The 57,671-nt window shown below is 58.1% G+C and carries 42 protein-coding genes, 2 pseudogenes and 1 riboswitch (2 of these 45 running past the window's edge); of the genes and pseudogenes, 19 read left to right on the forward strand and 25 right to left on the reverse strand.

Features of this window, described 5'->3' with window-relative positions:
• A protein-coding gene (locus RGV06_RS01150; RefSeq protein ID WP_322149121.1) for a transporter substrate-binding domain-containing protein crosses the window boundary here: on the forward strand, window positions 1-2,641 show its 3' portion. The gene continues 881 nt to the left of window position 1, outside the view; the window shows 2,641 of its 3,522 coding nt (coding positions 882-3,522); the start codon falls outside the window, past its left edge; the stop codon is at window positions 2,639-2,641.
• Here the strand turns inward: RGV06_RS01150 and RGV06_RS01155 are convergent, their stop codons facing one another.
• The 4 genes and pseudogenes from RGV06_RS01155 to RGV06_RS01170 all read right to left on the reverse strand — a co-directional run bounded on the left by RGV06_RS01155 (window position 2,642) and on the right by RGV06_RS01170 (window position 9,409).
• A complete protein-coding gene (locus tag RGV06_RS01155) occupies window positions 2,642-5,851 on the reverse strand; it encodes a transporter substrate-binding domain-containing protein (protein WP_322149123.1) in 3,210 nt (1,069 codons plus the stop codon).
• A 205-nt stretch (window positions 5,852-6,056) separates the two neighbouring features.
• Window positions 6,057-7,193, reverse strand: a complete 1,137-nt coding sequence (locus tag RGV06_RS01160) for a hypothetical protein (protein WP_416194540.1) — start codon at window positions 7,191-7,193, stop codon at window positions 6,057-6,059.
• A 71-nt stretch (window positions 7,194-7,264) separates the two neighbouring features.
• Window positions 7,265-8,158: a nitrilase family protein gene (locus RGV06_RS01165; protein WP_322149125.1), complete on the reverse strand. Its 894-nt coding sequence runs from the start codon at window positions 8,156-8,158 to the stop codon at window positions 7,265-7,267.
• Window positions 8,159-8,381: 223 nt separating this feature from the next.
• A pseudogene (locus RGV06_RS01170) lies at window positions 8,382-9,409 on the reverse strand (LacI family DNA-binding transcriptional regulator).
• Between the two features lie 369 nt (window positions 9,410-9,778).
• Between RGV06_RS01170 and RGV06_RS01175 the strand changes: the two are divergent.
• The 3 genes from RGV06_RS01175 to RGV06_RS01185 all read left to right on the forward strand — a co-directional run bounded on the left by RGV06_RS01175 (window position 9,779) and on the right by RGV06_RS01185 (window position 13,826).
• A complete protein-coding gene (locus RGV06_RS01175) occupies window positions 9,779-11,110 on the forward strand; it encodes an MFS transporter (protein WP_046810112.1) in 1,332 nt (443 codons plus the stop codon).
• Window positions 11,111-11,123: 13 nt separating this feature from the next.
• A complete protein-coding gene (locus tag RGV06_RS01180; RefSeq protein ID WP_322149126.1) occupies window positions 11,124-12,479 on the forward strand; it encodes an amidase in 1,356 nt (451 codons plus the stop codon).
• Window positions 12,480-12,611: 132 nt separating this feature from the next.
• Window positions 12,612-13,826 (forward strand): aldose 1-epimerase family protein, encoded by a 1,215-nt coding sequence (locus RGV06_RS01185; RefSeq protein WP_322149127.1) that lies wholly within the window; start codon window positions 12,612-12,614, stop codon window positions 13,824-13,826.
• Between the two features lie 81 nt (window positions 13,827-13,907).
• Here the strand turns inward: RGV06_RS01185 and dctA are convergent, their stop codons facing one another.
• Both dctA and RGV06_RS01195 read right to left on the reverse strand, forming a co-directional pair.
• A complete protein-coding gene (dctA, locus tag RGV06_RS01190; RefSeq protein ID WP_048351892.1) occupies window positions 13,908-15,218 on the reverse strand; it encodes a C4-dicarboxylate transporter DctA in 1,311 nt (436 codons plus the stop codon).
• Between the two features lie 100 nt (window positions 15,219-15,318).
• Window positions 15,319-16,488 carry a mandelate racemase/muconate lactonizing enzyme family protein gene (locus tag RGV06_RS01195; RefSeq protein WP_019827199.1) on the reverse strand — a complete coding sequence of 390 codons (1,170 nt, stop codon included), beginning with the start codon at window positions 16,486-16,488 and terminating at the stop codon, window positions 15,319-15,321.
• A gap of 100 nt (window positions 16,489-16,588) precedes the next feature.
• On the opposite strand from RGV06_RS01195, the gene RGV06_RS01200 reads away from it, so the two are divergent.
• A complete protein-coding gene (locus RGV06_RS01200) occupies window positions 16,589-17,479 on the forward strand; it encodes a LysR family transcriptional regulator (RefSeq protein ID WP_048351893.1) in 891 nt (296 codons plus the stop codon).
• A 42-nt stretch (window positions 17,480-17,521) separates the two neighbouring features.
• Here RGV06_RS01200 and RGV06_RS01205 read toward each other — a convergent pair whose 3' ends face one another.
• Complete coding sequence (locus tag RGV06_RS01205) at window positions 17,522-18,436, reverse strand: LysR family transcriptional regulator (RefSeq protein WP_019827197.1); 915 nt, start codon at window positions 18,434-18,436, stop codon at window positions 17,522-17,524.
• A gap of 277 nt (window positions 18,437-18,713) precedes the next feature.
• On the opposite strand from RGV06_RS01205, the gene RGV06_RS01210 reads away from it, so the two are divergent.
• From RGV06_RS01210 to RGV06_RS01235, 6 genes are all read left to right on the forward strand, one after another.
• Window positions 18,714-19,736 carry a zinc-dependent alcohol dehydrogenase family protein gene (locus tag RGV06_RS01210; RefSeq protein ID WP_322149128.1) on the forward strand — a complete coding sequence of 341 codons (1,023 nt, stop codon included), beginning with the start codon at window positions 18,714-18,716 and terminating at the stop codon, window positions 19,734-19,736.
• A gap of 319 nt (window positions 19,737-20,055) precedes the next feature.
• Window positions 20,056-21,528, forward strand: a complete 1,473-nt coding sequence (locus RGV06_RS01215) for a hypothetical protein (RefSeq protein ID WP_322149130.1) — start codon at window positions 20,056-20,058, stop codon at window positions 21,526-21,528.
• 128 nt (window positions 21,529-21,656) lie between these two features.
• Window positions 21,657-23,306, forward strand: a complete 1,650-nt coding sequence (locus RGV06_RS01220) for a VRR-NUC domain-containing protein (RefSeq protein WP_322149132.1) — start codon at window positions 21,657-21,659, stop codon at window positions 23,304-23,306.
• A complete protein-coding gene (locus RGV06_RS01225; RefSeq protein ID WP_322149133.1) occupies window positions 23,303-25,555 on the forward strand; it encodes an ATP-dependent DNA helicase in 2,253 nt (750 codons plus the stop codon). Before RGV06_RS01220 ends, RGV06_RS01225 begins: the two co-directional genes overlap by 4 nt.
• Before the next feature lie 73 nt (window positions 25,556-25,628).
• Complete coding sequence (locus RGV06_RS01230) at window positions 25,629-26,018, forward strand: RidA family protein (RefSeq protein WP_019827189.1); 390 nt, start codon at window positions 25,629-25,631, stop codon at window positions 26,016-26,018.
• A 17-nt stretch (window positions 26,019-26,035) separates the two neighbouring features.
• Window positions 26,036-27,253: an amino acid deaminase gene (locus RGV06_RS01235; protein ID WP_322149135.1), complete on the forward strand. Its 1,218-nt coding sequence runs from the start codon at window positions 26,036-26,038 to the stop codon at window positions 27,251-27,253.
• A gap of 86 nt (window positions 27,254-27,339) precedes the next feature.
• Here the strand turns inward: RGV06_RS01235 and RGV06_RS01240 are convergent, their stop codons facing one another.
• Both RGV06_RS01240 and RGV06_RS01245 read right to left on the reverse strand, forming a co-directional pair.
• On the reverse strand, window positions 27,340-27,615 hold the full coding sequence (locus tag RGV06_RS01240) for a peptidylprolyl isomerase (protein WP_019409622.1): 276 nt from the start codon (window positions 27,613-27,615) through the stop codon (window positions 27,340-27,342).
• Between the two features lie 72 nt (window positions 27,616-27,687).
• A pseudogene (locus RGV06_RS01245) lies at window positions 27,688-28,539 on the reverse strand (ATP-binding protein); the annotation flags it as partial.
• A gap of 280 nt (window positions 28,540-28,819) precedes the next feature.
• On the opposite strand from RGV06_RS01245, the gene RGV06_RS01250 reads away from it, so the two are divergent.
• Entirely contained in the window at window positions 28,820-30,121 is a 1,302-nt protein-coding gene (locus RGV06_RS01250; protein WP_046810105.1) for an OprD family porin, read from the forward strand.
• A gap of 120 nt (window positions 30,122-30,241) precedes the next feature.
• Here the strand turns inward: RGV06_RS01250 and RGV06_RS01255 are convergent, their stop codons facing one another.
• From RGV06_RS01255 to RGV06_RS01290, 8 genes are all read right to left on the reverse strand, one after another.
• Window positions 30,242-31,180: a carbohydrate kinase family protein gene (locus tag RGV06_RS01255; protein WP_019827185.1), complete on the reverse strand. Its 939-nt coding sequence runs from the start codon at window positions 31,178-31,180 to the stop codon at window positions 30,242-30,244.
• Between the two features lie 5 nt (window positions 31,181-31,185).
• Entirely contained in the window at window positions 31,186-32,679 is a 1,494-nt protein-coding gene (gene xylB, locus RGV06_RS01260; protein ID WP_322149137.1) for a xylulokinase, read from the reverse strand.
• A 71-nt stretch (window positions 32,680-32,750) separates the two neighbouring features.
• Window positions 32,751-34,226 carry a mannitol dehydrogenase family protein gene (locus RGV06_RS01265; protein ID WP_322149138.1) on the reverse strand — a complete coding sequence of 492 codons (1,476 nt, stop codon included), beginning with the start codon at window positions 34,224-34,226 and terminating at the stop codon, window positions 32,751-32,753.
• Between the two features lie 28 nt (window positions 34,227-34,254).
• A complete protein-coding gene (locus RGV06_RS01270; protein ID WP_019827182.1) occupies window positions 34,255-35,358 on the reverse strand; it encodes an ABC transporter ATP-binding protein in 1,104 nt (367 codons plus the stop codon).
• Window positions 35,359-35,380: 22 nt separating this feature from the next.
• The gene (locus tag RGV06_RS01275; protein ID WP_037032568.1) at window positions 35,381-36,214 is read right to left on the reverse strand and encodes a carbohydrate ABC transporter permease; all 834 of its coding nucleotides are present in this window, start codon (window positions 36,212-36,214) and stop codon (window positions 35,381-35,383) included.
• A gap of 7 nt (window positions 36,215-36,221) precedes the next feature.
• Window positions 36,222-37,148 carry a carbohydrate ABC transporter permease gene (locus RGV06_RS01280; protein WP_322149139.1) on the reverse strand — a complete coding sequence of 309 codons (927 nt, stop codon included), beginning with the start codon at window positions 37,146-37,148 and terminating at the stop codon, window positions 36,222-36,224.
• Between the two features lie 137 nt (window positions 37,149-37,285).
• A complete protein-coding gene (locus tag RGV06_RS01285; RefSeq protein WP_019827179.1) occupies window positions 37,286-38,596 on the reverse strand; it encodes an ABC transporter substrate-binding protein in 1,311 nt (436 codons plus the stop codon).
• A gap of 139 nt (window positions 38,597-38,735) precedes the next feature.
• A complete protein-coding gene (locus tag RGV06_RS01290; protein ID WP_046810876.1) occupies window positions 38,736-39,671 on the reverse strand; it encodes an AraC family transcriptional regulator in 936 nt (311 codons plus the stop codon).
• Window positions 39,672-39,766: 95 nt separating this feature from the next.
• Here RGV06_RS01290 and cobF point away from each other — a divergent pair, with 95 nt between their 5' ends.
• Window positions 39,767-40,522 carry a precorrin-6A synthase (deacetylating) gene (gene cobF, locus RGV06_RS01295; protein ID WP_322149140.1) on the forward strand — a complete coding sequence of 252 codons (756 nt, stop codon included), beginning with the start codon at window positions 39,767-39,769 and terminating at the stop codon, window positions 40,520-40,522.
• Between the two features lie 99 nt (window positions 40,523-40,621).
• On the forward strand, window positions 40,622-42,589 hold the full coding sequence (locus tag RGV06_RS01300; RefSeq protein ID WP_322149141.1) for an acyltransferase family protein: 1,968 nt from the start codon (window positions 40,622-40,624) through the stop codon (window positions 42,587-42,589).
• Here the strand turns inward: RGV06_RS01300 and RGV06_RS01305 are convergent, their stop codons facing one another.
• Window positions 42,590-43,879 carry a glycosyltransferase gene (locus tag RGV06_RS01305; protein WP_046810874.1) on the reverse strand — a complete coding sequence of 430 codons (1,290 nt, stop codon included), beginning with the start codon at window positions 43,877-43,879 and terminating at the stop codon, window positions 42,590-42,592.
• Between the two features lie 213 nt (window positions 43,880-44,092).
• A riboswitch (cobalamin riboswitch) is annotated at window positions 44,093-44,291 on the forward strand.
• Between the two features lie 93 nt (window positions 44,292-44,384).
• Here RGV06_RS01305 and cobW point away from each other — a divergent pair.
• From cobW to RGV06_RS01325, 4 genes are all read left to right on the forward strand, one after another.
• Entirely contained in the window at window positions 44,385-45,455 is a 1,071-nt protein-coding gene (gene cobW / locus RGV06_RS01310) for a cobalamin biosynthesis protein CobW (RefSeq protein WP_019827174.1), read from the forward strand.
• A 3-nt stretch (window positions 45,456-45,458) separates the two neighbouring features.
• Entirely contained in the window at window positions 45,459-49,229 is a 3,771-nt protein-coding gene (gene cobN / locus RGV06_RS01315) for a cobaltochelatase subunit CobN (protein ID WP_322149144.1), read from the forward strand.
• 48 nt (window positions 49,230-49,277) lie between these two features.
• The gene (locus RGV06_RS01320) at window positions 49,278-50,285 is read left to right on the forward strand and encodes an ATP-binding protein (protein ID WP_019827172.1); all 1,008 of its coding nucleotides are present in this window, start codon (window positions 49,278-49,280) and stop codon (window positions 50,283-50,285) included.
• A 98-nt stretch (window positions 50,286-50,383) separates the two neighbouring features.
• The gene (locus tag RGV06_RS01325; protein ID WP_019827171.1) at window positions 50,384-50,938 is read left to right on the forward strand and encodes a vWA domain-containing protein; all 555 of its coding nucleotides are present in this window, start codon (window positions 50,384-50,386) and stop codon (window positions 50,936-50,938) included.
• A gap of 121 nt (window positions 50,939-51,059) precedes the next feature.
• On the opposite strand, the gene RGV06_RS01330 is transcribed toward RGV06_RS01325, so the two are convergent.
• Window positions 51,060-51,326 (reverse strand): hypothetical protein, encoded by a 267-nt coding sequence (locus RGV06_RS01330; RefSeq protein ID WP_016780868.1) that lies wholly within the window; start codon window positions 51,324-51,326, stop codon window positions 51,060-51,062.
• Between the two features lie 331 nt (window positions 51,327-51,657).
• Here RGV06_RS01330 and RGV06_RS01335 point away from each other — a divergent pair, with 331 nt between their 5' ends.
• Window positions 51,658-52,983 (forward strand): sigma-54 dependent transcriptional regulator, encoded by a 1,326-nt coding sequence (locus tag RGV06_RS01335; RefSeq protein ID WP_019827169.1) that lies wholly within the window; start codon window positions 51,658-51,660, stop codon window positions 52,981-52,983.
• 63 nt (window positions 52,984-53,046) lie between these two features.
• On the opposite strand, the gene RGV06_RS01340 is transcribed toward RGV06_RS01335, so the two are convergent.
• The 6 genes from RGV06_RS01340 to RGV06_RS01365 all read right to left on the reverse strand — a co-directional run.
• A complete protein-coding gene (locus RGV06_RS01340; protein WP_019827168.1) occupies window positions 53,047-54,336 on the reverse strand; it encodes a transporter in 1,290 nt (429 codons plus the stop codon).
• 45 nt (window positions 54,337-54,381) lie between these two features.
• Window positions 54,382-55,122 carry a hypothetical protein gene (locus tag RGV06_RS01345; RefSeq protein WP_048351913.1) on the reverse strand — a complete coding sequence of 247 codons (741 nt, stop codon included), beginning with the start codon at window positions 55,120-55,122 and terminating at the stop codon, window positions 54,382-54,384.
• Window positions 55,123-55,167: 45 nt separating this feature from the next.
• Window positions 55,168-55,857: a C39 family peptidase gene (locus tag RGV06_RS01350; protein ID WP_322149151.1), complete on the reverse strand. Its 690-nt coding sequence runs from the start codon at window positions 55,855-55,857 to the stop codon at window positions 55,168-55,170.
• A 63-nt stretch (window positions 55,858-55,920) separates the two neighbouring features.
• On the reverse strand, window positions 55,921-56,715 hold the full coding sequence (locus RGV06_RS01355; protein ID WP_019827165.1) for a hypothetical protein: 795 nt from the start codon (window positions 56,713-56,715) through the stop codon (window positions 55,921-55,923).
• Window positions 56,716-56,784: 69 nt separating this feature from the next.
• Window positions 56,785-57,360, reverse strand: coding sequence for a hypothetical protein (locus RGV06_RS01360; protein ID WP_019827164.1), 576 nt, complete (start codon window positions 57,358-57,360; stop codon window positions 56,785-56,787).
• Window position 57,361: 1 nt separating this feature from the next.
• A protein-coding gene (locus tag RGV06_RS01365; RefSeq protein WP_019827163.1) for a hypothetical protein crosses the window boundary here: on the reverse strand, window positions 57,362-57,671 show its 3' portion. It continues 131 nt past the right edge of the window; only the last 310 of its 441 coding nucleotides appear in the window; its start codon lies off the right edge, out of view; it ends in the stop codon at window positions 57,362-57,364.

Consider the following 57,671-nt stretch of genomic DNA (forward strand, 5'->3'; position numbering starts at 1 on the left):
CCACAGGCGAACTGGGCTGCGATTTGAAGCGGTTCGCACCGACAGTTTCGCCAACCTCATCAGTTCTCTGTCGGATGGCACAGCGGATTTAACCCTGGCCGCGCACACGCCTGAGCGCGAGAGCAGCCTGAGGTTCAGCAGGGCCTTTATTTTCAGTTCGTTCGTTATTGTCACCCCTGACGTGGAGCAAGCACCTTCGAGCCTTGATGCGCTGCGTGGAAAACGTCTGGCGGTGCCGATCATGGCGGCCGAACGCGCAGTGCTGAGTACGTACCCGGACATCGAAATCATTGACTCAACCACCATCCTAGAGTCTCTGGCCATGGTTGCCGATGGTCGGGCAGATGCGACGTTTGCCACGCTGCATGGTGCCCGTTACTACATTCAGCATCTGTACCCAGGCAAGTTGCGCATCAGCAATATTCTGCAGGGCGAGTACGGGGCATTGGCGTTTGCAGCCCAGCGGGGCGAGACCGAACTGATCTCCATTATCGACAAGGCGCTGCTGAGTATCGCACCGGATGAAATCAACAGTGTGCTCAATCGCTGGCGGCCGGTTGCCGTGTTTGAGGTCATGAAATGGAGGGACTACCAAACCCTCATTTACCAGATGGCTGGCGTCGCCTTCCTGTTCATTCTTTGCTCCCTGGTCTGGAATATTTACATCCGCCGCCAGATTCGCGAGCGCAAGCGGGCGCAATTGGCCCTCGGTGATCAGTTGACGTTCATGGAGGCGCTGATCAACGGCACCCCGCATCCGATCTATGTCCGTGACCGTCACGGCGCAATGGTGGCCTGCAATGCCCATTATCTGAAAACATTTTCTGTCACCCGTGAGGATGTGATCGGCAAAACGGCACTTCAAAGCGCCAAGCACAACCGTGACGAGGCCATGCAGTTCCATGCCGGTTATATGCGGGTGATCGAGCAGGGCGAGCCATACGAGGTCGATCGCACACTGCATGTGGGTGACTCGACACTGATTATTTACCATTGGATTCAACCCTTTCATGACACCCGTGGGCATGTTCAGGGGGTTATTTGCGGCTGGATCGATATCAGTGAGCGTCGTGAGCTTATTGAGCAATTGCGTGCGGCCAAGCAGCAGGCGGACAACTCAAACAGGGCCAAGACCACCTTCCTGACGACCATGAGCCATGAGATTCGTACCCCCATGAGCGCTGTGATCGGCATGCTCGAACTCGCACTGAAGCGGGCCGACCAGGGTGATTTTGATCGCGGGGCGATCGAGGTGGCCTACACCTCAGCCAAGGGCATGCTTGAACTGATCGGCGATATTCTGGATGTGGTACGCATTGAGTCAGGGCATGTCAGCCTTTCGCCCAGAAGGGCCAATTTGCGGGAGCTGGTCGAGTCGGTAGCGCGGGTGTTTGAAGGCCTGGCCAGACAGAAAAACCTGATCCTGAAACTTGAAATCGACGCCAGCGTCGGCGGTGATGTGCTGGTCGACCCCATGCGCTTTCAGCAAGTGCTGTCCAACCTGTTGGGAAATGCGATCAAGTTCACGGACACTGGAGAAGTGCGCGTATTAATTCGTGCCGAGCACAGTGTTGATGAGCGCCTGCAGGTGTGCCTGACGGTGGAAGACACCGGTATTGGCATTGCCGCGCACGATCTGCAGCGATTATTCCAACCTTTCTCTCAAGCGGATCACGGCGTTTCCAGCAGAGGTGGAACGGGGCTTGGGCTGGCGATCTCGCGCTCATTGTGCGAGTTGATGGGGGGGAGACTTGAAATCAGCAGTGTCATCGGGCAGGGCACAACACTTGAAGTATCGTTGTCATTTCACAAACTGGATGCTGTGACTGCCACGGTGACGCCCCGAGAGCAAGTTCTCGGGGTATCGCGTGCGATGAAAGTGTTGGTGGTAGATGACCAGTCGCCGAATCGTTTGCTTCTGGTCCAGCAGTTGACGTTTCTGGGGCAATCGGCAAGCGCTGCCGAGGACGGTGTGGTTGCGCTGCAGCTTTGGCGGGCCGGGCATTTCGATATGGTTATCACTGACTGCAACATGCCGTTGATGAGTGGCTACGATCTGGCTCAACAGATCCGTCAGGATGAGGTTCAGCGGGGAATGGGGGCTTGTTGGGTGGTGGGTTTGACCGCCAACGCCCAGCCAGAGGAGAAGGCCAGATGCCTGAGGGCAGGAATGAATGACTGCTTGTTCAAACCCCTGAACTTGAAAGCCTTGTCGATGCTTTTATCGGGCTGGCAAGCCCCGTTGGCCGACGGTTATGCTTCAGAGAATAAGACTGGGGTGTGTGCCGATCAGGCATCCATCACGGCGAGTCTGCATACGTTGACGGGCGGTGTTCACGAGGCCACCACCGTGTTGATTCATGAGGCGCTGAACAGTTTCGAGAGAGACAGTGCAGAGCTTCGCGAAATGCTGGCAAGGGATGAAATGGCGTCGTTTTCAGGCCTGGCCCATCGTATCAAGGGGGCAGCGCTGCTCGTGGCCGACCCGGTAGTTGTCAGATACTGCGACATGCTGGAGCAGGCCTGCAGTGTTTCGCAGGTTGTGCCAGAGCATGTGCTTCAGTGCGCCAGATTGCTTGAACAGGCGCTGGCAAAACTGCACAGTAACCTGCTTGAAGCCGCTCGGGCGCGAAGCCATTGATCAGGCTGTTTGCAGCGACATATTGATATCGTTGAGCGCCTGGATCAGAACCTTTACGGCCTGACGAATTGCATCAGGTCCGTCATGGCTGGCCGTCAGCTCCTCAAGTGTGACGCACAGCAGCAGCAAGCTCTGGGAGTTGAGCACGTAGGCGGTGCCTTTGAGCTTGTGGGCAATACGCGCCAGTGCTTCGTAGTCGTTCAGGCTCAGGGACTTGTCCAGCGCCAGCAGTTCTTCATTGTTACTGGTGATAACGTGTTCAGCGATCTCAAGCTGTACCTCTTTTGCACGGTCGGTTTGTGCCTGCGCCTGATCGTTGTTACCGCGGTTGAGTGTTGGAATAAACCGGTTCAAGCCGGCCAGGTCGACGGGTTTGGCGAGCGCTTCGTCCATGCCGCAACTCAGGCAATATTCGAGCGCTTCGCGCTGCGCATCGGCGCTGATGCCGATGATCATGCAAGGCTCGACGCCAAGGCTGGACTCAAGTTCTCGTATGGCACGGGTCATTTCATAGCCGTTGGTGTGCGGCATGTTGCAGTCGGTCAACACGATGTCGATGTCGTGTTTTTGCCACAGCGCAATGCCTTCCTGCCCGTTGCTGGCAGTGATCCCATGGTGGCCCAGATAGCTGATTTGCTGTTCAAGCAGGTACTGGCTCGGAAGGTGGTCTTCCACTATCAGTATGTTCAGTGGCAGGTCTATGGCTGCGGGTGTCTGTTTCTGGATCGGGCTGATCTGTGTGCTGTCAGCGCTCACACGCTCGACGCGGGCGTTGAAAATCATTGAGGTGCCCACCCCCGGCTCGCTCTCGACCCGCAGACTGGCCCCCATCAACTGACTGAGCACCTGGCTGATCGACAAACCGAGACTGGCACCGGTGTTGAGGTTGTTCACAGCGCTGTCGAGCTCAAAGAAAGGGGTAAACACCTTGTCGATTTGTGATGCAGCGATACCTTTGCCGGTGTCAGTGACGCTCAGTTGCAAGTGCACGGTGTGTTCGTCAACGTCTTCGCCTTGGCAACTGATCACGATGCCGCCTTTGTCCGTGAACTTGATTGCGTTGCTCAAGAGGTTGGACAGTATCTGTTTGAACTTGAGCTCATCGATCCACAACCGCTCTTCAGCCGTTTGATCCAGCTCCAGGCGGATACTGAGGTGCTTCTGGCGCGCCAGACCTGCAAATACATTGGCCACTGATTCAATCAACTGCTTGAGCGAGGAGATTTGTGGACGCAAGGTCAGAGTGCCTGACTCGATTGTGGAAATGTCGAGGATCTCGCCAATCAGCCCCAATAGGTTATGGGCCGACTCATAAGCGATATGTACGGACCGGGTGTTGAGCGTGGGGTCGGCCTTGCGGGTCAATACCAGCTCCAGCATGCCGATAATGGCGTTCAACGGTGTGCGGATTTCATGGCTCATGGTCGCCAGAAATACGGTCTTGCTGCGGTTGGCCTTTTCCGCAGCTTCTTTGGTGGTCTGCAGTTCGTCAAGAATGAGCTGGCGCTGATGCAGGTCGTGCTGTTTGCGGATGATCCGCCGCCGTTGAGCGATGATCAGCAGCCCCGCCACCAGGAGCAGTGCGCACAGCACCCCCAGGGTCTGCCATGTGGTCGAAGCCAGCCCCTCCCAATGCTTGTCGTCAGTCGCGGCGTTGGCTCGCCAGCGCCCGGTAATCTGCAAGGTCTCTGCCGGGGTTATCTCAGCCAGGGCCTTGTCGAGGATCGACATCAGCAAAGGATCTTGCCCCGGTGCTGCAAACAGTATTTGTGCATCATGATAGTCAATCAGGCCGTTGACCTTGAGGGTGTCCTCATATTTATAGGACAGGTAGTAGCGCGCCATGTTGGCCGGTACCAATGAGAAGTCCGCCTTGCCATCGCGCACCCGATTCAGTGCATCGGCAGTTGTGGCCGTTTCTATCACGCTCAGGTTGGGGTAGTTGCGCAGCCACTCGGGTGACAGTTGGCGTTTTGCAACGGCCAGTACGGCGGCCGTCTGCGTGTTCAGAGAGGTCAATGCACCGTCTTCATGCCGAGTGATGATCAGATAGGGGGCTGTCACGAAAGGTCGGCTAAACAGATAAGCATCCGCTGTAGCACTGTCTTGGAACAAAACGCCAAGGTCGGCCTTCCCCTGGCTCAACAGGTCCTGGGCATCGCCCAGTGAACTGACACGATTGATCTCAAAGCGCATGCCGGTTTTACGCCTTACGATGTCCAGAAGTTCTGAGGCAATGCCGTTGAATCGACCCTGCTTGTCAAAAAAGCTGTAAGGGGCCAAATCCTCACTGACGACCAGCCTCACAACGTCTGCCTTGTCGAGCCAGGCTTGCTCGGACTCACTGAGGCGTTGACGAAAACTGCTCAAATCGCATGTCTCGGTCTCACTCCAGGTGCGCATAGCGTTAGCCAGATTGCACCGCGAGAGGCCGCCTAGCGCTTGATCGAGCAGGGATCCGAGTATTTTACTGGAGGCACTGTAGGCAAAGCCCACCGGAATTTCCGGCAGCCGGGCGCTCTGATTGACCACCATCTGGTTGCTGAATAATTGGGATGACAAGTAACGGGTGGAGAAGGTATCGCCCAGATAGGCTTGAGATTGTCCTTTCAGGACCTCTGACATTGCGTCGCGCCGTGACCGATAGCGGGTAATGTCTGCCTGTCCGCCTGACTGCCTGTACAGCGCAATTAGCTGTTCATCGACGCCGGCAAACTGCATTGCATTCGCCTGCATATCGAAGTCGCGCAGGTCTCCGGCCTCGGTAAACACAGCCAGCTCGGTGAAGGCATAGGGTGGGCTCAATTGCACTTGATAGTGTCTGGCATCAGCGTCTGTCGCGACAGCCACCAAGTCGATCTGACCTTCGCGCAAGGCCTCGTATAGTGCTTGAGTTGTAGCGAAGCGACGCAGGGTCAAGTCCATCGACAACTCACGCTGCAAGGCCGACAAGTAGTCTGCGGCTATACCTTCCAGCTCATTGAGGGTGGTGATGATTCGGTACGGCGGATAATTATCCTCTTGCACACCCACAACCAGGGTGCGCTTTTCTTGCGCCCACGCTTTTGTTGGCGCATCAAGTTGAAACTTCAGTCCGTCCAGGGGTTGTCGAGCATGCAAATGAAGGGCGCCGTCATTGGCCAGCGAGCTGCATGAAAACAGCAGTAGCCAGTACATCCCGAAAATGTGAAGCAGTGGCGGTAATTTCAAGTGGTCACTCTCGGGCAAGATGGTGGTGCCATGCCAGTTTTGCGCTGCAGATTGGAGATGCGAGCGCTGACAGTTTCGGTCGTTGCGCAAATAAATACACAAAATACAGATAGTGTTTACAGGATACCGCACAGATGCAGCGGTCGAATCCTGTTAAAGGGGGACCTCTGCAATGGATCTGATAATGTCTGGATGAATCAGTCATTTAAGCAGCAACCAATACGCCAATCACCGGCATGATCAGCAAGGTGCTGATTGCCATCGACAAGACATTGCCGATATAGGGGTGCATGTAACCAGGCACCCGCCGGGCGATGGCGCAGGCCAGGGGCGGCGCGATCAAGGCACCGAGCACTGCGCTGACGATCATCACTCCGGGGCCGCCACCGTAGGTCAAGACCGCTGCAGGCACGACTGAAACCAGCGGCACGTACGTGGGATACCAGCCACGTTTTCGCCATTCCCCACGCCACACAATGACGCACACCAGCGACGTTAGAGCCTGCGCCGCGACCATATGCAACAGCAAGCCGGATCCATAGGCCGGACTGAGGGGATTCAAGGTGAATGCCAACACAACCCCCGAGAGCATGCCCAGGCTGGCCCACTCATTGCCATAAAAGGGTGCTTCCGAAAAGTCAGCCAGCACGCGACGCGCTATCCAGATGGCACCATAGTCCGGCGTTTTGTCAGGCGACGCAGGCGCAGTTGGCGGCTTTTGCGCGTCACTCGATGACACCAGAGCGGGTAGCGCCCGGCACAGACCAAAGGCCATCACGCTACCCAGTGCCATGCCCAGCACATTGCCAATCACCACGGGCAATCCCAAGGGCAGGCAAACGTAGTTGACGATCAGCAAACAGGATGGCGTCACGAGCAGGGCGCCTAGGGCTGCCCCGCTGAGGGCCACTTTCCAGCCGCCGCCAAACAGCAGCACCATGGCTGCAGGCAAAGAGACGAACGCGGCGAAGGTCGGCTGCCAGGTGTTTGCTGTAAGGGTCCAGCCCCATAGCGCGTTGCTGAGCAGCAGCCCCAACAATGAACTGGTTACCAGCCAAGGCCACAAGCCGGTGCCATAACAGATGCTGAATCCTTTCCAGCGTTGGGCGTAGCGGCTGGTCCAGTAGCCCAGGGCGCCTCCGAGTAACAAGCCCAATGAGGCCAGTTCGTGCTTGTAAAACGCCACCTCGCTGATGTCGCCTAACACCCAGCGCAACCAGGCCAACGGGGAGAGCATGCTTGCCATCATGTCGTTGTAGGCCGGCCAATAATCAGTGTGGAGGGTGGCGTAATTCACGGCCACCCACGTGGTTACGGCCCCAACAATCGCCGTGGCAACCATGATTAAAATCAGAAGACGTGCAGCAGGCCCGCACGTTGGTCTCTCAGATAAGGACTCCATGATTGCCCCCTTTAGCGAGGCAGGCGTGTATGATGGCAATAGCCGAGCATCCCGTCGTATATATCGGTGCGTCGGTCGCGTTGCAGATCATTCAAGGTGTTCCAGATCGGCGCACTGCGGGCCGTCGACAAGTCGACGTCGGCATAGAGAATGATCTGCTCATCAGCAGGTGCCACTGCACCGATGGGCCAGCCATTGGTTCCGGCAATCAGCGAACAGCCCAGGTAACGCGCGTCCTGCTCCTTGCCAATCCGATCGGCAGCGGCGATGAAAACGTTATTGACGTGGGCAGCGGTCATCGTCAGGTAGGAGGCCATGCATTTTCCGGCGTCGTCGAACAATGGCGGTGGCGTCCAGACCCAGTTATTCAGGCTGCAAATAATATCGGCGCCTTGCTGGCTCAGTAGGCGGGGCACTTCGGGAAACCAGATATCCCAGCAAATGAGCAGGCCGATGCGCCCAATCGGGGTTTCAAACACCGGGAATCCGAGGTCGCCGGGGGTGAACCAGAGTTTTTCCTTGTTCCACAGATGAGCTTTGCGATATTTGCCGATAAAGCCGCCCGGGCCGAGCAGCACCGCCGTATCGAACAGCTGCATGGCGTCCTGTTCGGCAAGACCGGCTACCAGATAGACCTGGTGTTGCGCTGCGAAATCGATCCATGCCTGAGTGCTTGGGCCTTCAGGAACAGCTTCGGCATGGTTGAAGGCATCCCGGCGGTTAGCAAACAGATAATCGGTGTTGGCCAACTCCGGGAGGACAATAAGATTGGCTCCGTTCATGGCCGCCTCCCGGGCCAAGTCCAGGCCGTTTTGCAGATTGGTCTGGATGTTGTGAGTTCCTACCTGCGGATCGAATTGCACCACTGCAACCCGCACTGCACTGACAGCAACAGATTCACTCATGGCTGACACCGCTTCTTGTTTTTATGGACCCACCTCACAGTGGGTATTTAATAAGAAGAATTGTCCGCACAAGCGTCTATCACTGGCCTCCGTTTGGCATGTAGTCCATCGGCTTCAATGTTGAGGGATATATTCTTGAGGACTACAAGATCGAACGCTTTGAGGAATAGGAAGAGTGTCTAATTGACTGGTTTGCGGGACTTTTGAGGTGATCACGGGACACTTACACCACCCGTGAAGAACTCGCCCGTACCTGCAACTGTGGGGTCAGGGTGATTGACTCCGCAGCCTCGCCCCTGATGCGCTTGAGCAACAGTTCCACGGCATGTTGGCCCATTTCGGACAGCGGCAGGCGCACGCTGGTCAGCGGTACCATCAGTTCATTGGACAGCGGTATGTCGTTGAAACCGACGACGGCTATGTCTTTGCCTGGCATCAAACCCTTGTCGCGAGCTGCACCCATCAAGCCGATGGCAAGGAAGTCGTTGACCGCGAAGAACGCCTTGGGGGCGGGTTGAGACCCAACAGGTACTCGCCCTGTTTGTGCCCGGTGAGGCTGTCGAATGGACCATTAAGGGTCCACTCAGGGCGCAGTGTGATGCCTTGTTCGCGGAAGTAACGGGTAAAGCCGCGAGTACGGTCCGCACCGGTGGACGCATGCCGCTCGCCCGCCAGAATTGCCACATCCCGGCACCCCAACTGATACAGGTGTTCGGCCGCCAGCCAGCCGCCCAGTTCATCGTCACTGCACGCCGCAAGATGCCCGGCGATCTGCCGGCTGACCAGCACGTAGGGGATGTTTTTGCGTGTCAGCAGGTCGAGCAGGGGTTGAGTTTCGCCCACATGGGAGTCACCCACGATCAGCCCGGCCACCGAGCGGCGCAAGGCGTGCTCGGCACGCGCCATCTGACGCAGTTGCTGGTCATCGGTGTTGGAGACGAACGTGAGGTAGCCCGCCTGCTCGGCAGCGCTGTCAATGCTGTCGTAGATGGTTGCCATCACCAGGTCGGTGAGGCGTGGCATGAGCACGCAGATTTCCTGACTTTTGCGCAATTTCAGGTTAGATGCCTGCGTGTTCGGCCGATAATCCAGTTCTTTTGCCAGTGCGCGAATACGTGCCACTACCTCGGCCGACGCCGCTCGCTCGACCCCTGTCGGGTCGCCATTAAGGACCCGTGACACCGTGGAAACATGCACTCCCAGTGCAGTAGCCATGGACTTCAGGGTGGCGGGGCGAGATTGATTTGGCATGTTTTCGAGGCTTCCGGCAGTCCGTTGTTTAGCGCGCGGATTCTACCCGAATAGGGCGCACCTACCCGGAAATAAATGTTTACCCAAACGTTTGACTCAAACTTTTTCTGGCTCTACATTTCGCCACCCAAACGTTTGGGTAAAACAATAAAAATACGCCGACACCGGCTAATGCCTGTCAGTCAGGGGAGAGGTGGGAGCGGGCTTGCTCGCGATACAGGCGGCGCGGTGTGAGCATCTGACCGCGTCGCCTGTATCGCGAGCAAGCCCGCTCCCACAAGGGGTCAAGTTCAACCCTTAACTGACCGGCATCAGCGGACACCGGCCGACTTTTTGACTTCTGCCATCACTTGAAGAGTCAGATCCCTTATGAAAAGCCCCGTCATCCCGTCCTTCCGCTACCAGATTTTCTTCCTGATCATGCTCATGGCATTGCTCAATTACATTGACCGCGGCGCGATTGCCTATGCGTCGGCGAGCATTCTTCCCGAGTACGGTTTCGACAAGGCCGATTGGGGCAATGTGCTGGGTTACTTCGGTTACGGTTACATCCTTGGCGCGTTGGTCGGCGGCATTCTGGCCGACCGCTATGGCGCCAAGCGCATCTGGTTGATTGCGGGTGCCACCTGGTCGATTTTTGAAATCGCCACTGCTTTCGCCGGTGATTTCGGGCTGGCGTTTCTGGGTGGTTCGGCCATGGCCGGTTTTGCCACTATCCGCGTGATGTTCGGCTTTGCCGAAGGCCCGGCCTATTCGGTCATCAACAAGAGCGTGGCCAACTGGGCCACGCCCAAAGAGCGGGGCTTTGTGGTTTCAGTCGGTCTGCTCAGCACACCTCTGGGCGCACTGTTGACCGCCCCGGTAGCCGTAGGCCTGCAAACACTGACCGGTGACTGGCGCAGCATGTTCGTGGTGCTGGGCGTGGTCAGCCTGGCGCTGCTGATTTTCTTCATGACACGGTTCACCAATACCCCCGATGAAAACCCGCGTGTGTCCAAAGCTGAGCTTGATTTTCTGCGCAAGGAGCGGGCCGAAGCGGTCAATGCCACGACCCCTACCACCAGCGTCGCGCCGGTTTGGCACTTCTTCAAAAACAAGGATTTGCTGCTTAACGCGATCGGTTATTTCTCGTTTGTCTACGTGACCTTCCTGTTGCTGACGTGGACTCCCAAATACCTGCAAGACGAATTTCACTACAACCTCTCCTCGCTGTGGTACATGGGCATGATCCCGTGGACCGGCGCCTGTTTCACCGTGCTGTTGGGCGGCAAGATCTCCGACTTGCTGCTGCGCCGCACTGGCAATCTGAAAGTGGCCCGCAGCTGGCTTGCCGCGACCTGCCTGCTGTTGACCACCTTGTGCTTCATCCTGGTATCTCAGGCCCAGACCGTGTGGGGTGTGATAGCCCTGATGACCCTGGCTAATGCCCTCAACGCACTGCCCAACTCGGTCTACTGGGCGGTTGTCATCGACACTGCCCCGTCCAACCGGGTAGGTGCCTACAGCGGCATGACCCACTTCATCGCCAACACCGCTTCGTTTATCGCTCCGATGCTCACTGGCTACCTGACTGTTCGCTACGGCTACTCGTCGATGTTCGTGGCGGCAGCGGTGGCTACGGCACTGGGTATGAGTGCGATGTTGATGGTGCGTCCCGGCGGTCGGCCGGTTGTCACTTCCCCTACACCAGCATTAGTTTGATGGAGTTGTCTGTATGAACCTGGCGAAGCCTACCCACGCTGGATATTTCTTTGGCCAATCGGTCATCGCGCTGGCCGAGCGCCTGCGCGCGGGCAGCCTGACGAGCGTCGAGCTGACCCGGGCCGCCCTGGACAGCATCGAGCGTCTGAATCCGATCCTCAATGCCTTTGTTCAGATCGACGCCCCCATCGCACTGGCCCAGGCACGCAAGGCCGATGAGCTGTTCGCCCAAGGCCAGGACCTGGGTCCGTTGCAAGGCATACCCGTAGCGGTCAAAGACAATATCGATACGTTTGATTACGTCACCACCTATGGTTCGGCGCATTTCGAGGGCCACCGACCAAGCCGCGATGCGCTGTGCGTGCAGCGTTTGCGCGAGGCGGGTGCAGTGATCGTCGGCAAGACGTTGACCCACGAATTTGCCTACGGCCCGACCGGTGACCGCTCGCTTCAGGGGGCCGCGCGTAACCCTTGGGATCCCCGTTGCATCACGGGAGGTTCCAGCGCCGGCAGTGCGGCGGCGGTGGCCAGCGGTATGGTGCCACTGGCATTGGGCACTGACACCGGGGGTTCGATCCGTATTCCTGCGGCGTTATGTGGCGTTGTTGGTTTCAAGCCATCCTTTGCCAGTGTGCCGCTTGAGGGGGTATTTCCGTTGTCATCGAGCCTCGACCATGTGGGCCCGATTGCCAACCATGTCGAGGATGCGCGGTTGCTGTTTGAAGCCGTGGCGGGGCGAGCGTGTGCGCCCACGACGAACTCTCGACCGCTGCGAGTTGGCTGGATTACCGCAGGCAGCTTCGGGCCGGTCGACGCCGAAGTGGAGCGCCAGGTCTACCAAGCGGCGCAGCAGCTGTTTGCTGATGCACTGCAGGAGACCCGCGAGCTTGAGCCCCTGGCTGCTGCAATGAAAGACACCTTGCTTGTGCTGCAACGCGCCGAAGCTTTTGACGTGCATGCCGAGCGCATGGAGGACGCGCCGCTTAAATTCGAACAGGAGGTACGCGAGCGTCTGGAGTTGTCCCGTGAAGTCAGAGGTTGGCAGTACATTCGTGCCCAGGCCAGTCAGGCGCAGTACCAGGCGGCGATGGCGCGATTGTTCGAACACTATGACTTTCTGGTTTCGCCCAGCGTACCGATAACCGCGACTGAGGTTGATGCGCGCGAGGTCCGGGTGGGCGAGCAGCGCATTGATGTGCGGGCCGCAGTACTCAGCCACACCAGCCCCTGGAACCTCACCGGGCTACCTGCTATCAGCTTGCCTGCTGGGCAAGTGGGGGGTATGCCGGTGGGGCTGCAGGTGATTGGCGCGGCAGGGGAGGATGATCGTCTGTTGCAAATAATGGCCAGCCTGTACGTACGGGACTGAGCCGGGCGATCCACCTCGAACTAACAATGAGTCTGACGAGCGCCCTGGGCGCTCAAAATGGAGCTAGACTGGACTCCGCGCTGAATCGATTCACCTAATCAGCGAATTATAATTCCAAGAAAGGATCCGCCCATGAAACTGCTTCCCGTCACCTGCGCCATTGCAGCTCTGTCCTTTGGCTCTCACGCTTTTGCCTGGGACTTTGTGCTGCTCGACAGCGACAAGCCTGCCAGTAATCAGCGTATTACCAGCGAGCAGCTGGGGATCAAGGTCGACAAACCGTTTTCAATCAGCATGCGCACCTTGCACGGCGGTCGGCAGGAAGGCGTGAGCCTGATTGATATCGATAACGGCACGATGAAACTGACGGTGGTGCCCACGCGCGGGATGAATGTGCTCAGTGCCCAGGTCGGCAGTGCGCGCATGGGGTGGGATTCGCCAGTCAAGGAAGTGGTCAATCCGGCGTTCATTGAGCTTAACGGACGTGGCGGTCTGGGCTGGCTTGAAGGCTTCAACGAACTGGTCACTCGCTGTGGTTATGAGTGGGTAGGCCATCCGGGCATGGACAACGGCGAGTTGCTGACCTTGCATGGTCGCGCGGCGAATATCCCTGCCAGCAAGGTGACTGTGCACATCGACGAAGCCCCGCCATATGCAATACATGTACGTGGCGAGTTGAAAGAGCAGGCTTTCAAAAAAGTGGACTTCAGCGTGCAAACCGAACTGGTCACAGAACCGGGTGCGGCGCGCTTTGTGCTCAATGACACGTTGACCAACAATGGCGATTACCCGAAAGAATACCAGGCGCTGTACCACAGCAACTTCAGCACGCCGTTTCTGGAAGAGGGCGCCCGCTTTGCGGCGCCGGTCAAGCAAGTGTCGCCATTCAATGACAAGGCCAAAGCCGATCTGGGCGAATGGCAGACTTATCGCGCACCTACCCCTGACTACGATGAGACCGTGTACAACGTGGTGCCCTACGGCGACGCCAAAGGCGATACCTTGACCGTGCTGCACAACAAGGCCGCCAGCCTGGGCGTCGCAGTGGGTTTCAATGTCCAGCAATTGCCGGTGTTCTCGCTGTGGAAAAACACCGATACACGCGGCCAGGGCTACGTCACCGGGCTTGAGCCAGGCACCAGTTTTTCCTACAACCGCCGTTACCAGCGGCCGTTGAATCTGGTCCCGACCATTGGCCCTAAACAACAGCGCCAGTTCAGCATCAGTTACTCATTGCTGGCTGACAAACCGGCGGTGGACAAGGCGTTGCAGCAGGTCAAATCGATCCAGGACGGACGTGGGACCGAAGTGCGGCAGACGCCGTTGGTGGATTTGAGTAAAGAGTGATCGCCCGTTGATTGGATGAACGCTGTAACGCACACCGGTCATAGCCGTTTTTGACGCGCCGTGACCGGAGTGCAGTGCGGGCTATTTTTGCGCCAGCAAGGCTGCCTTCCTTTGCGCTTTTTCGTGTTTCATTGCCGCTATTTCACGCTCGCAGGCCTCTACATCGAACGAGTTATCCCACTTGGCAATGGCGAGGGTGCCGATGCCGTTACCGATCAGGTTAGTCACGGCCCGCGCTTCGTTGAGGAAGCGGTCAATGCCCAGCAGCAAGACGAGCCCTACCAAAGGGATGGAGTGGATGGTGGTGAGTGTTGCAGCCAGCGTCACAAATCCCGCACCCGCTACGCCTGCCGAGCCTTTGGACGTCAGCAGGAATACACCGAGCAGAATCATCTGATCCACAAACGTCAGAGGCGTATTGGTTGCCTGGGCAATAAAGATGGCGGCCATTGTGAGGTAGATACAGGTTCCGTCCGCATTGAAGGTGTATCCCGTTGGCAACACCATGCCCACGACTGATTTTTTGCAGCCAAGTTTTTCAAGTTTCACCATCATTCGCGGCAGTACGGCTTCGGTTGAGCAGGTGCCAAGGGTGATGAGAATTTCATCCTTGAAATAACGAAGAAACTGCATGAGCGGCATGCCCGACCATCTGGCAACGGTGCCCAGTACCACCACGATGAAAATCAAGGTTGTGATGTAGAGCGCGATCAGCAACTGACCGAGTGACAGCAAGGTACCAATACCGTACTTGCCGATAGTGAACGCCATGCCAGCACCGGCGCCAATGGGTGCCAGGCGCATGACCATTGCTACGATCTTGAACAGACCTTGCAGGAACAGATCGATGGTGTTGATCAGTGGCTTGCTGGTCTCGCCCATTTGAACCAGGGCAACACCCATCAATACCGACAGCAGGATGACCTGCAGCATCACGCCATTCGAGAATGCGCCGATGAAGGTGTGCGGGATGATATTGAGAAAGAATTCAATGGTGCCACCTTGCTCACTGGCCGCTTGGCTGTACTTACTGATGGCACTGCCATCCAGCGCGTTGACGTTGATATTCATGCCTACGCCAGGCTTCACGATGTTGACCACAATAAGGCCGACTACCAGGGCGATGGTTGAAAGAATCTCGAAGTAGATCAGCGCTTTCACACCAATGCGCCCGACTTCTTTGATGCTGCCCATCTTTGCGATACCCACAACGACCGTACCGAAAATAATGGGCGCCAACAGCATTTTGATCAGTTTGATGAAGCCATCGGCAAAGGGCTGGAGCTTGGCTCCAATATCGGGCATGAAGTAACCGATTGCTGCACCGATCACGATACCGATCAACACTTGCATATACAGCTGGCTGTACCAGCGGGACTTGGATATTTCCACGAAAGCACCTCATTTTATTTTTGTGATGGGCATGTGGCTGGACGTTCGCGCAGGACGCCTGATGCTGCGGCCTTGGCTAGAGACCGCAGATTTAAGATGATCAGCCTTCGCCCAACTCACGCATGACTGCGTACAAGGCGGACTTGGCTTCGAAGCCAACCCCCGGAATATCCGGCAGACCGACGTAGCCATTTTCAACGCGGATACCGTCAGCAAAACCGCCGAAAGGCTGGAAAACGTCCGGGTAAGATTCATTGCCGCCCAGGTGCAGGCCGGCTGCGATGTTCAGGGACATCTGGTGACCGCCATGGGGAACGACGCGGCGGGAAGACCAGCCCATTTCTTCCATCACCTTCAGGGTGCGCATGTATTCAACTAGCCCGTAGGACAAGGCACAGTCGAATTGGAGGAAGTCGCGATCAGGGCGCATACCGCCGTGGCGCAGGAGGTTCCGGGCGTCCTGGTGAGAGAACAGGTTTTCACCGGTTGCCATGGGCAATTCATAGTGATTGGCCAGTTCCGCCTGGAGTGCGTAATCCAGAGGATCGCCGATCTCTTCGTACCAGAACAGGTTGTACTTCTTGATGGCTTCAGCGTAAGCGATACCTGTTTGAAGATCGAAACGACCGTTGGCATCGACCGCGAGTCGACGACCGTCCCCAACCACTTCGAGCACCGCTTCGATGCGGCGGATATCTTCGTCCAGCGGTACTGCACCAATCTTCATTTTGACAACGTCGTAGCCGCGATCCAGATAGCTCTGCATTTCGGCCTTGAGCTTGGTCTGGTCTTTGCCGGGGTAATAGTAACCGCCCGCTGCGTAGACCCAGACCTTGTCGTCTGCCACGCCATTACGGTAACGGTCAGCCAGCAAGCGATAGAGCGGCTTGCCTTCGATCTTGGCAACGGCATCCCATACCGCCATGTCGAGGGTGCCAACGGCGACCGAACGCTCGCCGTGGCCACCTGGCTTTTCGTTGGTCATCAGGGCTTTCCAGATGGCGAACGGGTCCAGATTGTTGTTTTCGTGGTCGACGAGGGTGTCCGGATCCGCTTCCAGGATGCGCGCCAGGAAACGATCGCGCATCAGAGCGCCCTGGCCATAGCGACCATTGGAGTTGAAACCGTAACCGATGACGGGTTTGCCGTCGCGAATCACATCCGTGATGACCGCGACCACCGAGCAGGTCATTTTGGAGAAATCGATATAGGCGTTGGCAATCGGGGAGGCGATGGAAACAGTTTTTTCACGGATGTCTACGATGCGCATGACAGGTTCCTCTTGTTGTTGGTGGCCCCACGTTAGGCTTTGCGATGTCACCCGCCCAATGCTATTAATGCCGGACCCTATGCACAGGAGGCATGGCCCCTTGGAACTCGTCTGGCTCGAAGATCTTTCAGCGCTTGCGGAGTACGGCAGCTTTGTCCGTGCCGCTGAAGCGCGCCATGTCACTCAGCCGGCATTCAGCCGCCGAGTTCGCTCACTGGAGACCTGGATGGGGGTCGAGTTGTTTGTGCGTACACCGCAAGGGGCGACCCTTACCGAGGCAGGAAGGCAAATTTTGCCCAGTGCCCAGGAAGCTGCCAGAAACTTGTACAGGATGCGCAACGAGGCTCAAGAAGTTGCAGGGGCAGCAGCCAGGTCGCTGCAATTTGCGGCCACTCACTCCCTGTCGTTTACATTCTTTCCCAAGTGGCTTCGAAGCTCCGAAAACGGTGCCCCCATAGAGGCTGTGCAACTGCACTCGGACAGCATGGCTGTCTGCGAGCAGATGCTGATCCATGGCCAGGTTCAGTTTCTGCTCTGCCATCGCCACCCTGACGTTCCGCCGTTGCTGGCACCTGATCAGTTCATCAGCAAGAAGGTGGGGGAGGACGTTCTCGTGCCGCTTGCGAGTGCATTCGCTAACTTCGGCACCTCACCGGCAGCTTTGCCCTACCTTGCCTACACCCATGAGTCTGGACTGGGGCGCATCGTTGCCCACAGGCTGCGAGGCAAGGAAGACTACCTGCACCTCAAGCCACTGTTCAGCAGCCACCTTGCAGCGGTACTGATGTCCATGGCCATGGAAAGCAAAGGCGTGGCATGGTTGCCCAAAAGCCTCACCGAGCAGGAAATCCTGGATGGACGCCTGGTTAGAGCGCTCGACGAGAGCTGGGACATACCCCTGGAAATTCATCTGACCCGCCCAAAAGCAATCCTCAGTCAGTCTGCCGAAAGCTTCTGGAGCCGGGCGGGCAGTGAGCCACAGTCTGAATGAGGGTTGGCCTTGGCTGATGAGCGTTGTGAACCCCGGCGTGATTCAAAGGCTATCAGGGTCGCCAAAAAACATCTGAATCCGTGACCGCAACCAGCGTTCGCCGGGGTCGTTGTCCTGGGCGCCGCGCCAGGCCATGTGCAGCTCAAAGCTTTGCACGTCCAGCGGAGGGTCTTCGGCCCGCACGCCGCCTGCTGCAGTGAGGGCTTCGGCAGTGTAGTCGGGGACGGTGGCGATGATATCGGTCCCCGCCAGCAGGGTGCTCAGGCCATTGAACTGGGGGACGGCCAGGACCACGTGACGCTTGCGGCCCATTTTTTCTAGCTCGGTATCAATGAACCCGCTCAAGTCACCGGCGAACGACACCAGTGCATGGGGCCGTTCGCAAAAATCGTCGAGGCTCATTGCCCCCGGCATGGTGTCGGCGCGCAACAGTTTGGGACGGCTGCGTCGCAATACCTTGCGCTTGGCGTTGGCGGGCAGGTCGCTGGTGTAACTGACACCCACTGAAATTTCGCCAGAGGCCAGCAGGGGCGGCATCAGGATGTAGTTGACGCGCCGCACCACCAATACAATGCCCGGTGCTTCTGCACGCAAGCGCTTGAGCAACAGGGGCAGCAGGGCGAACTCGACATCGTCCGACAAGCCGATACGGAATACCGAGGTGCTGGTGGCCGGGTTGAACTCTGAAGCTCTGCTCACCGCCGTGGAAATCGAGTCCAGGGCTGGCGACAGCAAGGCGAAAATTTCGATCGCCCGGGCGGTGGGCTCCATGCTGCGGCCGGTGCGCACGAAAAGCGGGTCATCGAACAAATTGCGCAGGCGCGAAAGGGCCGCACTGATGGCCGGCTGGCCCAGAAAAAGCTTCTCGGCTGCGCGGGTCACGCTGCGCTCATGCATCAAGGTTTCAAAGACGATCAGCAAATTCAGATCGACGCGACGCAAGTCGTTACGGTTCATCAGGCAGGCTTCGCTGGGGTTCAACAGGTAGTGAAGTAACGGATCTTACTGGCAAAATTGTTTTTTCGTCACTGTGTAGATTTTGTTTCTTACTGGTGTGCGCGATGTTTAGCACCTGTTTATTGCGGTTTTACTGGCTTTTCAGGGGACACGTCTGCTTGCAACCTGTCTGCGGATCAATGTCAGGCATGTCGACTATTAATGCTGTCTGTTAGTCTTGCGCACAAAGCCCGGATAAAGTCCCGTGGTATTAGCGATTAATTAGGCGAGGTTTGTAATGTCGCGCACGATCCGTTTTCACAAGTTTGGCCCGGCCGAGGTGCTCAAGTGCGAAGAGCACGAAGTCGCCGCGCCTGCGCCTGGCGAAGTGCAGGTCCGTGTCCAGGCGATCGGCATCAGTTGGTATGACGTGTTGTGGCGGCAAAATCTGGCCCCTAGCCACGCCCGTTTGCCTGCGGGTATCGGTCATGAAATGGCAGGCATCGTCACCGCTGTAGGCGACGGTGTGGATGATCTGGCGATTGGTGACAAGGTCGCCAGCTTCCCGGGCCAAAGCGCCAACGACTACCCAACCTACGGCGAGCTGATCTTGATGCCGCGCTCAACGTTGACCCGTTACCCGGACGTGTTGTCTGCGGTTGAAGCCAGCGTGCATTACACACCGTTGTTGATTGCCTATTTTGCCTATGTCGATCTGGCGCAGGCCAAGCCGGGGCAAACGGTGTTGATTACCGATGCCAGCCACTGCGCCGGGCCGTCCTTTGTGCAATTGGGCAAAGCCCTCGGCCTTAAAGTCATTGCCGCGACCAAAGATGCAACGGAACGCGAGTGCCTGCTGAGCCTGGGCGCCGACAAAGTGATTGTCACCGAAGAGCAGGACTTGCTGATGCAGGTCAACAAGATCACTGACAACAAAGGCGTGGACGTTGTGCTCGATGGCCTTGGCGGCCCGCAAATGTCTGTGCTGGGTGACGTTCTGGCGCCCCGTGGCAGCCTGGTGCTGTACGGTTTGCAAGGGGGCAATCAAACGGGCTTCCCGGGTTGTGCGTGCTTCCAGAAGAACATCAAGTTTTTTGTGCATTGCATCGGTAACTTCACCGGCAAGCCGGAACTGGGCATCGCCCAGGACGAGGAGGCCATGAAGCGCGCCTTGCGCGACATCAACCAACTGACTGCTGACCGTGTGCTGTTGCCGCTGGAGATAAAGGTTTTCCCTTTCGAAAACTTTGTTGAGGCCCATCGCTACATGGACGATTGCCCGTGCCGCGGACGAGTCGCGCTGCAGCTGACTACGGACTGATGTCACGCGGTACACCGCGTACCCAAAAATGCCCCTGGACACGATGTCCCGGGGCATTTTTTTTGTTTGGCTAAAACTCTTGGACGCGGCCCCTGCGATGACCCGGCGCGGACAAGTGAATTTTAGCAGAGGAAAAAGCCCTTAAATCAATTCATAAGGATTCGCTCTATAACAATTTGTATTTTTTTGGAGGTGCTTTTGTAGGGCTATTCCTATGCGTACGTGCGCCGCGTCTGTTCTGACCTGAAGAGTTGAGGTAAGTGTGGGCGCGTCAAATCGAGCTGCCGATAATGCGTGTCTCGATCTGGAGGAATAACCCATGAATAACTTTCATGAGCAAGCCATGAGCTCTGTCTATCAACAAGTGTTGCACCGACTCCTGGGTTTTTTCAGCCGTTCCGAGCGCATTGCCTTGCAGTTGTTGATTCAACGCTTGTTAGTGGCCGCGGGAGGAGTCGAGCGCATTGAGCGTTACCGGGTAATGGTGGTTCATGAGGGCGGCAAGGAGTGCGCGTATACCTTGGCTTTTTTACGCGCCGCGCAGCTCAGTATTTCAGGGCGCTCGCCGCACACCTTCATTTTGCGCATTGCGATACTGCGCCAACCACGAATGACGGCCAATGTGATGGAGCGTATTCAGGCTCAATGCAGTGAGTTGTTTATGTATGACGACAGCCGGGTGGAATTGCTGTTGGTGGATGAGCAGGCCGCTACCAGGCTGCATAAGCAGGTAGGGTTTGAGAGCCTGTCTTGTGACCTGAATCGAACCCAGGTATTGATGTCGGGTCACCTGACTCACGGTGATGCCAGGGCGACATTTTTGTATGCCGACTTGTTGTCCCGGGCCAAGCTGTACCGACGAGCCAGTAACTGGGGTGTCAAGGTCGATGCGTTGATCGACCGGCGTCCTCCCACTCACCTTGGGCAGTACGTAAGGTGGATTCAGCAGGTTGCAAAGCAGCAGGGGCATAGTCCCAATGGCGAGCACCGTCAGGGTTTTGAAAGTGCGGTCAAGTTGTGCAGCCAGCTGGATGACGACTATAAACAGCTGTTGCGTCTGCCAGCGGCGCCGGGCAGTGAAGCCAGCGCCGGCGAGGGGGCGGGCGATATAAACGTGATTAATGTATTTGATTGCCTGTGCCACGAAATGGATGTGTTGCACTCTCCGGTGCTGGTGTTCATGGAAGGGGCCTGGAATATCAAGGCCCTGAATATTGAAGAGCCCCAAGCTGCAGTCGTTTTGGTGGCGGCCCACGTACACGGTATGCGCGGGGCTTACCAATATGGTGTGGAATACAGTGTGGGAGCCGATGCTTACTTGCGCCGCGCCTCGAGAGAAAATACCTGCAATGACCGGTTTAAAGGCCAGCTGATAAAGCAGCTGGGGGCTGTGTTTGATACGCCCAAACAACTTGAAAAGTTACGCGGTGCCGCCGCGCAGTACCTTAGCAAACTGCATGGGCTTAACGATGAGCAACTGGGGTGTTTGATCTGTTCGCCTTTCGTCAATCAGGCCGATGGCCTTGAACCTTTCCTGCAAAAATGCCATCCCGACAAAGTGCAGCGCATTAAGGATTTTCACCGGGTGTTAATGGGCAACCCCGCGCCGTTGCAGGCGAATGTCGCCTGGCTTGAGTCCATTAGCGGGCTACCCCTGGCGTCATTGCAGGCGCTGTATCACATGCAAAAAATCGACTTCACGCAATGCAATTCCCTGATTGCCAGCTTATGGGCTCACGACCCGAACAAGCAGGCCTGGCACACGGCCCTTGGGATTGAGGCTCCAGATTAAAGGCTCGTCAGCCAGGACGACGAGCCTGCGCTCTGCAAACCGCTCATCCAATAGGATTTGCCAGAGTACTGGGCAAACTGATATCTGTACGCATATCCAGTATCAAAAGCCAGTGGTCCGTTCTGCCCGTGATTTCCAATCCCCTCGAAGACCCGTTTTACTACCTGAAAAACTTCCAGCATGTGCTTGACTGGATTGCCGCCCGTTATGACGACCTTCTAAGTGTCGAGGAGCAGCGGTTTATCGCCGGTTTCGCTGAACTGCCCGGCCCTTCACAAGCGTTGTGGGTACGTATGGTGATGCGCAAGGGGGCGCACTTCAGGGCCAGCAAGCTCAAGTATCCGGAAATCGGTGAGGCTTCACTGGCTGCAGAGCCCTTGGTTGCACGGGGATGGCTGGACGACCAGGCGCCTTTGGCCCTGGCCGAGGTGTTTGATGTGCTGCAAAAGCCAGAAATTCTTGCCCGCTTCAGCGCGCATATTGGCCGGCCCAAAGCCAAAAAATCGGAATGGCTTGATGAGTTGGTGGCCAGCTTTACCCAGCAGCAGAGCCTGGCCCAGTGGCACCCGGCCCTGGCCGAACCGCTATACACCCTTAACCACAGGGCGCTGTGCGATCGTTTGCGCCTGATGTTTTTTGGCAACCTCAGCCAGGGCTGGTCAGATCTGGTACTGGCCGATCTGGGCCTGTTTACGTACGAGAAAGTCGGTTTTAGTCATGAATCGCGAGGACTACGTTCCCGTGCCGATATTGAGGGCTATGTGCACCTGTATGCCTGTCGCGAGCGATTTGAGGTCACTGGGGATGTGGACGATGTACTGCAACCCGTACTCGACTACCAGGCGGATAACCGCTGGCTGCAACGACGACGCGCACGCCTGCTGTTCCAGATCGGTCAGCATCTGGAACGCACAGAAGACTTGAGCCGGGCGCTACAGGTCTATCAGCACAGCCAGCACCCCGAAGCGCGGCAGCGTGGCATTCGCGTGCTGGAGCGTCAGGGGCAATACCAACGGGCGCTGAGCCTGGCAGAAACGGCCCTGCAGGCGCCACTGACTGATGCCGAACACCAGCATTTGCTGCGGATAATCCCGCGTCTGCGACGCAAGCTCGGGTTGGCAGCGGTCGCCGTTTCAAAGCCAAGAGCCCCTGACCGTCTCGACCTGAGCCTGCCACGAGAAGACACCACGTGCGTTGAACTCAAGGTGGTGGCGCATCTGCAGGCCCCTGATGCCCCAGTGCATTACGTGGAAAACACCTTGATCAACGGGCTGTTCGGTTTGCTGTGCTGGCCGGCGATTTTTGCGCCCTTGCCGGGCGCGTTTTTTCACCCGTATCAGAGTGGCCCGGCGGACTTGTTGGAAGATGACTTCTACGAGCAGCGTGCCGCGATGTTCGAGGATTGTTTCGCACAACTCGATGACGGGCGTTACCTGGCCACAATCCGTGCAGCTTACGTGGCCAAATTCGGTATCCAGAGCCCCTTTGTCGCCTGGAGCTATCTGAGTCAGGGCCTGCTTGAAGACGCATTGCTGTGCTTGCCGCCCGCACATTTGAAGTTGTGGTTTCGGCGTCTGCTGCTCGATATAAAAGCCAATCGCACAGGCATGCCTGACTTGATCCAGTTTTTTGCGGCGCAAAAAACCTACCGCATGATCGAGGTCAAGGGCCCGGGTGATCGTCTGCAGGATAACCAGTTACGCTGGCTGGCCTTTTGCGAAGAGCACGCAATGCCGGTAACTGTGTGCTACGTGCAATGGCAGGAGCCGCAGGGGTGAGTTATCGCGTTGCGGTGCGTGCCTTGTGCGAGTTCACGGCCAAGGTCGGCGATCTGGATCTGCGCTTTACGCCGTCACCCACGGCGCAGCAGGGCATTGCCGGTCATCGCACGGTGGCCTCGCGGCGCAGTGCGCTGTACCAGCCAGAGTTGAGTCTTGAAGGCCAGTACGGGGCGTTGACCGTGCGCGGCCGGGCAGACGGCTATGACCCGGTGGCCAATGTGCTGGAAGAGGTGAAAACCTATCGTGGCGATTTCGCCGCAATGGCGGCCAACCACCGCCAGTTGCATTGGGCACAAGCCCGCGTCTACGGCTGGCTGCTGTGCCAAAGTCTGCAATTGCCGCAGGTCAATCTGGCGCTGGTGTACTTCGACATTGTCAGCGAAAAGGAAACACGTCTTCAGGAAACCTGGTCGGCTGCGGATTTGCAGCAGTTTTTCGAGCAGCAATGCGGGTTGTTCCTGGCCTGGGCCGAGCAGGAAATGAGCCATCGCCAGGCTCGGGACGAAGCCGCTCGCAGGCTGGCCTTTCCCCATGAGCAATTTCGTACCGGGCAACGGGCATTGGCCGAGGCGGTGTACAAAACCGCCAGTACCGGGCGCTGCCTGATGGCTCAGGCGCCGACCGGGATCGGCAAAACCATTGGCACCCTGTTTCCGCTGCTCAAGGCCATGCCTGCGCGGCAACTCGACAAAGTAGTGTTTCTGACCGCCAAGACTCCGGGCCGCAAGCTGGCCCTGGATGCGGCGCAGGTGCTCTATCCCAAGGGGCAGAATGTGCCGTTGCGGGTGCTGGAGTTGGTTGCGCGGGACAAGGCCTGTGAATACCCCGAGAACGCGTGCAATGGCGATTCATGCCCATTGGCCAGAGGTTTTTATGATCGTTTGCCTGCTGCGCGTCTGGCGGCGGTCGCCCAGGCCCCCCTCGATCAGCAGACCTTGCGCAGCGTTGCGCTGGCTCACGGGATTTGCCCGTATTACCTGAGTCAGGAAATGGCCCGCTGGGCTGATGTGGTGGTTGCGGACTACAACTATTACTTCGACTTCAGTGCATTGCTCTATGGCCTGGCCCAGGCAAACCAGTGGCGGGTCGCGACGCTGGTGGACGAAGCCCACAATCTGGTTGAGCGTGCGCGGCAGATGTACAGCGCCAGTCTGGACCAGCAGGTTTTCAATAGCGTGCGTCACACGGCACCGGCCGCGCTCGATAAGCCTTTCAAACGTCTGAACCGTGAATGGAATGCGCTGCACAAGGAGCAGGCGGGTGCCTATCAGGTTTACCCCACGCTGCCGGAGAAGTGGCTGACGGCCTTGTCGGCTTGCATCACCGCCATCGGCGACTACTTGAATGATCACCCGCAAGGGCTGACCGGTAATCTGCAAAGCTTCTACTTTGAAACTCTGCAGTTCAATCGAGTGGCCGAACTGTTTGATCCGCACTTTTTGTTCGACGTCAGTCTGCGTGAAGACGGCAAGCGGCGTCTGTCGCAGCTCAACCTGCGCAACATCGTACCTGCAGGTTTTATCGGCCCGCGCTTGGGGAGTGCCCAGAGTAATGTGCTGTTTTCGGCCACCCTGAGCCCGCAGACCTATTACGCCAACTTGCTGGGGTTACCGGCTGACACGGTCTGGATGGACGTCGAGTCACCGTTCAAGGCTGAGCAACTCACCGTAAACGTGGTCAGCCGGATATCGACCCGGTTTGCCCATCGTCAGGCTTCGCTGGAGCCGATTGTCGAACTGATCGCCTGTCAGTTTGAGCAACGGCCGGGTAACTACCTGGCGTTTTTCAGCAGCTTTGATTATCTGCAACAGGTTGCCCAATTGCTCGCCGAGCGCTATCCCCACGTCAGCCAATGGTCCCAGGCGCGGCGTATGGATGAAGCGGCACGCCAGGGATTTCTCGATCAGTTCACCCTGTCGAGCCAGGGCGTGGGTTTTGCAGTGCTGGGCGGAGCCTTTGGCGAGGGTATCGATTTGCCAGGCGCCCGGCTGATAGGCGCGTTTGTCGCGACCTTGGGGCTGGCGCAGTTCAACCCGGTCAATGAACAGATCAAACAGCGGATGGCGGCATTGTTTGGCGCCGGTTATGACTACACCTACCTGTACCCCGGTGTGCAAAAAGTGGTGCAGGCCGCTGGACGGGTGATCCGTACCCAAAGTGATCAGGGCACGCTGTATCTGATTGATGACCGTTTTGCCGAGCCCAAGGTGCAGCAACTCTTGCCTCGCTGGTGGCAATTGGGTTGATGGCCCGACGTTATGGCAAACTGCTGGGACTGTGGCGCATGAGGCGCCTTTTTTGACCTCGGAGTTACCTGCTATGAGCATCAAACGTTTCGGTACCGGCGCTGTTGGCGCAGGTGGCCAGCCATTACCTTTCGCCCGTGCTGTAGAGGCTGATGGCTGGTTGCACGTGTCCGGCCAGGTTGCCATGGAAAACGGTGAAATCATCAACGGCGGGATTGTCGAGCAAACCCACAAGACCCTGCAAAACCTGGTCGCCATCCTAGAAGAAGCCGGTTATGGCCTTGAAGATGTGGTCCGCGCTGGTGTATGGCTGCAGGACCCTCGTGATTTCTGGAGTTTCAACAAGGTGTTCGCCTCGTACTTCAAAAGCGAACATGCACCGGCCCGGGCCTGCGTGCAGGCCATGATGATGGTCGATTGCAAGGTCGAGATCGACTGCATCGCCTATAAAGCCAAGCGCTGAAATTTGAGGAGTTGAGTGTGTCGAAGACGTCGAACAACCCGCCGGTGCTCAAAGGTGCAGCCAACCCCGCCGATAACCTGGTTCATGACGTGAGCCTGCCCGCCCTGGTGATTCACCGTGACGCACTGGAGCACAACATTCGCTGGATGCAGGACTTTGTTACCCGTAGCGGCGCGGTGTTGGCACCTCACGGCAAAACCAGCATGGCACCGGCACTGTTTCGTCGCCAGCTGGAGCAGGGCGCTTGGGGTTTGACCTTGGCGACTGCGGTCCAAACCTGTGCGGCCTACGCCGGTGGCGTACGACGAGTGTTGATGGCCAATCAGTTGGTGGGACGGGCCAATATGGCCTTGATTGCTGACTTGCAGACCGATCCGGCATTCGAATTTCACTGCATGGTCGACCACCCGGACAACGTGGCGGCCCTGGGCGCCTTCTTTGCCGAACGGGGCCAGCGCCTGAGGGTCATGATCGAATACGGAGTAGCAGGCGGGCGTTGTGGTTGCCGCACCGAGCAGGAAGTCATGGCCCTGGCCGCAGCGATCAAGGCACAGCCCGCATTGGCCCTCACGGGAATCGAAGGCTACGAAGGAGTGATTCACGGAGAACAGGCCGTCAACGGCATTCGCGAGTTTGCGGCTTCGCTGGTGCGTCTGGCCTTGCAATTACACGCCGACGGCGCGTTTGCCCTCGATCAACCGATCATTACTGCCTCGGGCTCGGCCTGGTATGACCTGATTGCAGAAGGCTTCGAGGCCGAGGCGGCCAGCGGGCGTTTTCTCAGTGTATTGCGCCCTGGGAGTTACGTGGTTCATGACCACGGTATCTACAAGGATGCTCAGTGCTGCGTACTGGATCGTCGCCAGGACTTGCACGAGGGCTTGCGTCCAGCGCTGGAAGTCTGGGCTCACGTGCAATCGCTGCCCGAGCCGGGCTTTGCAGTGATTGCGCTGGGCAAGCGCGACGTGGCCTTTGACGCGGGCCTGCCGGTACCGTTAAAGCGTTATCGCGAAGGGGTGTTACCGGCGGTTGGCGACGATGTCAGCGGGTGCAAGATCACGGCGGTGATGGATCAGCATGCCTTTATGACCGTTGCCGCGGATACCCGGTTGCGCATAGGCGACATCATCAGCTTTGGCACGTCGCACCCTTGCCTGACCTTTGACAAGTGGCGCACGGGTTGCCTGGTCGATGAGCAGTTCAATGTGCTTGAGCGTTTTGACATCATGTTCTGATGCGTGTGGGAGCGAGCCTGCTCGCGAAGTTCTCAAAAGCTTCGCGATTCGCTTGTACGAGCCGGCTCGCTCTCACAGGGCTTGTTTCAATCGCGGTAAAACACCTGCACAAGGTGATAGCCGAACTTACTTTTGACCGGGCCGTGTACCACCCGCAGTGGCTTCTTGAAGATGATCTGGTCGATAACGCCCACCATCTGCCCAGGCCGCACTTCACCCAGATCGCCGCCACGCTTGCCCGACGGGCAGGTCGAGAATTTTTTCGCCAGCACATCGAAGGCTTCGCCCTTGGCGATGCGTTGCTTGAGCGATTCGGCTTCTTCGGCGGTTTTCACCAGAATATGGCGGGCTTGAGCTTTCATGTGATCTTTACCTTGAAACTGTAGGGCATAGTGCGCGGCCGCGGATTATGCCTGAGTTTTCGCTTCTGGGCTGTGATACCGCGGCAGGTACAGGCACACACGGGTACCGCAACCGCTCTGACTGTTGATGCTGACATGCCCGCCAGACTGCTGGGCAAAACCGTAAATCATTGACAGCCCAAGCCCCGTGCCCTGACCCACGGGTTTGGTGGTGAAAAAGGGGTCGAAAGCCTTGGCGAGGGTTTGCGGGGTCATGCCCGTGCCGTCGTCACTCACCTCAAGCATCACATAGTCACCTGAACTGACCGCCTCCAGGGTGCTGAGATCACTGGCGTCGAGATAGTGATTGGCTGTTTTGACCACCAGCGTTCCGCCTTCGGGCATCGCATCGCGGGCGTTGATCATCAGATTGAGCAGGGCGCTTTCAAGTTGTCCAGTGTCTGTATTGATGGGCCATATGTTTGGCCCAAGCTCCAGAATCAGTTCAATGTGCGGGCCTGTGGTGTTACTGAACAGGGCCTGCAGCGAACTCACCAGTTGATTGGGATCCAGCGGCTTGCGGTCCAGTGACTGGCGACGGGAGAACGTCAGCAGGCGGTTGGTCAGCGCGGCTGCCCGATGCGCAGAAGACACGGCGGCATCGGCAAAACGTTCGACTTCGTCAATACGCCCAGCTGCGATGTAGCGCTTCATCAGATCCAGGCTGGTGATAATTCCGGTCAGCATATTGTTGAAGTCGTGGGCGATACCGCCGGTCAACTGGCCCACGGCTTCCATTTTTTGCCCATGCCGCAGAGCTTCCTCGGCCCGGGCCCGCTCCAGTATCTCGCGTTGCAGTTGCAGGTTGGCCTCGGCCAGCGCCTGGGTACGTTCGGCCACGCGTTCCTCAAGGGTCTCGTTAAGCTCCAGCAATGCCTGTTCGGTGGCACTGGCCTGCAAGCGTTGGTTGCGCCTTGAACTCTTGGTAGCCATGGTAAGTCCTGGAAGTGAATCACTGGATAAGTCTATTGGATGCCGGATAGCGGCTCAACGCTATCAATGTTGCTGCAAGCCCCGTTCTTGACAGTGCGACTAAGGTCGAATGAGGCTCAGGCTAAGCCTTTCGTACAATTGCGCCCCTTTTTTGGATTGAAGCCTCTCACTTGATACTCAGTGCGCCTTCGATCGTTTTCATCCTGCCTTGATTGGCTGCTGGAGCTTGTAAATGGTTCATCCTTTAACCGTGTTGGCGCAGAGCCGGGTATCTCGCTGGGGTGCACTGGCAGTGTGTGCCGGTTTTGCCGCACAGTCACAAGCCGGCGGTTTTATTGAAGACAGCAGCGCCAAACTGGAAGCACGTACGGTGTATTTCAATCGCGACTTTCGCGATGGCAGCAGCTCAAATCCCCAAGGCGCGTCCAAGCGCGATGAAACGGCGCAAGGCTTTATCCTCAACCTGCAATCGGGTTACACCGAAGGCACGGTCGGTTTTGGGCTCGATGCGCTGGGCATGCTGGGTCTGAAACTGGACTCCAGCCCTGCCGACAGCAACAGCGGCCTGCTACCTTCGACCGGCAACGACCCCCGTCGTTCCAAGGATCAATATGCCAAGTTCGGGCTGACGGCCAAGATGCGCGTGTCACAGACCGTGCTCAAGTATGGTGCGCTACTGCCTGACCTGCCGTTGCTCAAGTACAACGATGGTCGGCTGCTGCCCAACATGTTCAACGGCGCCATGCTGGTCTCACAGGAAATCAAGGACCTGAAGTTCATGGCTTCGCGCCTTGATCGTTATACCGCCCGTGATTCCACTGACAGCCAGGACCTGCGCCTGAACTGCAAAAACAAACGTTACGCATGCAATATGACTGCCGATCATTTCACGATGTACGGCCTGGACTACAAAGTTAACGAGCGTCTGACCGCGCAGTACCATTACGCCGAGCTGCAGGACATCTACCGGCAGCAATTTGTCGGTTTGCTGGCCAGCCAGCCCGTTGGCCCGGGTGTGTTTTCAGCCGATGTGCGCTTACTGAAAAGTGATGACGCTGGTTCTGCCAAGGCTTCGACCATCGACAACCGCGCCCTGGGCGCCATGCTCGGTTACTCGGTGGGCGGGCATAAAGTCAGCGCGGGCTGGCAGCGCATGAATGGCGAAACGTCGATGCCGTATCTGGATGGCAGCAACCCGTATCTGGTCAACTACTTGCAGGTCAATGACTTTGCCAACGCCCAGGAGCGTTCCTGGCAGCTGCGTTACGACTATGACTTCAAGGCCATCGGGATTGACGGATTGTCGTTCCTGACGCGCTACGTGAACGGCGACCACATCAAAGTGCTTGGCAGCACCGAAGAAGGCAAGGAGTGGGAGCGTGACAGCGAGCTGAAATACATCGTGCAGAGCGGCACATTCAAGGACGTCAGCCTGCGCTTGCGTAATGCGACCTACCGCACCAACTACGCCCAGTTCGCCCGTGACGTGGATGAAACGCGGCTGATCGTCAGCTACAACCTGTCGATCTGGTAAGCAACGCACACAAGCCCGTAAAGACTCTGTTACAGGTCAAGGCCCCAGTGGGAGCGAGCCTGCTCGCGAATGCTTTTCGCGAGCAGGCTCGCTCCCACGGTGGAACTATAAAGGCGGCGGTTACATCAGCTGCGCACGATACGGCAAGTCCGGGCCGGTTTTGCTGCAGGTGAGGGCGGCGGCGCGGCTGGCGAAGTCGAGCAGGGTGTCGAGTTGGGAGGCACTCAACTGTTGCAGCCCCTCAACGGAGTCCAGCTCATGCTCGGTCAGCCAGGCGATCACTGCTGCCTGGAAGGTGTCGCCCGCGCCTACGGTGTCAGCAACGTTGACCTGAGTGGCCACAGCCGTGCGCTGGCCATGCTCGCGACTCCAGACGCTGGCGCCCTGGCTGCCACGGGTCAAAAACACCAGTTGGCAGCGATGGTTCAGCCATGAGCAGGCAATCTGCTGCGGATCTTGTCCCGGATACAGCAGCTCCAGGTCTTCATCACTGACTTTGATCACATCGGCATAGGGAATCAGTTCATTGATTCGCTGCCGCCATACCTCAATATCCGGCTCAGGGTTAAGGCGCACATTCGGGTCCAGGCTGATCAGGCGACGTCCGCTTTCGCGCTTGACCAGTGCCAGCAACGTATCGGCAACCGGTTGCACCACCAATGAAAAAGACCCGACATGCAGCCCGCGCACTTCAGGGCCCAATTCGGGTAAATGATGGGTATGCAATTGCCGGTCGGCGCAGCCTTCGCCGCGAAAGCTGTAGGCGGGTGAGCCGTTGGCATCCAGTGCGACCATGGCCAGTGTGGTAGGGGCGTCCATCTGGATCAGGTACTGATCACTGACACCTTCGTCCTTGAGGACTTGTTGGAGGCGCTGGCCCAGATAGTCCGTCGACAACCCGGCAAACAGTGCGGTGTTGATACCCAGGCGCCGCAGGCCCACCGCTACGTTGAACGGCGACCCACCGGCAATGGCTTTGAATTCCACTTTGTTCGCTTGCGCGCTGCCGTCCGCTTGCGCGAAAAAATCAAACAGTGCTTCTCCGCAAATCACATACATAACGTTTACTCGGTTAAGGCCGCGACCTGTTGTCGGTAGCGTAGATAAAAGTGTTCATAAGCCAGCACATTCGCCGCCTCGGGAAGGGTTTCACCCGCGTGGTCGAGGCGTACGCAACGCTGGCACAATTGCGCCAGGGTTTGACGACCTGCACCCACACACCAGGCAGCCTGGATGGCCGCGCCCAGGGCGGCGGCTTCGCTTTGTTCGGTGCAGACCACCGGGGTGTTCATGATGTCGGCGACGATCTGGCGCCACAGCGGGCTTTTCGAGCCGCCACCCACCAGTCGTATGGTGTGGCTTTGCAAACCGTTTTGGCGCAGCAGGTCCAGGCCGTAGCGCAGGCCATAGGTAGTGCCTTCGATGGCGGCCCGGCACAGATTGGCCTGAGTCATGTTGGCCAGGGTAAGGCCCTGGAAACTGCCGCTGGCATCGGGCAGGGCCGGTACACGCTCGCCATTGAGAAAGGGCAGCAGGCTAACCCCTTCAGTGCCAATCGGTGCCTGACTGGCCAGTTGATTGAACGCATCGAGTGGCAACCCGAACAACTCGCGCACGGCGCCTGTGACATTGGTCAGGTTTAAGGTGCAGATCAAGGGCAGCCAACCACCGCTTGACGAGCAGAAGCTGGCCACCGAGGTGTCCGGGCTGACCTGCGGCTGCGGATCAAAGCCGTACACCGTGCCGGATGAGCCCAGGCTCATGGTGATGATCCCAGGTTCAATATTGCCGGTGCCAATGGCACCGAGCATGTTGTCGCCACCACCGCTGGACACCACGGCGTCGGGGTTCAGCCCCAGCAACCGGGCAATCTGCGGGCGCAAGCCGCCCACTGGCTGGTGAGACTCGATCAACTCAGGCAGCGCCTGTTCAAGACGGCGATCCGGGTCGATATGGCGCAGGATATCGAGGTCCCACTGGCGGCTGCGGACATCGAAATAGCCGGTGCCCGAGGCATCGCCGTACTCGCTGCAACAGCGTCCGGTGAGCCAGTAATTCAGGTAGTCATGGGGCAGCAGGATATGGGCAATCCGCGCAAATACTTGAGGGTGATGGATTTTGGTCCATAGCAGTTTGGAAACGGTGTAGCCCGGTGCGATGACCAGACCCAGTCGCTGCATGGAGCCCGTTTCACCCCCTAGCCATTCCAGCAACTGGCGGTTTTCGGGAGCCGACTCGGTATCGCACCAGAGTTTGGCCGGGCGCAATACTTCACCGTGCTTGTCCAGCAGCACCAGTCCGTGTTGCTGGCCCGAGACGCCGATGCCCTGAATCTGCTGGCCGCTGACACCGGCCTGGGTCAGCGCGCGTTGCGTGGCTGTGGTCAATGCCTGCAACCATTGCTCGGTGTCCTGCTCGCGGCGGCCGTGTTCACCCTGGGTCAGCGTATGGGGCGCAGTGCCCAACCCCAGCACCTGGCCGCTGTGGCTGTCGAGAATCAGTGCTTTGGTGCCCTGGGTGCCGCAGTCGATGCCCAGGAATAAGGTGCGAGTGTTCATGCAGAACCTGTTTGTGGCCAGATCAAAAAACCCACCCCCCAGCCTCGGAGAAAGGGGGGGGTGAGGGCTGTTCAAAGATGCAGCAGTTTCTCCAGCGTCCCGCTCACGCCCGCTTCACGCAAGTTGTTCAGACACCACTCAAAGGCCGCCACAAACTCGGCCGACTGGGCGATGGCAGTGCCAAAAATATCTTCCACTCCCAGCAGCCGCTGCACGATCAGCGCATCTTCCGCGACCAAAGCCTGGCAAAACACGGCTCGTGGATCGGGAATGTCATAGGTTTGCCCGTTCTCGTCCACACCCTTGAGGTACAGCGCCCAGGCAGCCACCACCAGTGCCGCACGCTTAAGCTGCGCGCCATCGCTGATCAGGCGATTGATGGTTGGAATGGTGAATTTGGGAAACTTCGACGAACCGTCAGAACACACGCGCTCCAGCTGGTCGGCAATGGCCTGATTGGAAAAACGCTGGACCAGGGTGTCTTTGTAAACCGCAAGGTCGATGCCTGGCACTGGTGCCAGCTGCGGCGTCACGTCCAGGTCCATGTAGGCCCGCATGTAGGCTACGAACAAGGGGTCATTCATGGTCTCGTGGACAAAGCGATAGCCTTTGAGAAACCCCAGGTAGGTCAGCGCCAGGTGACTGCCGTTGAGCAGTTTGATTTTCATCTCTTCATAGGGCGTGACGTCATCCGTGAGCTGAACACCTACGGTTTCCCATGCCGGACGGCCATTGGCGAACTTGTCTTCCAGCACCCACTGAATAAAGGGTTCGCACACCACTGGCCAGGCATCTTCGATCCCCAACTGGTCCTGCAGTTGCTGGCGATGGGCATCGCTGGTCATGGGGGTAATGCGGTCCACCATTGCATTGGGAAAGCTGACATTGGCGGCGATCCAGTCATGCAAATTCATATCGCTCAGCGCGGCGAAAGCCAGCAGCGCCTTGCGTGCCACCGCGCCGTTGTGGGGCAGGTTATCGCAGGACATGACAGTAAATGCCCGGGTGCCGTTGGCCCTGCGTCGGGCTAGGGCAGCACAGAGCACGCCAAAGACCGTTGTGGGCGTTTCGGGATGGGACAGGTCGTGCTGGATGGGCGCCAGTGAGGCCATGAACTCGCCACTGCTGTCGTCAATGCAATAACCACCTTCAGTGATGGTCAGTGAGACGATGCGAATGGCCGGGCTGGCCAGTTTGTCGATCAGCGCCCGAATGTCGTCTTCAGCCAGCAGCATGTCACTGATGGAGCCAATGATCCGGCTTTGGTTATCGTCGCCATCACCCAACTCGAACAGGGTGTAGAGGTAGTCCTGACTGGCGAGATCGTCTCGCACCTTGCGGTCCTCGGCGCGCAGGCCGATGCCGCAGATGCTCCAGTCAAGATCACGGCCCTGGCTCATCAGGGCATCGGTGTAATACGCCTGATGGGCGCGATGAAAGCCGCCCACCCCGATATGTGCAATGCCATGTTGCGTATGGCTTGCAAGATAGGCGGGCTTGGCCACTTTGTCGGTGAGGTTATCGAGATTCAGGCGATTAAGTTTCATGGTGCTATCTCAAAAAAGGTCGTCAGCGTCAGGCCGCAGCGCGCAATGGGCGGGTGAGAGCCAGCCCGTCAGCATCGAACAGATGGCAATGCTCACTGTCCAGATGCAAGCTCAATTGCTCGCCGTACTGGCTTGCCATATCGCCCCTGATTCGCATGGTCAGTGGTTCGCCGCAGGCGGTTATTACGTGGCAGTAAGTGTCGCTACCCAGGCGTTCGCCGACATCGGCCGTGACGCTCAGGGCGCATTCACCGGGTTTGGCAAGGTTCAGGTGTTCCGGGCGGATGCCCAGAGTGACGGGGCTGCCCAGGCTCAGCGAGGCGCCGCTCAGGGGCAACTGGATACGGGTGCCGGCGTCCAGTTCGACTTCACAGCCCTGGCTATCGAGGCGAGTGATCTTGCCTTTCAAAAAGCCCATTTTAGGTGTGCCCAGAAAACCTGCGACAAACAGGTTGGCCGGCTGGTGATACAGATCCAGGGGCGAGCCGACCTGCTCGATTTTACCGGCATTGAGCACCACTACTTTGTCGGCCAGGGTCATGGCTTCGACCTGATCGTGGGTGACGTAAATCATCGTGGCTTGCAGCTCCTGGTGCAGGCGCGCCAGTTCCAGGCGCATTTGCACCCGCAGGGCGGCATCGAGGTTGGACAGTGGTTCGTCAAACAGGAAGATTTTCGGGTTGCGCACGATCGCACGTCCAATGGCCACGCGCTGACGCTGGCCGCCGGACAAGTGTTTGGGTTTGCGCTCAAGCAACGGCGCAAGCTCAAGGATCCGTGCCGCCTCGCTGACTTTTTTCTCGACTTCGGCTTTAGGTACGCCCGCCAGATCGAGGGCGAAGGACATGTTTTTGCGCACGCTCATGTGCGGGTACAGGGCGTAGGTCTGGAACACCATCGCCAGATCGCGCTTGGCCGGGCTGACCTGGGTGATGTCGCGACCGTCCAGCTCGATAGTGCCGTCAGTCACTTCTTCGAGCCCGGCAATCAGGCGCAGCAACGTTGATTTACCGCATCCCGATGGCCCGACAAATACTACGAATTCGCGGTCATGCACTTCAAGGTCGATACCCTTGATGATGGAAAAGCCTTCAAAACCCTTTTGCAGATTCTTGATTTTCAGGTTGGCCATGATGAGCCTCCAGTCATTATTGTTATTTAACCGCGCCGAAGGACAAGCCGCGTACCAGTTGCTTCTGGCTGATCCAGCCGAAAATCAGGATGGGCGCGCAGGCCAGTGTCGACACCGCTGACAACTTGGCCCAGAACAGGCCTTCGGGGCTTGAGTAGGACGCGATCAGCGCAGTCAGTGGCGCCGCACTGGACGAGGTCAGGTTCAGCGACCAGAAGGCCTCGTTCCAGCACAGGATCAACGACAACAGCAGGGTTGAGGCCAGACCGCCCTTGCTGATGGGCAGCAGCACACGAACCACCTCTTGCCACAGAGTGGCACCGTCAAGGCGGGCGGCTTCGAGGATGTCCTTGGGGATGTCCTTGAAGTAGGTGTAAATCATCCACACCACGATCGGCAGGTTGATCAGGGTGTAGATGATGATCAGCGCCGTGCGGGTATCGAGCAGGCCGAAGGTCTTGGCCAGGAGGTAGATCGGCATCAATACGCCCACGGGCGGCAGCATTTTGGTGGAGAGCATCCACAGCAGCGTGCCTTTGGTGCGCTTGGTTTCGTAGAACGCCATCGAATAGGCCGCCGGAATCGCGATCAGCATGCACAGGGCGGTTGCGGTGAACGAGATCACGACCGAGTTCCAGGCAAAGTGGAAGTAACCGCTGCGATCCTCGATGTGCAGGTAGTTTTCCAGGGTCGGGGTAAAGATGAACTGTGGCGGCGTGGCAAATGCATCCAGCTCGGTTTTAAAGCTGGTCAGCACCATCCAGAAGATCGGAAAGAAGATCAGGATGGCGATGGCCCAGGCCAGGGTGCCGAGCAGCAGGCTTTGCAGGCGGCGGGATTGTTGAAGAGTCATCACTGGGCCCTCACGGCTTGTCAGTCAGGTTTTTGCCGAGCATGCGCACCAGAATGATGGCCGCGATATTGGCGATGACGACGGCGATCAAGCCTCCGGCCGAGGCCATGCCCACATCGAACTGCACCAGCGCCTGGTTGTAGATCAGGTACGCCAGGTTGGTCGACGCATAGCCCGGACCACCGTTGGTGGTGGTAAAGATCTCGGCGAAGACCGACAGCAGGAAGATGGTTTCAATCATCACCACAACGGCAATGGGGCGCGCCAGATGGGGCAGAGTCAGGTGCCAGAAAATCGCAATAGGCCCGGCGCCATCCAGTCGGGCGGCTTCTTTTTGTTCCTGGTCCAGCGACTGCATGGCGGTCATGAGAATCAGGATTGCGAAGGGCAGCCATTGCCACGACACAATGATGATGATCGACAGCAACGGGTAGTGCGCGAGCCAGTCGACAGGTTGAGCGCCGAACAGCTTCCACACGGCGGCCAGCACGCCGGACACAGGATGGAAAATCAGGTTTTTCCAGATCAGCGCGCTCACCGTGGGCATGATGAAGAACGGTGAGATCAACAGCACCCGCACGATGCCGCGGCCCATGAACTCACTGGCTTCAAGCAGGGCGCTGATCAATACGCCGAGCACCACGCTGATCAGCAAGACACTGCCTACCAGCAACAGGGTATTGGACGCTCCGGGCAAGAAACCGGAGTCGGTGAGGAAGTAGGTGAAATTTTCCAGCCCCACAAACTGGTTTTCACCGGGGTACAGCAGGTTGTAGCGGATCAGCGAGAAATAGAGGGTCATGCCCAGTGGCACGATCATCCACAGCAGCAAGAGCGCCACTGAAGGCGTGACCAGAAACCAGCCCGGGTTGAACAGCCGCGATCGGCGCGCCGCAGGCGCAACGTCGACCGCGGCTATAACAGTTGAAGTCGTCATCGTGAATACACCTGAATTGCTTTTAGTGGGAGCGAGCCTGCTCGCGAAGGCCATTCGCGAGCAGGCTCGCTCCCACAGGAACTTCAGCGCCTACAGAGCTTGAGCCTTGCGCAAGCCAAGGTTGGATGCAGGTACTGCTATTTGGGATAACCCGCCCGTTTCATTTCGCGTTCGGTGGTTTGCTGGGCGGCTGCCAGCGCTTGGTCCACCGTGGTCTGGCCGATCAGGGCGGCGCTGAACAGTTTGCCGACCTGGGTGCCCACCGCCTGGAACTCGGGGATGGTCACCAGTTGAATACCCACATAGGGCACAGGCTTGAGCGTAGGGTCGTTGGGGTTGGCGACTTTCAGGGAATCGAGGGTGACTTTGGCAAACGGCGCTGCCTTGAGGTAAGCGTCGCTGTAGGTCGATGACCGGGTGCCCGGCGGAACATTGGCGATGCCGTCTTTTTCGGCAACCAGCGCGCCATATTCCTTGGAGGTGGCCCAGGTGCTGAAGGTTTTGGCGGCGTCCTTGGCTTTGGAACTGGTGGGGATCGCCAGCGCCCAGGAGTAGAGCCAGGCACTGCCTTTGTCGGTGACCGCCTGCGGGGCGAAGGTGAAGCCGACGTGATCGGACACTTTGCTCTGACTGCTGTCGGTGACAAACGAACCGGCGACACTGGCATCGACCCAAATTGCACATTTGCCGCTGTTGAACAGCGCCAGGTTTTCGTTGAAGCCGTTGCTGGTAGCGCCCGGTGGGCCCGAGGCCTTCATGGTATTGACGTAAAAGTTGAGGGCGTTCTTCCACTCGGGGCCGGTGAACTCAGGTTGCCACTGTTCGTTGAACCAGCGCGCTCCGTAGGCGTTGGCGATGGTGCTGATCAACGCCATGTTTTCGCCCCAGCCCGCTTTGCCGCGCAGGCAAATCCCGTACTGCTCCTGGTCCGGTTTGTTCAGGGTTTTGGCGAACTCGGCGATCTGCTCCCATGTAGGGTGCTCGGGCATGGTCAAGCCCGCGTCCTTGAACAGGTCGGTGCGGTAATAGGTCATTGAGCTTTCGGCATAGAACGGCAGGGCGTAGAGCGTGCCCTTGACTGACAAACCGTCGCGTACCGAAGGGAAGACATCCTCAATGGCGTAGGTGGCCGGCAGGTCGGTCATGGGTTCGAGCCAGCCTTTGGCTCCCCACAGTGCGGCTTCGTACATGCCGATGGTGAGCACGTCGAACTGGCCGCCCTGGGTGGCAATGTCCGTAGTCAGCCGTTGGCGCAAGACGTTTTCTTCCAGCACCACCCACTTGAGCTTGATGTCGGGGTGCTCGCTCTCGAAGGTTTTCGCCAGCTTTTGCATGCGGATCATGTCGCTGTTGTTGACCGTGGCGATGGTCAGGGTTTGCGCGCCCAGGCTCAAACCGCTGAGGGTCATGCACGTAGCGACACATAACGCTTTGACAGGAATATTCATTGAGCACTCCACTTCATTGGCCTGAGGCTTCTGAAGGACGGTTATTGTTTTTATAGCGGCTCGCATGGAGCAAGCGCCTGGGCGGATTACAGCCCTCAATCACCGTCGTGACAAATCACTGGCAACACTCAAACCGATACTATTTTGCACTGCGCAGACGTTCAGTCAGTCCCGGCTGGTTTTGCTCGGTCAAACGCTGCACTGCCAGACGCCGATAGTGTGATGGAGTCATGCCTTTTAGCTGCTGAAACCGGCGGTTGAAGTTGGAAATATTGTTGAAACCGGACTCGAAACACACGTCAGTGACGGGTTTTTCGCCATCGGCGAGCAGCTCGCAGGACTTGCTGATTCGCAAGCGATTGACGAACTCGATGAAGCAGCGCCCGGTGGCCTGCTTGAACACCCGTGAAAAGTAGGTGGGTTTCATGCCCATGTACTCGGCGACTTCTTCGAGGGGCAGTTCACGGGCGTAGTGGCTGAATATGTAGTCAACGGCCCGGTTGGTACGGTCTATGGTGTGCTCGTCTGCCAGCTGCCCGCAGGTAACACCGGACAACAACTGATAGTCATCACACTCTGCCAGCAGCTCCAGCAGGATCAAAAAATGTCCCAGGCGGGTAACGCCCGTGGCGCTGGCAATGCTCTGCATCAGGTCCATGGCCTTGCGGATTGTGGTTTTGCAACGAAACTCGATGCCGTAGTGGGCGCGTTCCAGCATCGGCGTCAGGGTCTTAAGTTCGGTGAACACCGAAGCGGCGTTATCGAGCAACTCATCGGTGAAGTTCACCAGCATGTCGCGCGTGGCAACCACTTCGCCTTCGGCCACCTGGCTGATCCAGTTGTGGGGCAGGTTGGGGCCGGTGAGGAACAAGGACTCCGGGTGGAAATTGCCAATATAGTCGCCGACAAACACTTTGCCGCTGCTGGCCACAATCAGGTGCAGCTCGTACTCCTTGTGAAAATGCCAGCGAACCAGAGGGCATGGGAAACCATGCTGACGATAAATAATCGACAAGCCATTGTGGTCGTCCATCAATTCATAAGACGGGTCTGTAGCTCTGGCGAGTCGAGTCATGGGCCTGTCTGCTCAAAGGTTCTTGTTGAGCCGATGATGACGTCTTCTCATACTTCCTGCCAGCGACGTTACGGCCAGACAAAGGATAAAGGGCAATGAAGACACTGTTGTTGATAGGCATGGGGGCAGGCGATCCGGAGCACATCACCGTGCAGGCGATCAATGCGTTGAACCGGGCCTGCGTGTTCTTTGTTCTGGACAAGGGCCAGACCACTGACGATCTGGTGCGTCTGCGTCTGGAAATATGCGAGCGCTACATCCGCGAGCCGCGTTATCGGGTGGTACAGGTTAACGACCCCAGGCGCGACAGTTCAACGCCCTCGTATACCCAGGGCGTAGAAGACTGGCATGAGCAGCGGGCGTGCGTGTTTGCGCAGTTGATTGATCACGAACTGGCCGACGGCGAGTGCGGAGCGTTTTTGCTGTGGGGCGAACCGGGGCTGTATGACAGCACCTTGCGTATCCTGGATCGGGTGCGGGCCAACGGTTGCACCGATTTCGACTACCAGGTGATCCCGGGCATCAGCAGCGTGCAGGCGCTGGCCGCCCGCCATCGGATTCCCCTGAATGATATTGGCCAACCGATTCGCATCACCACGGGGCGTCGCCTGACGGCTCAGGACCTGGACAACGTGGTGGTCATGCTCGACGCCCACTGTGCCTTCGAGGCCTTCGTCGATGAAGACGTCGACATTTACTGGGGCGCTTACATCGGCACAGCAGACGAGATCCTGATTGCGGGCAAGCTGGCTGACGTCTGCGAGCACATCAAGCAGAGCCGCAGCGCGGCCAGAAAGCGCAAAGGCTGGGTGATGGACACGTATCTGCTAAGAAGACGGCCTGTAGATTGACATGATTCCTACATCAAAGTCGGATCGTGATTACGGTGTCAATTCTGGGTGGGAGGTAGCTTTCGCGATTCAGACGAAAAACAAAAAGCAGGAAATACGATGATGCGTAAAGTTTCCCCGGCTTACCTCCCGGCAATAGATGGGCTGCGCGCCATCGCCGTTATCGCTGTAATCCTTTTTCATGCCGACTTTCTGAACGTGCTCCCCGGTGGCTTCACCGGGGTCGACCTGTTCTTCGTGATCTCGGGTTATGTGATCAGCCAGTCCCTTTGCGACCGGGGGCATTCGGGTTTTGTCGACTATTTGAAAGCGTTTTATAGGCGCCGGCTGTTGCGTATTTTGCCGGCGCTGTTGGTTGTGCTGGTGGTCACTTTCCTGGTGTCGGCCCTGTTTGTGCCTCAGTCCTGGCTAAGTGAACAGAACAGTCGTACAGGGCTGGCGGCCTTTTTTGGGGTCAGTAATGTCGTGCTGGCCTGGAATCCCGATACCTACTTTTCTCCGGGCGCCGAGCTCAACCCGTTTTTGCATACCTGGTCGCTAGGGGTTGAAGAGCAGTATTACGTGGTCTTCCCGGTGCTGTATTTCCTGTGGCTTCGTTTTAATAAAAACAGCGCTCTGGTGTGGGCCGTGCTGCCGGTATTGGCCATCGCCTCGCTGGTGACCAGTGCCCTGGAGACAAAAACCGATCAGCTCTCGGCCTTTTACTTGCTTCCTGGCCGGTTCTGGGAGCTGGCCGCGGGCGCCATATTGTTCCAACTGATAGCGACGCGGCGCGCTTCACTGCGCTCCAGACCGCTTGCAAGCCTGCTGCTGGCAAGCGGTCTGGCACTGGTACTGGCAGGGTTTGTGTATGCCGAAGGCCAAGACTTCCCTTTCCCGTGGGCGATAGCGACGGTGCTGGGGGCGGTGCTGATGATCGCTGCGCTGGCACTCCCTGCCGATGGTTACGGCTCGCCGTTGCAGCGCCTACTGCAGGCGCCGTGGGTGACCTACATCGGTCGTTTGTCGTTTTCCCTGTATTTGTGGCACTGGCCCGTTGCGGTGTTTTTACGCTGGACCACGGGGACAGAGCTGCTGGTCGTCCAGTTAGTGTATCCGGTGGTGGTGATGGCGCTGGCGGCAGCCTCCTATCACTGGATCGAAATCCCCGTGCGCACCGGTAAATCAGCGTGGCAGCGCCAGGCCTGGAGTACATTCGCCTTCAGTTTCAGCGCTGTGATCCTGCTCTGGTGGTCGGCGTTTTGGGTGGCGGACAACACTGAGCAGTTATCCCTGAGCCAAACCCGTGACACCTACACCTGGTATGCCTATAGGCATTACCCAAGGGAAGACGTGCTAAAGATCGAGGACCCGCAGGTTAACGGACGGCAGCTTTTTGTGATCGGGGATTCACATACGGCGGCCTACCGAACGCTGCTTAACAGCGTGTCGCTGAAACTCGGGATCAAGGTGGTGGAGTACGAGCAGGGCGGGTGCAGTGTGGTGAGTCTGATGGCTGGTGATCCGGCGAGCTGCGCAGTTCGTCAGGAAGCCGACTTGCGAGATATCGAGAGCAAAGCCAATCCGGGGGACATTGTCTTTCTGGCATCCTTGAGAATGCCGGAAATGGTAAATGTAGCTTTTGAGCAGGCGCTGTCCCTGCAGACAGTAGAGAACCATGATGCGGCCCGAAGGTCCGCTGAGGTTGTGCTGGCCAGGCTGACAGCCGCCAAAATCCAGATACTGATGGATGCGCCCAAACCGCTGTTCAGGGCCCCCCCCAATCGCTGTTCTGACTGGTTCAATCGAATGAATCCAGTGTGCGCAGCTGGCCTGACGGTAGAAGGCTGGCAGCTCGAACGCTTGCGCGCACCACAAATGCAGCTGCTTGACCAGTTGCAACGCGAGTACCCCAGCCTGACCGTCTGGGACCCGTTCCCGTTTTTATGTCCTGGAGCGGTATGTTCGGCCTATGACACCAACGGCCTGCCACTGTTTTTTGACTCGAACCATCTCAGTGGCCACGGAAACCGGGTGCTTGAGCCGTCCTTCAGAGCCGTTCTGCTGAGTATCTGGAGGCGCAGTTAGTCAGAGGCGATTCTTGGCTTCGATCCACTGCGACATGTATTGGGTACTTTTGTGCTGGTGATGTCGCAGCATCGCCCCGGTGAAGTTGTTACGCCGATGCTGCTCAAGTTCAGCGCGGCACCCTTGGATGCGCGCAACCAGCGCCGGGCCGTGTACCCCTTGCAGGTAGCGCGCTTCAAGCAGCGCCTGGCCATTGCGTTGGGCCTGATGCCAGGCCTCGGGGTTCTGGTACAGCTCGACCGCAGCCGCCGCGATTGCGCTGGCACTCTGCTCGATGGCACCGGCCCACGGCAGATCACCGTGCATGCCCTCGGCGCCCACGGGCGTGGTGACGTTGGGGGTACCGCACAGCATGGCATCGGCGATTTTGCCCTTGATACCTGCGCCAAAACGCAGCGGGGCCATGCAAACACGGGCATTGCTCATCACTTCGAGTGCGTCTTCTGCCCAGTTGAGCACGTTAAAACCCTGAGCCGGGTTATGCAATGCGGTGGCCTTGGGCGGTGTGTAGGCGCCGTAGACATGCAGTTGGGCGGCGGGCAGTTGCTGGCGGATCAAGGGCCACACATGGGTCTTCATCCACAGCACGGCATCCCAGTTCGGCGCGTGGCGAAAATTGCCGATGCTTAAAAAGTGCTGACGCTGTTCATACGGCACGAACGCCTCAGGCACGCTGTCGACCATCAGCGGGCACCAGTGCAGCAGGGCCTTGGGCACGTTGAACTGCTCGACCAGCAGATCGATCTCGTATTCTGAAATCATCAGGTTCAGGTCACTGCGATAGATCGCGGCAATCTCCCGTTGGGCCAGGTCGGCGTCGGCCATCTGCTCAAAAGTGTCGCGCTGCGCCGGGGCGAACAGGCTGCTGAAATCGTCCTGCTCGGTGTTTTGCTTGAGCCGCGCCTTGAGTTGCAGGTGACGGGCATCGCGCAGGCTTTGCAGATCGGAGGTTTCCAGCACGCGCAAGGCTTGGGGGCAATGCTTCTCGACGCGCCAGCCGAATTGCTCCTCCATCATGAAACGGTCGAACAGCACGATATCCGGGGCCAGTTCGGTGATAAAGGCATCAAAGCTGCTGTTATTGAGCTCGATCGTGACTTCGTCGATGCCTAGCGCTGCAAGGTCGGCCTTGTGCTCGCCAATCCCGGCCGGGCTGCTGAACGTGATCTGCCAGCCTTGCTGCAAGAAACTCTCGATGATTTGCATCATGTGCCCGCCCGCCGCCGAAGAGCGCGGTTCGGGCCACACGTAACCAATGATCAGGACGCGGGTCGGGCAGGTGGAGGGCATGGGCAGATCCTTGAAGCAAGGCGGCTAAAAAAAGGTGGCAATTAGAACACAAGTGCATGCAGCACCGATCCCTGCAGTCAGGTTTTGCGCGATTCCTGCGGAAGCTGGCCTGCCAGCGATGCAGGCGGTGAGGTGTTGCAGATACACCGCAATGATGCCATCGCCAGCAGGCTGGCTCCCACAGTAGTCAGTTGACCTGTTACAACGCACTGCGTAGCCTTGCGCGTTCGAGGTTCTTCGCAACGCGAAGCTAAGAAGGGAACGCGGTATGCCGCGGCTGCCCCCGCAACTGTAAACGGTCATTTACCTTGCTACGCCACTGCTGAATACGCGGGAAGGCGCAGGGTAGGGCTCAGCTCAGACTGATGCCCAGCCGTAAGCCAGGAGACCTGCCTCGTGACAGATTCTTACTTCAACCGGGCGGGGTGATCCGGTGGCGAAGACTGACCGCGCACTGCCTGCGGTCGTCGTCCCGTATGCCCGCCGCTTAGCACAAGGGCATCCGATGAAAACACTGGCCAAAACCCCCGTTACGATCGTTACCGGGTTTCTCGGTTCGGGCAAAACCACGTTGCTGCGCCACATGCTCGATAACGCCCAGGGCCGTCGCATTGCCGTGATCGTCAATGAATTCGGCGAGCTGGGCATCGATGGAGAGATCCTCAAGCAGTGCACCATCGGCTGCACCGAAGAAGAAGCCAACGGTCGTGTGTACGAGCTGGCCAACGGCTGCCTGTGCTGCACCGTGCAGGAAGAGTTCTTCCCGGTCATGCGTGAACTGGTTGCTCGTCGTGGCGATATCGACCATATCCTGATCGAAACCTCCGGTCTGGCTCTGCCAAAACCGTTGGTGCAAGCCTTCCAGTGGCCAGAAATCCGCAGCGCCTGCACCGTGGATGCGGTGATTACCGTGGTCGACAGCCCGGCCGTGGCCGCTGGCACCTTTGCCGCGTTCCCGGACCAGGTTGATGCCCAGCGCAAGCTTGATCCGAACCTGGACCATGAGTCGCCGCTGCACGAGCTGTTCGCTGATCAACTGGCCAGTGCTGATCTGGTGATCCTCAACAAGGCCGACCTGATCAGCCCTGAAGACCTGGCAAAAGTGCGCGCCGAAGTGGCTGAAGAACTGCCGCCAGCAGTCAAGATCATTGAAGCCAGCAGCGGCCGCTTGCCGTTGGACGTGTTGCTGGGTCTGGGCGCAGGCTCTGAAGATCATATCGATGGCCGCCACAGCCACCATGACCATCACCACGACGGCGATGATGACCACGACGACCACGACCACGACGCTTTCGACTCGATTTCCATCGAGCTGCCGGAGGGCGAGGAGCGTGTACTGATGGAAGCGCTGACCCAGTTGGTGGTCAAGCACGGCATTCTGCGGGTCAAGGGCTTTGCGGCGATCCCGGGCAAGCCGATGCGCCTGCTGATTCAGGGTGTGGGCACGCGCTTTGACAAGCACTTCGACCGCGCCTGGGGCCGTGACGAAGCGCGCACCACCAAGCTGGTGCTGATCGGTCAGGACCTCGACGCAGCACTGCTCGAATCCACCCTGCGCACAGCGTTGAGCGTATAAGTCATGCATTTGCTCAGGACCCAGCCCGGTGGCTTTGTATCGGATGACAATATTGCCGACTTGGGGCAGACCCCCGCCGAGCTGGTGATCCTGTGCAGTGGTGATTCAAGCCTGGCACTGCTTGCCGAAGCGGCACAGCAGTTGCCTGAAGATTATCCAAGCCTGCGTCTGGCCAATCCGATGCAGGTGCAAAACCATGGCTCGGTCGACTTGTATGTCGATCAGGTGCTGCAACACGCCAAGGTGATTTTGCTGTCGCTGCACGGCGGCATCGGCTATTGGCGCTACGGCATCGAGCGCCTGGTGCAGTTGGCTGAGCGTGGTGTCACCCTGATTCTGGTACCCGGCGACGACCGTCCCGACCCGGAACTCAGCGCGCTGAGCACCGTCCCGGCCGAACAGGGCGAGCGTCTGTGGCACTTTTTGCGCCAGGGCGGGCGGCATAACGCCCAGCAGCTCTATCGCTACCTGGCCAGTCAATGGCTGGGCCGCGATTATGCATGGGATGAGCCGCAGACCCTGCCGCGCACCGCGATTTATCATCCGCAGCACACCAACGCTCAACTCAAGGACTGGCAGGCCCAATGGCTCGTCGGGCAACCCGTGGCGGCGCTGTTGTTCTATCGCTCGCACTTGCAGGCGGCCAATACCGGTTTTGTCGATGTGTTTTGCCAGCGCCTTCAGGCCGCCGGGCTCAACCCTTTGCCGATTGCCGTGGCCAGCCTCAAGGAACCTGGCTGCCTGGCGGTGGTTCAGGACCTGCTGGACGACGTTGACGCCGGGGTGATCCTCAACACAACCGGTTTTGCCCAGTCGAGCCCGGAAGCCCCGCATTTGCGCCCGTTTCGCCGCAATATCCCGGTGATCCAGGCCATTTGTGCCCAGGACAACGAGCCCGGCTGGCAAGCTAGCGACCAAGGGCTGGGGCCACGTGACCTGGCGATGCATATCGCCTTGCCTGAACTGGATGGGCGAATCATCAGCCGTGCGATCAGCTTCAAGGATCTGGCATGGCGCAGCGAACGCAGTCAGTCGGATGTGGTGTGTTATCGCGCCCATCCCGAGCGTATGGATTTTGTCGCAGAACTGGCGCGGCGATGGGTTGAGTTGAGCCGTGTGGCGAACCCGCAAAAAAGGATTGCACTGATTCTGGCCAACTATCCGACCCGCGATGGCCGGATCGGCAACGGTGTGGGGCTGGATACTCCGGCGGCGGCATTGAATATTCTGCGTGCCTTGCAGGCTCAGGGGTATCCCGTGGACTGCGAGCTGCCCGAGACCGGCACCGCGTTGATACAGGCTTTGTTGGGGGGCGTCAGCAATGACCTGGACACTCTCGATCTCCGCCCCTGCATGCAAAGCCTGGGGCTGGATGAGTACCTGGCGATGTTCAATGGATTGCCCCAGGTCAATCGCCAGGCGGTGATTGAGCGTTGGGGCGAGCCGCAAAATGATCCGATGTTTCGCAGTGGGCGGCTGATGATCGCCGGTCTGCGTTTTGGCCTGACCTTTGTCGGCATCCAGCCGGCGCGAGGTTATCAGGTCGATGCCAGTGCGGTGTATCACGATCCGGATCTGGTGCCGCCACACGGCTATCTGGCGTTCTACTTCTGGCTGCGCAACACCTATGGTGCCCACGCTGTGGTGCATGTGGGCAAGCACGGCAATCTGGAGTGGCTGCCCGGCAAGGGCGTCGGACTGTCCGAAAACTGCTGGCCGGATGCAATTCTGGGGCCGATGCCCAACGTCTACCCCTTTATCGTCAATGACCCAGGCGAAGGCGCCCAGGCCAAGCGTCGCACCCAAGCGGTGATCATCGACCATTTGATGCCGCCGCTGACCCGTGCTGAAACCTACGGGCCGCTGCGTGATCTGGAGTTGCTGGCCGACGAATATTACGAAGCGCAGTTGCTCGACCCCCGACGCGCCCGTGAGTTGCAACGGGACATTCTCGCCCTGGTGCGTGAAACCCGTATCGACCGCGAGCTGCAACTGGACGAGAAGCTGGACAGCGACGCTGACGCGGCGATCTGGCTACCCCGGCTGGACACCTATCTGTGCGATCTCAAAGAGTCACAAATCCGCGATGGGCTGCATATTTTTGGCGAGTCGCCGGCCGGGCGCTTGCGCATCGACACCTTGCTGGCGTTGTTGCGCATCCCTCGCGGCGATGGTCGTGGCGCGCAATCGAGCATTCTGCGGGCGCTGGCCAAGGCTTTCGAGCTGGGCTTCGATCCGCTGGACTGCGCACTGGCCGAGCCCTGGACTGCGCGTCAGCCCGCTGTGTTGCAAGCCGTCACCGATGAGCGTTGGCGTACGGCGGGGGACACCCGCGAGCGGCTGGAGCTTTATGCGGCGCAGTTGATCGAACAGGCGTTGGAGGGCTCGCTGAAATTGCCTAGCACCGAGCAATGGGTCGAGGTCAGGGGGATTTTCGACGCGCTGCTTGAAGTCGTCGCGCCGCGTCTGGATGCCTGCGGCCCCGCCGAGATGCAGGGTCTGCTCGATGCCCTTGAGGGACGCTTTGTACCGGCAGGGCCCAGTGGTGCGCCGAGTCGCGGGCGACTCGATGTGCTGCCCACGGGTCGCAACTTTTTTTCAGTGGATGTGCGCAACCTGCCGACCACGACGGCCTGGCGAATCGGCTTTCAGTCAGCAAACCTTATTCTTGAGCGCCATTTGCAGGATCACGGCGACCATCTGCGCCAGCTTGGCTTGTCGGTATGGGGCACGGCGACCATGCGTACGGGCGGTGATGATATCGCCCAGGCCATGGCGCTGATGGGCGTACGCCCGGTATGGGCCACCGGCAGCCAGCGAGTGGATGACTTTGAAATTCTGCCGGCAAGCCTTCTGGACCGTCCACGGGTTGACGTGACCTTGCGGGTTTCGGGGTTTTTCCGCGATGCGTTTGCCAATCTGATTCGCCTGTTCGATGCCGCCGTGCAAGCCGTGGCGGCACTGGATGACCCGGATGATCTAAACCCGCTGGCGGCCAAGGTACGCAGCGAGCGTGAACAGCTGGAGCGCGATGGACTGTCACCCGAACTGGCCGCGCGCCAGGCGGGCTGGCGGGTGTTTGGCGCCAAGCCAGGCGCCTATGGTGCCGGGGTGCAGAACGCGATTGATGGCCGTGTGTGGCAAAGCCGAGATGACCTGGCCCAGGTGTACCTCAACTGGGGCGGTTATGCCTATGGTGTCGCCGATGAAGGCACGGCGGCCCGCGGCCAGTTTGCCCAGCGTCTGGGGCAGATGCAGGCTGTGGTACAAAACCAGGATAATCGCGAACACGACCTGCTTGATTCCAATGATTACTACCAGTTCCAGGGCGGCATGCTGGCCGCTGTGGAGACGTTGCGCGGGGAGGCTGCAGCCAGCTATCACGGTGATCACAGCCAGCCGGACTTGCCGAAGATTCGCACCCTCAAGGAGGAGTTGAACCGGGTAATCCGCTCCCGGGCAGCCAATCCGAAATGGATCGACGGGGTCAAGCGCCACGGTTATAAAGGCGCGTTCGAAATGGCCGCGACCCTGGACAACCTGTTTGCGTTCGATGCCACCACGCATTTGATCGACGACCATCAATACGCCTTGCTGGCGGATGCCTACCTGCTGGACCCTGATACCCGCGAGTTTGTTCGCGAGCACAACCCGCACGCTTTGCGTGACATGACCGAGCGCTTGCTGGAGGCTCAGCAGCGCGGCCTTTGGAGTGAGCCCGGGGAATATCAGGCGGCACTGGAAAACTTGCTGCTGGATATAGAAGAAGAGTGAAGGGCTTTTTGAAGTCGATCAACATTCTACGATTTGGAATCCGAAAACATGACTGACACCCCGCATTTCCCGTTATCGGCGGTGGTCGGCGCGGACTCGTTGAAACTTGCGCTGTGCCTCACGGCCATCGACCCCAGGATTGGCGGCGTGCTGATTGAAGGTCCCCGCGGCATGGCTAAATCTACCCTTGCCCGTGGGCTGGCAGATCTGCTCGCCAGCGGCCAGTTCGTGACCTTGCCTTTGGGGGCTACTGAAGAGCGACTGGTCGGCACCCTCGATCTGGACGCCGCACTCGGGCAAGGCAAGGCGCAGTTCTCACCGGGTGTGTTGGCCAAGGCCGACGGTGGCGTGCTGTATGTCGACGAAGTGAATTTACTCGCAGACCATCTAGTGGATGTGCTGCTGGATGTGGCCGCAAGCGGTACCAATGTGGTCGAGCGCGATGGCATTTCCCATCGCCACTCTGCCCGCTTTGTGCTGATTGGCACCATGAACCCGGAAGAAGGCGAGTTGCGCCCCCAGTTACTCGACCGTTTTGGGCTTAATGTAGCCATGAGCGGCCAGCCGCAACCGTCCGAACGTGGAGAAATCATTCGTCGTCGTCTGGCCTTTGATGCTGACCCGCACGGGTTTTGCGCGCAGTGGGAAGAGGCGCAAAGGGCGTTGCGCCAGCGCTGCCAGCATGCCCGGGAGTTGCTGAACGGAATCGCCCTGGATGATCAATCGCTCGCGGTGATCGCCGAGCGCTGTTTTGCAGCTGCGGTGGACGGCATGCGTGCCGATTTGGTCTGGCTGCGTGCTGCACGAGCCCATGCCGCATGGCGCGGTGCCACTGCCATTAGCCTGGACGATATCGATGCCGTGGCCGAGTTTGCCTTGCGCCATCGACGTCGCGAGCAGACGGGGCAGGCGCCGACGCCAGAGCAGCCGCAATCACAGCCTCAATCCAGTCACGCTTCGTCCGGTTCTGGCCAGGGCCAGTGGGGCGAGTTGCCTGCCCAGGCCCAGGCCATGGGTGCGCGTCGTGAAGTGCCGAGCTGGCCAAAAAAGCCCTAGGCATTCGTCCCCGATCTGATACGGGGGCGGATGCCAGACCCCGGGCCGGGCATCTCGCAACGGGCAAGCAGGGTGCTAGCCGCAGTGCCCGCAGCGGGATGATCGACTGGGTGCAAACCTTGCTCCGTGGCCGCCCACGCCAGCGCGCTGACCTGGTTCATAAAACCCGGCACAGTGCAGCGCAGGAACTGTGGCTGGTGGTGGTGGATGCATCGGCTTCAACCCGGCGGCATCAGGCCTTGAGTGATGCCAAGGGGCTGCTTGCCCAGTTGTTCGAGGATGCGTATCGCCAGCGTGCCCGGGTGGCCGTAATGACTGCCAGCGGTAGTTCGCCAGTGTGGCAGGTCACCGGGGTTAAGGCTTCGGCGGCGCTCAATGACTGGCTGGCACAGCTGGGTGCCGGTGGCGGTACACCGTTGCTCCAGGCCTTGCAGGAAGTCGAGAAATGGCTTGATCGGCGGCGTAAGCAGTTCCCGCAGGAGCAACAGCGTTTTCTACTGTTGACCGATGGTCGCTTGAAAGACTGGCCGGTATTGCCCGTGTTCAATTGCCCGGGGCTGTTGATCGATATCGAGCGAGGCCCGATTCGTCTCGGTCGCGCGCCTCAATTGGCGGCGGATTTGAATGCACAATACCTGCACATTGATGGCTAGAGACCAAGTGCCGCGGTGGGGGCGGGGTTGCTGGCGATGGCCTCAGCGCGGCGTATCAGGTACAACGCGCTGAGGCCATCGCCAGCAAGCCCTTCCCGAAGGGAGGGGCAATCAAGCAGCTTTACGCTGGCATTACCCACGGCTGCAAGGCGTAGCCTTCACTGCTGATCTCGGCGCGGGCTTGAGCCAACAGACTTTCGAGCTGGGCAGCGTCTGCGCAAGCGCTGCGCGGGATTTGTTTGCGGCCGATGCGGGTGTTGGTTCGGTCAATTACAGTCAGGCTCAACTCGCCATGACCGTCTTGTGCAGCCCAGGCAACGCATTGAAAAGGTTCAAAGGCGTGGCCGGCAATCAAAAGTGCTTCGTTGAAACGGAGCGGGGCGTTCATAGGGTTTTCTCTCAAGTATGCCCATCAAGTGATTAACCGTCGGCTGGGCTTACCGTTCGGTTGGTTACTTGTACTGATGACTTCAGACCGGCATCAGGTCACACACTTTTCCTACTTTTTTAAAAGTTTTTTTACCCAACTGATCCAAATCAATTTTTTGCGCCTGCAAACCGCCTTTTAATTATTCAATTGAGTGCACACAGCTTAATTGGCTATTAGGGATATAAAGAAAAGATCCTGAAAGCTCCCACAGCCTTGCTAACGTTACGCTTGGGTCGAACAAAGGACTGTTTTTATTGATTTTTTATTTTTTTGGCGCCAAGGAACAGTCATGCTCACGATGTCATCTCCCCGACGTCTGTTGGTCGTTGATCCCTGTGAAGATTGCCATGAAATACTCCCCGGTTTGCGAACCATAGGCTGGGCGGTGGACAGTTGCACGCTGGCTAGTGTCGTTGATCGTTCTTGCGATGTTGGCCTCTTCAGACTTCAGCCTTCCCACCTTGAGCGCCCCGAAGCCGTTAAAGACATGATCAGCCGTAGCGGCACCGAGTGGATTGCGGTGCTGACACCAGACGTCCTGAAAATGAAGAATGTGGGCGATTTTGTCTGTGAATGGTTTTTTGACTTCCACACATTGCCCTTCGATGTCTCGCGGGTTCAGGTCACGCTTGGCCGAGCCTTTGGCATGGCCTGCTTACGTGGCCAGACTGCACCGCTGATTCTGCCCCAGGAAGATGAGCTACTGGGTGAAAGCCGATCCATGCGGGATTTGCGAAAAATCCTGAGCAAATTTGCGCCCACCCAGTCCCCCATATTGATTCGGGGTGAAAGCGGTACCGGCAAGGAGCTGGTCGCGCGCACCTTGCATCGTCAATCTCAGCGCAATGGCAAACCTTTTGTCGCGATCAATTGCGGTTCCATTCCGGACCATCTGATCCAGTCCGAACTGTTCGGTCATGAGAAGGGCGCGTTCACGGGCGCTCATCAGCGTAAGATCGGGCGGATCGAAGCGGCCAATGGCGGCACGCTTTTCCTGGATGAAATCGGCGATCTGCCACTGGAGCTGCAAGCCAATCTGTTGCGTTTTTTGCAGGAAAAACACATTGAAAGGGTCGGTGGCAGTCAGCCAATCCCGGTTGATGTGAGGGTACTGGCAGCCACCCATGTCGATCTTGAAGCCGCAATCGTGAAGGGGCGTTTCCGCGAGGACTTGTACTACCGGCTCAATGTATTGCAAGTGATCACCGCGCCACTGCGTGAGCGTCATGGTGATCTGGCCATGCTGGCGAGTCACTTTGCCCGTTACTACAGCCTGGAAACGGGGCGTCGGCCGCGTACTTTCAGTGATGATGCATTGATTGCCATGGGCAATCACGGTTGGCCCGGCAATGTGCGCGAGCTTGCCAACCGTGTACGCCGCGGGCTGGTTTTGGCTGAAGGGCGTCAGATCGAGGCCCATGACCTGGGTTTGGACTCAAGTCCGCTGTTTGTAGGGGAAATGAGCACGCTTGAAGAGTACAAGGACCGCGCCGAACGCCAGGCCCTGTGTGAGGTGTTACACAGGCACAGTGATAACCTGAGTGTGGCAGCCAAGGTCTTGGGGGTTTCGCGGCCAACGTTTTATCGGTTGTTGCACAAGCATCAGATCCGCTAGACCACAAAAAAGCCCGCAGCGGTCAAACGCTGCGGGCTTTTTTACGCACTATCAGCCAAGGGTCTAAAAGTAGTAAGGGAATTTCAGGCTGAAGGTGAAGTCCGGTGCATCGTCAGTCAAACCAATGGACAGGTTGGGCACGATAGTCAGGTTGTCGGTGGCTGCAACCGTCATGCCGACGTTGAAGTAACCCGCGTTGGCATCACTGGTAGTGACTGTTTGCCAGTCCTCGCCATCCTGCTTGAGCTTGCTCTTTTTCTGAATCAGGTCAGACACCGAGAACGACATGCTCATCTTTTCGTTGAGTGCGAAGGCCACACCCGCACCAATCTGGAAGCTATCACCGAGTTTGACTTTGCCTGGTTGTTTGAGGTTTTGCGTTGAACTGATGTCGTCAAACGACTCTTCAAGGTTGTGGGTGTACGAAAGAGTACCGAACAGTACGGCCGGGTCGAAGGTTTTGACCAGCGAGATGGCAGGGCTGATCGACCACACGCCATTACCGGTGGGCAGGTCTTCGGGAGTGAATACGTTGGTGTTGTCAACCGACTGAACCAGCTTGATCCCGAACGGGTCCTTGCCGGTGGGTGCCTTGACTCGCACGCTGAACACCGCGTCCGGAGTGTTTGCCGATTCATCGAGAAACTTGTAAGCCACGCCAAAGTTGACGTCGCCAATGGTCGGGTCGCGGGTGACCGTTTCTTCTGAAGTTGCTTGCGCAGAGCCGCCGTTGGCACCACCCGACTGGTAAGTCGACTCACGGTAAACCACGGGTACGTTAACGTCGAACTGCCAGCGGTTATCCAGGTTGTAGCGACCGGTGAGATCAAGTGTCCAGTTGTCGGCCTTGATCCGGTCCAGGTTCAGGTTGCCCAGAAAGATCGAGTCCAGGGCCAGGAACCCGTTGAGGATAAGCTGGCGTGTGTCATAGCGCGAATAGGTCACGCCCGTTTCGAAACTGAACTTGCCACCGCCGAAGAACCCGCTGGCCTCGTCATACAGGTTGACCACGCTCTGCGCGGGTGCGGAGTCATCCTTGAGGGCCGATCCGTAAGAACTGCCCCCCGCGGCGACGGCTCCGGTACTGGCTGCTGCAACGTTTTGGTTGCCCTTCATGTCGGCTGGTGATTTGGCCAGGCGCCGTGGGGCAGGCGTTGCGGGTTGATCTTCAACTTGACGAACACGCTGCTCGAGTACAGCCAAAGCTTTTTGCTGCTGATCGTAACGTTGGCGTAGCTCCATGAGTTCTTGTTTTAGTAGCTCTACGTCCGAACCAGGTGCTGCATACAGCAGGGCTGATGGGAAAATAGTGCTCATGCATACAACTGCGCGAAAGGTAAACGATCGGTGCATGAAATAAGCCGTCCAGATAAGCCAAGTCGTAGGACAGAGCCTAGTTCAATATCCCATGTTGCGAAGACCTTTTAGCTGACTGAGATTGCAGTCGAGCGCGCCGGGACTTGGCATGTTATTGCGCAACACCACATTAAGTTGCGTCATGTTATTAACCATGTTGCCGCCCCCTAACACTGTTGTGCTCTGCAACACGCCCCCTTGAGCTATTTGTTGCAATGACTGGCCTTGATTATTGGAGGCCTGAATCGCTAGTTGGATGCCTCCATTAACGGCTGAAACGGTCAAATTACCTGCACTGCCAGCCTGGGTAACCGGACTGTTGGCGGCCAACAACACGCCTTGCTGGTTAACCACAGGTGCCTGATTGGCCTCTGTCACATTGATATCGACATTGTTGTAAGCGCTGTTGTAGTCACCTGCAGCACGCACGCTCTGGGTGACGCCCTGGCCCGTGGACAAGCCCACGCCGCCGGTCACCGACCCGGTGCCGGGTGAGCCGGTGGGGCCATTTCCGGCAGAACTGTAGGTCGATACATAAAACTTGGGCTCAATGGTGTTTTGCACATACATGGACGTGCTGGCACCTACGACGCCGCCGTTACTGCTGGTCCAGGTACTGTTCATCACAATGCCGAAACTGATGATCCGTCCGGGCATGACATAACGTCCACGCAACTCGGCCATTTCATTGTCTTTCAATTCGACCGGTTTAAAGGTCGATGCGGCCTGAACGGGCACACTGGCCGCAAGGCAGGCTGCAATCAGCCAGATTGGAGTGTTCATGTGCTGCTCCAGGAGCACGCAGCTCCGTAGTCATGCTTGGCGCACCTAAAAAAAGTCACTTTGAATAAAACCAAAATCCATGAGCTCTGCATCTTTGACCGGACTAAAACTGTCCAGCTGGTTTTTAGCTGTCAGGGGAGCCGGGGGGGACAGTAGCGCGTTGGTTTTGTCGTAGCCGGGGCCGATGACAGCAAACACGATGCCATTCCAGCCTTTTATAAAATCTTCATGGGAATAACGCTTATGGCCAAGTACAGGGTCGCCAATGTAAACCCAGTCTTTTTGGGTACGCTGCAGGACGACAAAATGCTTGTAGCCACGGATGTCCAGGAGGACGACAACAGGGATGTTGACACTTTCCAGGCTTTGCGCAGGAATCCGGTAACCCCGGGCGCGCATGCCGATACTTTCGACGTAGCGCTTCATGTCGAGCATTGAAAACCCTTGGACGCGGACCAGCTCCTGATCTGCGTTTTGCAGCATCCCTTTAATGATCTCGTCTTCGTTGACATCCAGCCAGTAGGCTTGACGCAATACGGTGGCCAATGCCGCCGCGCCACAACTGAAGTCGGTTTTTTGTTCGACGATGTCCGCAAAGCGCCGCTCGCGAATGCTCTGTACCTGCTTGAAAACCAGATTGCCGCCTGGCATGGCGGCGATCGGCATCTGTGCGGCTTGGGAGATCCCGCTCATCCCGGTCAAACCGAACATGAGGGCGAGGGCGACAATACGCATGATTGATACGCCTTGGATTAAGAGAAAGGGTCCCGTAAACGAGACCCTCCTTTAACGTCGCTATTACATGCAGACTTTGCAACCTGCAGCGATGGACAGCGAGTTGCTTTGTTGGTTACCCACACCTGCTGCGATGTTGGCACCACCATTACCCGAGATGCCATTGAACGAGTGGTCCATGGTGGCATTGTTAACTACAGGCGTATGGTTGTTGTTCCAGCTTGGCCCTTGCGACCAGGTATTCACGTTGCTCAGATAAGACGCACCGGCCTCGTTGATAACCGACAGGTTATTGGAGGTTTGGCTGGCGGTAGCGCCTGCCGAAGCGATGCGGCCATTGGATACGGCGATGGCCAGGTTGTTTTTCTGTTGGTTGAAATCGCCCGCAGCGACGTTTATACCCACGTTGCCTGAGCTGCCATTGCCCGAGCTTTTGAGCAGGGCGTTGTTTTGTGTGCCGTAGTTGTGATCGTTGTTATGACTGTTGGTTTGGGTTGCGCTGGTCAGTGACGCAGCGGTGCCAAAGACGAATGACTCGTCGGAGGTTGCAATCGCAACGGCGTTGTCTTGCTGGTTGCCCGAGCCGGCTGCGGCGTTGACGCCCATGTTACCTTCAGCACCTTTGACCGAATCTTTGACGGTTGCGGTGTTTTTGATCGCTTTGTTGGTCACTTTGTTGTGATTACTGTTTTGCACATCAATCACAACCGCTGCTGCAGCCGCATAAGGGTCCAGTGTGTAGGACGGTGGATTCGATGGAGGTGGTGGGTTGTTGCCAGGGCCATTGGCACTTGCTGCCACAGACAGGAGTGCAGCCATGGCGAAAGCCAGAGGTTTCAGAGCGCTTGAAGGTTTCATGGTGATTCTCCGTGCTTCATTAGTGTGTTAAGTGTTGGCACTTTCTAATTGCACTGCGTTGTTATCGGGTCAGTCAGCAACCCGTATATTCAGGGTGTTAGCCATGCGGTTCCCCACCCCTGCACTCTGGTTCAACTGCACCACCCCTCGGCTGCCGGTGAAGGCCTGATCGCTGGTAACGATCTGGCGACTGCCGTTGGCGGGGGATGCGGTTCCCGAGTTTGGTACCAGCGCCACGTTTTGTTGTGACAGGGCGCTGTCGTCCATGCCTTGCGGTTGGGCACTGATGCTTACTCGCACGGCATTGACCATCTGGTTGTTGGCGCCGGCGGACTGGTTGATACCGATCACACCGCTGCCATTACTGAAAGAGTTGCCGCCAATGGCTGCCCTGGCATCGAGCGATGGGTCGGCTGGCGTATTGAGTTTTTGAGTCACTGAAGTTGAGGCTTTGGCCTCGGTGCCGATGGCAATTGCGCGAATGTTGACTTGCTGCTGCTGGTCGCCCGCCGCCTGATTGATCGTCACGTTGCCGTGGTAATTGGCGCCCGAATTATTGATCTCGGCGTTGTTGTCAGAAGCCGCCAGCACACTTGAGCTGGCTAGTAGCGCGGCGATCAGCACAGGCAGGCTATAGGCAGTCATGTTATTTCCCCTGGCTCAGTGCAGACAGCGGACGCATACCCTGGTTGATGCTGTTGCCTATGGTGTTGGAAAGGGTGCCGCCGCTACCGCCGCCATGACCGCTGCTCATGCCTGGCAGGCCGTTGCTGTTATTGAGCCCTGGCAGGCTGTTGCCAGTTGGCATCAGGTTATGCCTGATCGATGTACCGGTACTGACACCGGCAAAATCGCCATCATTGAGTTCACGGGTGCCGCCCATCACTTGTGCCAAAGGACTGGCATTGGCGGTAAGAGGGTCGGGATCGGGGTGCATGGCGGGGGTACCCACCGGC

It is taken from the genome of Pseudomonas sp. CCI3.1 (assembly GCF_034313985.1).
Lineage (GTDB): Bacteria > Pseudomonadota > Gammaproteobacteria > Pseudomonadales > Pseudomonadaceae > Aquipseudomonas > Aquipseudomonas psychrophila.

Coding starts and splice junctions, on each gene's coding strand:
- RGV06_RS01195 (WP_019827199.1), bottom strand. CDS start 16,488: ATGCGCATCGTAGACATCCGTGAAAAAACTGTTTCCATCGCCTCCCCG.
- RGV06_RS01355 (WP_019827165.1), bottom strand. CDS start 56,715: ATGAAACCTTCAAGCGCTCTGAAACCTCTGGCTTTCGCCATGGCTGCA.
- xylB (WP_322149137.1), bottom strand. CDS start 32,679: ATGAACACTCGCACCTTATTCCTGGGCATCGACTGCGGCACCCAGGGC.
- RGV06_RS01340 (WP_019827168.1), bottom strand. CDS start 54,336: ATGCACCGATCGTTTACCTTTCGCGCAGTTGTATGCATGAGCACTATT.
- RGV06_RS01265 (WP_322149138.1), bottom strand. CDS start 34,226: ATGAAACTTAATCGCCTGAATCTCGATAACCTCACCGACAAAGTGGCC.
- RGV06_RS01210 (WP_322149128.1), top strand. CDS start 18,714: ATGTCGCGCACGATCCGTTTTCACAAGTTTGGCCCGGCCGAGGTGCTC.
- RGV06_RS01165 (WP_322149125.1), bottom strand. CDS start 8,158: ATGAGTGAATCTGTTGCTGTCAGTGCAGTGCGGGTTGCAGTGGTGCAA.
- cobF (WP_322149140.1), top strand. CDS start 39,767: ATGAAGACACTGTTGTTGATAGGCATGGGGGCAGGCGATCCGGAGCAC.
- RGV06_RS01285 (WP_019827179.1), bottom strand. CDS start 38,596: ATGAATATTCCTGTCAAAGCGTTATGTGTCGCTACGTGCATGACCCTC.
- cobN (WP_322149144.1), top strand. CDS start 45,459: ATGCATTTGCTCAGGACCCAGCCCGGTGGCTTTGTATCGGATGACAAT.
- RGV06_RS01300 (WP_322149141.1), top strand. CDS start 40,622: ATGATGCGTAAAGTTTCCCCGGCTTACCTCCCGGCAATAGATGGGCTG.
- RGV06_RS01185 (WP_322149127.1), top strand. CDS start 12,612: ATGAAACTGCTTCCCGTCACCTGCGCCATTGCAGCTCTGTCCTTTGGC.
- RGV06_RS01255 (WP_019827185.1), bottom strand. CDS start 31,180: ATGTATGTGATTTGCGGAGAAGCACTGTTTGATTTTTTCGCGCAAGCG.
- RGV06_RS01180 (WP_322149126.1), top strand. CDS start 11,124: ATGAACCTGGCGAAGCCTACCCACGCTGGATATTTCTTTGGCCAATCG.
- RGV06_RS01345 (WP_048351913.1), bottom strand. CDS start 55,122: ATGAACACTCCAATCTGGCTGATTGCAGCCTGCCTTGCGGCCAGTGTG.
- RGV06_RS01280 (WP_322149139.1), bottom strand. CDS start 37,148: ATGACGACTTCAACTGTTATAGCCGCGGTCGACGTTGCGCCTGCGGCG.
- RGV06_RS01360 (WP_019827164.1), bottom strand. CDS start 57,360: ATGACTGCCTATAGCCTGCCTGTGCTGATCGCCGCGCTACTAGCCAGC.
- RGV06_RS01290 (WP_046810876.1), bottom strand. CDS start 39,671: ATGACTCGACTCGCCAGAGCTACAGACCCGTCTTATGAATTGATGGAC.
- RGV06_RS01325 (WP_019827171.1), top strand. CDS start 50,384: ATGATCGACTGGGTGCAAACCTTGCTCCGTGGCCGCCCACGCCAGCGC.
- cobW (WP_019827174.1), top strand. CDS start 44,385: ATGAAAACACTGGCCAAAACCCCCGTTACGATCGTTACCGGGTTTCTC.
- RGV06_RS01230 (WP_019827189.1), top strand. CDS start 25,629: ATGAGCATCAAACGTTTCGGTACCGGCGCTGTTGGCGCAGGTGGCCAG.
- RGV06_RS01320 (WP_019827172.1), top strand. CDS start 49,278: ATGACTGACACCCCGCATTTCCCGTTATCGGCGGTGGTCGGCGCGGAC.
- RGV06_RS01160 (WP_416194540.1), bottom strand. CDS start 7,193: ATGGTTGCCACGGCGATTGTTGGGGCCGTAACCACGTGGGTGGCCGTG.
- RGV06_RS01305 (WP_046810874.1), bottom strand. CDS start 43,879: ATGCCCTCCACCTGCCCGACCCGCGTCCTGATCATTGGTTACGTGTGG.
- RGV06_RS01350 (WP_322149151.1), bottom strand. CDS start 55,857: ATGCGTATTGTCGCCCTCGCCCTCATGTTCGGTTTGACCGGGATGAGC.
- RGV06_RS01335 (WP_019827169.1), top strand. CDS start 51,658: ATGCTCACGATGTCATCTCCCCGACGTCTGTTGGTCGTTGATCCCTGT.
- RGV06_RS01215 (WP_322149130.1), top strand. CDS start 20,056: ATGAATAACTTTCATGAGCAAGCCATGAGCTCTGTCTATCAACAAGTG.
- RGV06_RS01250 (WP_046810105.1), top strand. CDS start 28,820: ATGGTTCATCCTTTAACCGTGTTGGCGCAGAGCCGGGTATCTCGCTGG.
- RGV06_RS01270 (WP_019827182.1), bottom strand. CDS start 35,358: ATGGCCAACCTGAAAATCAAGAATCTGCAAAAGGGTTTTGAAGGCTTT.
- RGV06_RS01175 (WP_046810112.1), top strand. CDS start 9,779: ATGAAAAGCCCCGTCATCCCGTCCTTCCGCTACCAGATTTTCTTCCTG.
- RGV06_RS01240 (WP_019409622.1), bottom strand. CDS start 27,615: ATGAAAGCTCAAGCCCGCCATATTCTGGTGAAAACCGCCGAAGAAGCC.
- RGV06_RS01205 (WP_019827197.1), bottom strand. CDS start 18,436: ATGAACCGTAACGACTTGCGTCGCGTCGATCTGAATTTGCTGATCGTC.
- RGV06_RS01330 (WP_016780868.1), bottom strand. CDS start 51,326: ATGAACGCCCCGCTCCGTTTCAACGAAGCACTTTTGATTGCCGGCCAC.